This is a genomic window from Halomicrobium zhouii, assembly GCF_900114435.1.
Lineage (GTDB): Archaea > Halobacteriota > Halobacteria > Halobacteriales > Haloarculaceae > Halomicrobium > Halomicrobium zhouii.
This window is the reverse complement of record NZ_FOZK01000001.1, coordinates 333,988-391,658: the sequence shown is the minus strand read 5'-3', so window position 1 is coordinate 391,658 and position 57,671 is coordinate 333,988. Positions and strand designations below refer to the sequence as shown.

General features: G+C 61.5%; 45 protein-coding genes, 1 tRNA gene and 2 pseudogenes (2 of these 48 only partly in view). 18 read left to right on the top strand and 30 right to left on the bottom strand.

Annotated elements, in window-relative coordinates; translation table 11 throughout:
- From BM337_RS01895 to BM337_RS01885, 3 genes are all read right to left on the bottom strand, one after another.
- Window positions 1–965 carry the 5' portion of a zinc-dependent alcohol dehydrogenase family protein gene (locus BM337_RS01895; RefSeq protein ID WP_089813367.1) on the bottom strand. Its footprint begins 55 nt before the window's first position, so the window shows 965 of its 1,020 coding nt (coding positions 1–965); the start codon lies at window positions 963–965; the stop codon falls past the left edge of the window.
- A 103-nt stretch (window positions 966–1,068) separates the two neighbouring features.
- The gene (locus BM337_RS01890; RefSeq protein ID WP_089813364.1) at window positions 1,069–1,671 is read right to left on the bottom strand and encodes a hypothetical protein; all 603 of its coding nucleotides are present in this window, start codon (window positions 1,669–1,671) and stop codon (window positions 1,069–1,071) included.
- A 130-nt stretch (window positions 1,672–1,801) separates the two neighbouring features.
- The gene (locus BM337_RS01885; RefSeq protein WP_089813362.1) at window positions 1,802–2,347 is read right to left on the bottom strand and encodes a DUF1684 domain-containing protein; all 546 of its coding nucleotides are present in this window, start codon (window positions 2,345–2,347) and stop codon (window positions 1,802–1,804) included.
- Between the two features lie 389 nt (window positions 2,348–2,736).
- On the opposite strand from BM337_RS01885, the gene BM337_RS20885 reads away from it, so the two are divergent.
- Window positions 2,737–2,822: transfer RNA gene (locus BM337_RS20885), tRNA-OTHER, on the top strand.
- An 830-nt stretch (window positions 2,823–3,652) separates the two neighbouring features.
- Window positions 3,653–5,689, top strand: coding sequence for a hypothetical protein (locus tag BM337_RS01880; RefSeq protein ID WP_089813359.1), 2,037 nt, complete (start codon window positions 3,653–3,655; stop codon window positions 5,687–5,689).
- Between the two features lie 20 nt (window positions 5,690–5,709).
- On the opposite strand, the gene BM337_RS01875 is transcribed toward BM337_RS01880, so the two are convergent.
- The 7 genes from BM337_RS01875 to BM337_RS01845 form a co-directional block, all read right to left on the bottom strand.
- Window positions 5,710–6,114 carry a DUF7344 domain-containing protein gene (locus tag BM337_RS01875; protein ID WP_177227109.1) on the bottom strand — a complete coding sequence of 135 codons (405 nt, stop codon included), beginning with the start codon at window positions 6,112–6,114 and terminating at the stop codon, window positions 5,710–5,712.
- A gap of 252 nt (window positions 6,115–6,366) precedes the next feature.
- Window positions 6,367–6,789, bottom strand: coding sequence for a GtrA family protein (locus BM337_RS01870; RefSeq protein ID WP_089813357.1), 423 nt, complete (start codon window positions 6,787–6,789; stop codon window positions 6,367–6,369).
- Window positions 6,789–8,219 (bottom strand): sulfatase, encoded by a 1,431-nt coding sequence (locus BM337_RS01865; RefSeq protein ID WP_089813355.1) that lies wholly within the window; start codon window positions 8,217–8,219, stop codon window positions 6,789–6,791. Before BM337_RS01865 ends, BM337_RS01870 begins: the two co-directional genes overlap by 1 nt.
- Window positions 8,220–8,413: 194 nt before the next feature.
- Window positions 8,414–9,013, bottom strand: a complete 600-nt coding sequence (locus BM337_RS01860; protein ID WP_089813353.1) for a metal-dependent hydrolase — start codon at window positions 9,011–9,013, stop codon at window positions 8,414–8,416.
- Between the two features lie 438 nt (window positions 9,014–9,451).
- A complete protein-coding gene (locus tag BM337_RS01855; RefSeq protein ID WP_089813352.1) occupies window positions 9,452–9,835 on the bottom strand; it encodes a DUF7344 domain-containing protein in 384 nt (127 codons plus the stop codon).
- Window positions 9,836–9,937: 102 nt separating this feature from the next.
- On the bottom strand, window positions 9,938–10,732 hold the full coding sequence (locus BM337_RS01850; protein ID WP_089813350.1) for a helix-turn-helix transcriptional regulator: 795 nt from the start codon (window positions 10,730–10,732) through the stop codon (window positions 9,938–9,940).
- A gap of 89 nt (window positions 10,733–10,821) precedes the next feature.
- Window positions 10,822–11,346, bottom strand: coding sequence for an Rrf2 family transcriptional regulator (locus BM337_RS01845; RefSeq protein ID WP_089813347.1), 525 nt, complete (start codon window positions 11,344–11,346; stop codon window positions 10,822–10,824).
- Between the two features lie 894 nt (window positions 11,347–12,240).
- On the opposite strand from BM337_RS01845, the gene BM337_RS01840 reads away from it, so the two are divergent.
- From BM337_RS01840 to BM337_RS01820, 5 genes are all read left to right on the top strand, one after another.
- Window positions 12,241–12,951, top strand: coding sequence for a hypothetical protein (locus BM337_RS01840; protein ID WP_089813345.1), 711 nt, complete (start codon window positions 12,241–12,243; stop codon window positions 12,949–12,951).
- 74 nt (window positions 12,952–13,025) lie between these two features.
- Entirely contained in the window at window positions 13,026–13,385 is a 360-nt protein-coding gene (locus tag BM337_RS01835) for a magnetosome magnetite crystal formation protein family (RefSeq protein ID WP_089813343.1), read from the top strand.
- A gap of 82 nt (window positions 13,386–13,467) precedes the next feature.
- The gene (locus BM337_RS01830) at window positions 13,468–14,301 is read left to right on the top strand and encodes a hypothetical protein (protein WP_089813340.1); all 834 of its coding nucleotides are present in this window, start codon (window positions 13,468–13,470) and stop codon (window positions 14,299–14,301) included.
- Window positions 14,302–14,500: 199 nt separating this feature from the next.
- Window positions 14,501–15,874: a S8 family serine peptidase gene (locus BM337_RS01825; protein ID WP_089813338.1), complete on the top strand. Its 1,374-nt coding sequence runs from the start codon at window positions 14,501–14,503 to the stop codon at window positions 15,872–15,874.
- 405 nt (window positions 15,875–16,279) lie between these two features.
- Window positions 16,280–18,817, top strand: coding sequence for a PKD domain-containing protein (locus tag BM337_RS01820; protein ID WP_089813337.1), 2,538 nt, complete (start codon window positions 16,280–16,282; stop codon window positions 18,815–18,817).
- A gap of 795 nt (window positions 18,818–19,612) precedes the next feature.
- On the opposite strand, the gene BM337_RS01810 is transcribed toward BM337_RS01820, so the two are convergent.
- The 4 genes and pseudogenes from BM337_RS01810 to BM337_RS01795 all read right to left on the bottom strand — a co-directional run.
- Window positions 19,613–20,794: a Fic family protein gene (locus BM337_RS01810; RefSeq protein ID WP_089813335.1), complete on the bottom strand. Its 1,182-nt coding sequence runs from the start codon at window positions 20,792–20,794 to the stop codon at window positions 19,613–19,615.
- A 223-nt stretch (window positions 20,795–21,017) separates the two neighbouring features.
- Window positions 21,018–21,878: pseudogene (locus tag BM337_RS01805) on the bottom strand (ATP-binding protein); the annotation flags it as partial.
- Between the two features lie 16 nt (window positions 21,879–21,894).
- Window positions 21,895–23,148, bottom strand: coding sequence for an RNA-guided endonuclease InsQ/TnpB family protein (locus BM337_RS01800; protein WP_089813334.1), 1,254 nt, complete (start codon window positions 23,146–23,148; stop codon window positions 21,895–21,897).
- A 138-nt stretch (window positions 23,149–23,286) separates the two neighbouring features.
- Window positions 23,287–23,820: pseudogene (locus BM337_RS01795) on the bottom strand (AAA family ATPase); the annotation flags it as partial.
- A 2,298-nt stretch (window positions 23,821–26,118) separates the two neighbouring features.
- Here BM337_RS01795 and BM337_RS21470 point away from each other — a divergent pair.
- The 4 genes from BM337_RS21470 to BM337_RS01775 all read left to right on the top strand — a co-directional run bounded on the left by BM337_RS21470 (window position 26,119) and on the right by BM337_RS01775 (window position 31,148).
- The gene (locus BM337_RS21470; protein ID WP_245778585.1) at window positions 26,119–26,400 is read left to right on the top strand and encodes a winged helix-turn-helix domain-containing protein; all 282 of its coding nucleotides are present in this window, start codon (window positions 26,119–26,121) and stop codon (window positions 26,398–26,400) included.
- A 23-nt stretch (window positions 26,401–26,423) separates the two neighbouring features.
- Window positions 26,424–26,723, top strand: a complete 300-nt coding sequence (locus BM337_RS21465; protein WP_245778584.1) for a hypothetical protein — start codon at window positions 26,424–26,426, stop codon at window positions 26,721–26,723.
- Between the two features lie 1,148 nt (window positions 26,724–27,871).
- Complete coding sequence (locus BM337_RS01780) at window positions 27,872–29,422, top strand: hypothetical protein (protein WP_177227108.1); 1,551 nt, start codon at window positions 27,872–27,874, stop codon at window positions 29,420–29,422.
- 577 nt (window positions 29,423–29,999) lie between these two features.
- The gene (locus BM337_RS01775; RefSeq protein ID WP_089813328.1) at window positions 30,000–31,148 is read left to right on the top strand and encodes a sulfatase-like hydrolase/transferase; all 1,149 of its coding nucleotides are present in this window, start codon (window positions 30,000–30,002) and stop codon (window positions 31,146–31,148) included.
- Between the two features lie 95 nt (window positions 31,149–31,243).
- Here BM337_RS01775 and BM337_RS01770 read toward each other — a convergent pair whose 3' ends face one another.
- The 10 genes from BM337_RS01770 to BM337_RS01725 form a co-directional block, all read right to left on the bottom strand.
- Window positions 31,244–31,858, bottom strand: coding sequence for a metal-dependent hydrolase (locus BM337_RS01770; protein WP_177227107.1), 615 nt, complete (start codon window positions 31,856–31,858; stop codon window positions 31,244–31,246).
- 333 nt (window positions 31,859–32,191) lie between these two features.
- Window positions 32,192–33,616, bottom strand: coding sequence for a lipid II flippase MurJ (locus tag BM337_RS01765; RefSeq protein WP_089813325.1), 1,425 nt, complete (start codon window positions 33,614–33,616; stop codon window positions 32,192–32,194).
- Window positions 33,617–33,961: 345 nt separating this feature from the next.
- Complete coding sequence (locus tag BM337_RS01760) at window positions 33,962–35,482, bottom strand: alkaline phosphatase family protein (RefSeq protein ID WP_089813323.1); 1,521 nt, start codon at window positions 35,480–35,482, stop codon at window positions 33,962–33,964.
- Window positions 35,483–35,569: 87 nt separating this feature from the next.
- Window positions 35,570–36,583 carry a glycosyltransferase family 4 protein gene (locus BM337_RS01755; RefSeq protein ID WP_089813321.1) on the bottom strand — a complete coding sequence of 338 codons (1,014 nt, stop codon included), beginning with the start codon at window positions 36,581–36,583 and terminating at the stop codon, window positions 35,570–35,572.
- A 4-nt stretch (window positions 36,584–36,587) separates the two neighbouring features.
- A complete protein-coding gene (locus BM337_RS01750; RefSeq protein WP_177227106.1) occupies window positions 36,588–37,712 on the bottom strand; it encodes a glycosyltransferase family 4 protein in 1,125 nt (374 codons plus the stop codon).
- A complete protein-coding gene (locus tag BM337_RS01745; protein WP_089813318.1) occupies window positions 37,705–38,379 on the bottom strand; it encodes a nucleoside/nucleotide kinase family protein in 675 nt (224 codons plus the stop codon). The genes BM337_RS01750 and BM337_RS01745 overlap by 8 nt, the downstream gene beginning before the upstream one ends.
- On the bottom strand, window positions 38,376–39,563 hold the full coding sequence (locus BM337_RS01740; RefSeq protein ID WP_089813315.1) for a glycosyltransferase family 4 protein: 1,188 nt from the start codon (window positions 39,561–39,563) through the stop codon (window positions 38,376–38,378). Before BM337_RS01740 ends, BM337_RS01745 begins: the two co-directional genes overlap by 4 nt.
- Window positions 39,563–40,579 (bottom strand): hypothetical protein, encoded by a 1,017-nt coding sequence (locus tag BM337_RS01735; RefSeq protein WP_089813313.1) that lies wholly within the window; start codon window positions 40,577–40,579, stop codon window positions 39,563–39,565. The genes BM337_RS01740 and BM337_RS01735 overlap by 1 nt, the downstream gene beginning before the upstream one ends.
- Window positions 40,580–40,765: 186 nt before the next feature.
- Window positions 40,766–42,079 carry a glycosyltransferase family 2 protein gene (locus BM337_RS01730; RefSeq protein ID WP_089813311.1) on the bottom strand — a complete coding sequence of 438 codons (1,314 nt, stop codon included), beginning with the start codon at window positions 42,077–42,079 and terminating at the stop codon, window positions 40,766–40,768.
- A gap of 1,531 nt (window positions 42,080–43,610) precedes the next feature.
- Window positions 43,611–45,545 carry a serine hydrolase domain-containing protein gene (locus BM337_RS01725; RefSeq protein ID WP_245778583.1) on the bottom strand — a complete coding sequence of 645 codons (1,935 nt, stop codon included), beginning with the start codon at window positions 45,543–45,545 and terminating at the stop codon, window positions 43,611–43,613.
- Between the two features lie 745 nt (window positions 45,546–46,290).
- Between BM337_RS01725 and BM337_RS01715 the strand changes: the two genes are divergently transcribed.
- Window positions 46,291–46,599, top strand: a complete 309-nt coding sequence (locus tag BM337_RS01715) for a DUF8065 family protein (RefSeq protein WP_089813306.1) — start codon at window positions 46,291–46,293, stop codon at window positions 46,597–46,599.
- 128 nt (window positions 46,600–46,727) lie between these two features.
- On the opposite strand, the gene BM337_RS01710 is transcribed toward BM337_RS01715, so the two are convergent.
- The gene (locus BM337_RS01710) at window positions 46,728–47,408 is read right to left on the bottom strand and encodes a helix-turn-helix domain-containing protein (RefSeq protein ID WP_177227105.1); all 681 of its coding nucleotides are present in this window, start codon (window positions 47,406–47,408) and stop codon (window positions 46,728–46,730) included.
- Between the two features lie 2,809 nt (window positions 47,409–50,217).
- Here BM337_RS01710 and BM337_RS01705 point away from each other — a divergent pair.
- Window positions 50,218–51,159, top strand: a complete 942-nt coding sequence (locus BM337_RS01705; RefSeq protein ID WP_245778582.1) for a methyl-accepting chemotaxis protein — start codon at window positions 50,218–50,220, stop codon at window positions 51,157–51,159.
- A 5-nt stretch (window positions 51,160–51,164) separates the two neighbouring features.
- Window positions 51,165–51,590, top strand: a complete 426-nt coding sequence (locus BM337_RS01700; RefSeq protein WP_089815505.1) for a chemotaxis protein CheW — start codon at window positions 51,165–51,167, stop codon at window positions 51,588–51,590.
- Between the two features lie 335 nt (window positions 51,591–51,925).
- Here BM337_RS01700 and BM337_RS01695 read toward each other — a convergent pair whose 3' ends face one another.
- Together BM337_RS01695 and BM337_RS01690 are read right to left on the bottom strand one after the other, a co-directional pair.
- Window positions 51,926–52,405: a type II toxin-antitoxin system VapC family toxin gene (locus tag BM337_RS01695; protein ID WP_089813302.1), complete on the bottom strand. Its 480-nt coding sequence runs from the start codon at window positions 52,403–52,405 to the stop codon at window positions 51,926–51,928.
- Between the two features lie 9 nt (window positions 52,406–52,414).
- On the bottom strand, window positions 52,415–52,684 hold the full coding sequence (locus tag BM337_RS01690; protein WP_089813300.1) for an AbrB/MazE/SpoVT family DNA-binding domain-containing protein: 270 nt from the start codon (window positions 52,682–52,684) through the stop codon (window positions 52,415–52,417).
- Window positions 52,685–52,858: 174 nt separating this feature from the next.
- On the opposite strand from BM337_RS01690, the gene BM337_RS01685 reads away from it, so the two are divergent.
- Both BM337_RS01685 and BM337_RS01680 read left to right on the top strand, forming a co-directional pair.
- Window positions 52,859–53,773, top strand: a complete 915-nt coding sequence (locus BM337_RS01685) for a CPBP family intramembrane glutamic endopeptidase (RefSeq protein WP_089813298.1) — start codon at window positions 52,859–52,861, stop codon at window positions 53,771–53,773.
- A gap of 77 nt (window positions 53,774–53,850) precedes the next feature.
- Window positions 53,851–54,642: a 2-oxo acid dehydrogenase subunit E2 gene (locus BM337_RS01680; RefSeq protein WP_089813296.1), complete on the top strand. Its 792-nt coding sequence runs from the start codon at window positions 53,851–53,853 to the stop codon at window positions 54,640–54,642.
- 212 nt (window positions 54,643–54,854) lie between these two features.
- On the opposite strand, the gene BM337_RS01675 is transcribed toward BM337_RS01680, so the two are convergent.
- Together BM337_RS01675 and BM337_RS20880 are read right to left on the bottom strand one after the other, a co-directional pair.
- Window positions 54,855–55,202, bottom strand: a complete 348-nt coding sequence (locus BM337_RS01675) for a DUF7344 domain-containing protein (protein WP_089813294.1) — start codon at window positions 55,200–55,202, stop codon at window positions 54,855–54,857.
- A 482-nt stretch (window positions 55,203–55,684) separates the two neighbouring features.
- A complete protein-coding gene (locus BM337_RS20880; protein WP_177227104.1) occupies window positions 55,685–55,825 on the bottom strand; it encodes a hypothetical protein in 141 nt (46 codons plus the stop codon).
- A 256-nt stretch (window positions 55,826–56,081) separates the two neighbouring features.
- Here BM337_RS20880 and BM337_RS01670 point away from each other — a divergent pair, with 256 nt between their 5' ends.
- Together BM337_RS01670 and BM337_RS01665 are read left to right on the top strand one after the other, a co-directional pair.
- Window positions 56,082–56,675: a flavodoxin domain-containing protein gene (locus BM337_RS01670; protein ID WP_089813292.1), complete on the top strand. Its 594-nt coding sequence runs from the start codon at window positions 56,082–56,084 to the stop codon at window positions 56,673–56,675.
- On the top strand, window positions 56,672–57,532 hold the full coding sequence (locus BM337_RS01665) for a hypothetical protein (protein ID WP_089813290.1): 861 nt from the start codon (window positions 56,672–56,674) through the stop codon (window positions 57,530–57,532). Before BM337_RS01670 ends, BM337_RS01665 begins: the two co-directional genes overlap by 4 nt.
- Before the next feature lie 9 nt (window positions 57,533–57,541).
- On the opposite strand, the gene BM337_RS01660 is transcribed toward BM337_RS01665, so the two are convergent.
- A protein-coding gene (locus tag BM337_RS01660; protein WP_089813288.1) for a DoxX family protein crosses the window boundary here: on the bottom strand, window positions 57,542–57,671 show its 3' portion. Its footprint extends 425 nt past the window's final position; the window shows 130 of its 555 coding nt (coding positions 426–555); its start codon lies off the right edge, out of view; its stop codon occupies window positions 57,542–57,544.

Below are 57,671 nucleotides of genomic sequence, written 5' to 3'. Positions count from 1 at the left end.
CGGTAGGCCTCCTGCACCTCGTCGAAGCCGAAGGTGCGGTCGACCACGGGTTCCACCTCGCTGGCGGCCATGGCCCGGAGCATCCGGTCGAACATCGCACGAGAACCGACGCCCATCACGCCTTCGATGGTGAGTGCTTTGCCGAGCGCCGGAGAGGGGTCGACCTGGCCACCCGGGCCGGCGAGGACGCCGATGAGGTGGACGTGGCCGCCGAACGCTGCGGCGTCGAGTGACTGGTCGAGCGTTCCCACGCCACCGACCTCGACGACGTGGTCGACGCCGCCGACGCGCTCCTGGACGGCCTGGCCCCACTCCGGGGTCGCCTCGTAGTTGATCGTCTCGTCGGCGCCCAGGTCGCGGGCCCGCTCCAGTTTCGCGTCGCTGGAGGAGGTGACGACCGTGCTGGCGCCGTGCAACTCGGCGAACTGGAGTGCGAACGTCGAGACGCCGCCGGTCCCCAGCGCGAGGACGCTCTCGCCGGCACCCAGGTCGCCGTCTTCCACGAGTGCGCGCCACGCCGTGAGACCGGCACACGACAGCGTGGCGCCCTGTTCGAAGGAGAGGTACTCGGGGAGGACCGCGAGGCTCTCGGCGGGGAAGGTGGCGTACTCCGCGAGCGCGCCGTCGACGTTGCCGCCCGTCGAGCGGCCGACCTTCGCCGGGGTGGCCTCACCCTCGATCCAGTCGGGAGCGAACGGGGTCGCGACCCGATCACCCTCGGAGAGCCGGTGAACCCCGTCCCCGACCGCGACGACCTCGCCGGCGCCGTCGGAGAGGGGGACCACCGGGAGGTCCGTCTGCGGGTAGAACAGCGCTGAACTGGCGATGGCCAGGTCGCGGTAGTTGAGCGAACAGGCCCGGATGCGGACGAGCGCCTCGTCGTCGGCCGGCACTGGTCGGTCACGGTCGGTTCGCACGACACCGCTGTAGTCGCTGGTCGCCTCCTGCACTTCGTACAGATCCATTGTGGGTGGAACAAAGCTCTCCTCCGTGTTCGGCGTTCCGGTCCGGGCGGATGGGTGAACGGACCCGCATCCGAAGGCTGGCGATGACGGCGACGCCAGGGAGCTACTCCCGATAGCGGTCGGGGACGTGGTGGTCGACGGGCGCGGGGACGTGGCCGGCGACGACCGGGGCGAGGGCGGCGAGTCGGCGCCGCAGGAGCCCGTAGGTGACGCCGACGACCAGGGCCGCGGCCGCCGCCCACCGGAACGGGCCGTCGAGGGTGACGAGCAGTGGCGCTCCGAGGCCCACGGCGAGCAGGACGTCCTCGGGGGCGCCGTCGTAGCGGACCCACCGCTTGGGCCGTCGCCATCGGCCCCTCGCGTGGTCGTAGACGGCGCGGTCAGAGCCGTTCTCCCAGGGGCGCAGTTCCAGGCCGCCGCCGTAGCGGTCCATCTGGCAGTGGAGCGCGGCGCCAGCGAAGAGGAACGCTGCGGCGACCAGCGGTGGCGTCGCCAGGACGAGCGCGAGGGAGCCGACTGCGACCGCGGCGAGGCCGTAGCCGACCGGGTAGTGCAGCGTCCGCCGGTGGCCGACGTACAGGTCGAGGTCGGGGAGGACGGCCCCGGCCAGCGCACCAGCGAGCGCGACGGGCGCGAACTCCGGCGCCAGCGCGACCAGCGGCGCCGCGATCGCCAGGCCGGTCAGCGCGTGCGTCGGCAGCATCATGGAACGATCGAGGGGAGTGAGCGAGATAAGGTCGTCGGCGATCCACGGCCTGTCCGGCCAGAAGGCCACCGAGACGGCCCGCGGCGAACGCCGGGAGCGCCGCGTCGGCCTTCACGTGGTCGGAACGACCCTACGGCGTCCGCTCGCCGGCGGGAATCGTCGTCTCCAGCCAGTTCTCCTCGGGCGGCAGCGGACAGGAGAAGCTCTCGCTGAACGCACAGAACGGCGTGTAGGCGAGGTTGAAGTCCAGCGTCACCTCGTCACCGTCTGCCAGGCTACCCTCGGTTTCGAGTTCCATGTACCGGCCGGCGTGGTAGGTCTGCTGTCCGGTCGTCTTGTCGCGGAAGGGAACGAACAGGGCAGCCGACTCCTCGCCCTCGCGCCGATAGCCGTGGAGTTCGACGGAGTTCCCGTCGACGTCGAACGAGAACGTGACGACGCGGAGATAGCGGACGGTCCGTTCGTCCGTCGTCTCCAGGTCGACGGCGTCGGGGTCGTCGTGGACCGCGGCCGTCGCCGTGACGCGGTAAGCCGGGTCCGGCGGGAAGTAGTCGAGGCCGTCGAAGTCCTCGCGCTCCCCCGGCGGGATCGGTGACTGGCGATGCTCGGCCAGGAACTGGTCCTTCTCCGTCCGATTGGCTTCGAGGCGGTCGGCCCAGTCGTCGGCGTCGCTCATACCGATGCTACCGGCTCCGGTCGTTTCAGTCCGACGGCTCGGGCCGGCGGGCCAGTCGGGCGAGAGGTGCCCGCACGGTCGCCCCGTACAGGCCGATTTCCTCGCCGTAGTGTCCGTATACCGCCGGCCGGCGACGGGATGCCAGCGACCGTCGACGGGCGCGAGACGGTGCGGCGCGCCCCATCGCAGCGAAGGCGACCCGTTCTGGGGCCTCGCAGAGTTGGTCTGGAGCGCCGACCGCGATTGCGCGCGAGGGGTGCTCGGCCGTCGGAAGGGACCGGCCATCGCAGGCGAAGCTTTTCCCAACCAGTCGGGCCGCTATCTGGCGTATAACAAGGGCCCTGTCCCTCCTGCGTGTTACTGTGGTCGCGACGCGCGGCCAGCCCGGAGAAAGGGTCGCTCAGCCTGGTAGAGCATCCACGACCGTCGTGGGTGGCCGGCAACGGTCTCGGTGGTTCGAATCCACCCCCTTTCGTCCGCGCACGGGTAGTGTAATGGCAACATGCGGTCGGTCCACGACCGAGCTGGAGGTTCGACTCCTCCCCCCTGCATTCACACTTTCGTGGTCGGTTCCGTGTCTCTCGCGATGATTCTGGACGAGGAGTACCGGTGATGGACTGTGCGGTTCGATGGGTTCGAGTTGTCGACGGGAGCGTTGGCAGCAAGACCTCGAAAGCCCTCGGCGCGCTCTCTTGAGTGAGAATCGAGACTACAAACACCTCGAAAGCCCTCGGCGCGCTCGACTCGTGCGAACCCGCTGCGCGCGCTCGTTCCTCGCGTGCTTGCGGGTTCGGACTTCGACGACCCCGCCTCGCCCTTTCAGTCCTCCAGGTTCCGCATCGCTCGCGCGATAAAACGCGCTCACGATTAGAACCACCAACCCTCCCCGGACCCGTCGCGTCCGCTCCGGGTCACGCTTCCTGACCGCTCCACAACCGCCCGGCCGGGAGCTGAGCGGGCGCGAAGCGACCGCGGTTGCTCGAACGGCGAAGCCGTGAGAGCGCGTTTCATCGCGCGACCAGGGGAAGGGCAGGGCCGCGGTGCTGTGCTGGGCCTGGAGGAATGAAAGGGCGAGGTACGGTCGACGATGCCGGACGAAGCAAGCACCGCAGCGGAGCGAGGAGCGCAGCGAGTCCCGCGAGTCGAGCGGGCCGAGGGCTTTCTGGGTGTTGCTGGCTCCGGTCTTTCGACAGCCGATTCGCAGTACCACTCACTCGACTCACACCCAGACAGATCCAATCCATCCCGAGCCGACCCATTAGAAATCCCACACGATTATTACGCGCGCGACGCGACGGGTAGAACGTGCAAGCGCTGGACCGTCGGGCGGTCGTCTGCGCGCTGGTCGTACTCGCCGCACTGGGTGGCGTGAGCGGCGGCGCCGTGGCGCAGGCGACCGACACCCCAGCGGCGAACGAGACGGTCCAGCACGAACGGCCAGAGGAAGCGGGGGAGTCGGGGGACCTCCAGGAACTCCAGCGATGGCTCGACGGGCGGTTGAGCGGGCAGCTGGGGTCGAGTACGGTGGCCCTGAGCGAGGGCGAGTACGAGCGGGCCAGGTCGATGCTCGGCGACGACTACGACGAGCGCCTCGAACAGTACGTCGACGTCGCAGGGGAGACTGGCGAGGGCGAGGACGCCGGCGAGACTTACCGTGACGTGCGGGAGTCACAGCGCGACCTCGCGATGCAGGCCGAGCGCTTCGAGAGCGCCAGCGAGCGCTACGAGCGGGCCCGCGAGAACGGCAACGAGAGCGCCGCACGGCAGGCGGCTCGCGAGATGAACCGGCTGGGCGACCGGATCGGTCGAAGCGGGGCGAACACGACGCGGGGGTACGTCACCCTGGAGAACCAGACGGGCGCCGACACGGACCCGGAGCGGGCCGTCGTCCAGAATCTCACCGCGGACGTCAGCGAGCGCCAGGAAGCGGTGCGTCAGGCCACCTTCGTCGAGACCGAACTCACGGTACTCGAGGCGACGCGGACCATCTCGTTCACCGACCCGCTCGAACTGATCGGCCGGCTGACGGCCGAGAACGGGACGGCGGTGGCGAACCGGGAGGTGACCATCGCGGTCGCCGACCGGCCACACGCCACGACCACCGACGCGGAGGGGCGGTTCACCGTCAGCTACCGACCGCGAACGCTCCGGACGAACGCGACGAGCGTCGAGGTGGCGTACGTCCCGCGGAACGAGTCGGCGTACCTCGGGTCGAACGTGAGCGGGCCCGTCGACGTCCAGCAGGTCGAGCCGACGATCACGGTCCGCGAACACACCGAAGAGACGCGCTTCGGGGAGCCCGCCGGCGCGATCGTCGCGGTCACCGTCGACGGCCAGCCGGTGAACGGCGTGCCCGTCGTCGCCGACGTCGCGGGCCAGCGGGTCGGGCGAGCGACCACCAACGACGAGGGCGCGGTCCGCGTCGACGGGGCGCTACCCGCGTCCGTTCCCGCCGGTGACCAGGAACTGCGTGTCGCCGTCCCGCTCCGGGACCGGGCCATCGCGGCCGCCGACGAGCAGGTCACCACCACGGTCGAGGCAACCGGGACGACCCTGAACGTCACCGGGGAACGCCAGGGGAGCGAGGCGACGGTCAGCGGCCGGCTGGTCACCGACGACGGCCGGCCTGTCGACGGCCAGCAGGTCCAGCTCTCACGAAACGGGACCGTCGTCACGACCGTCGAGACCGGACCGGACGGGAGGTACGCCGCGACGGTCCCGCTGGCGCCGGCAGGCGCGGCGCCGAGCGGTCGGGTCCAGGTCGCGGCGAGTTTCGACGGGGCGGGGACGAACCTCGACGACGCTCGTGCGACCACGACGGTCGACGTCGGCCAGGCCGGGTCCGGGGGAGCGAGCGGACTCTTGCAGGGATGGGTCCCGGGCGACGGCTCCCTGTCCGTCCTGGTCGGCCTCGGCGTTGCCGGGGTCGGGCTGGTGCTCCTGGGCGTCTGGCTGGTCCGGCGCCGGGGTTCGGACCCGGACGAGGAGCGCGACGGCGCGCCAGCGGTGAGCCAGTCGACCACGGAGCCGACCGACGAGTCGCCCGACCGCGCGCCCGCCATCGAGCGCGCCGAGACGTTCCTCGAACGCGGCGCCGCGGGGGCGGCCGTCCGGGCGGCGTACGCGGCCATCCGCGAGCGGTACGCCCCCGACGAGGCGCCCCGGACGCACGCGGAACTCGTGGCGACCACCGAGTCGCTCGGGGAGGACGAACGGCGGGCGTTCGAACGCGTCACGCGGGCCTACGAGCGGGAGGCGTTCGCGCGCGGGAGCGTCGACGAGCGCGGGGCTCGTGACGCGCTGGAGGCCGCGGGAGAACTGGTCGAGCGCCGGCAGTCCTAACTAGCGGAAAAATCGACGGTCTATCGGGTGAACGCGAACTGTTCGCCGTCGACGTCGCCGGAGACGGCCCGGTCGTTCCGCAGCCGGTCCAGTTTCTCGTCGGTCGCCCGCAGTCGTTCGACGGCCGGCCGGAGGTCCTCGAAGCCGGGAGCGCGGACGACGTCGCCGCTCCGGACGTCGAACTCGAGGACGCCGTGTTGTTCGAGTCTGGGGAGGTGGTTGTGGTGGAGCGATATCTTGACCTGCCGCCGGGCCGCCTCGTCGACCGAGGTGACGGATTCGTCCCGCTCCCAGGCCGCGAGCTGCACGGAGAGAGAGTCGATATCGGTGTACTCGTTCGAGAGGAGATAGTACAACGCGAGCCGTCGCCGCGACTTTCCGAGCACTGCACTGAGTCGATCGTCTGTGACTGGTGACCCCGCCATAGCTACCTGATGGAGTATGCCCTCCCTTACAACACGATTGCCTAACCAGTTAGGGAACGTTCTGACGGGCGTCTGACGCGCCGCAACGCTACCGGGTTCGCGGCCCCCGGAGCCGCTCTCCAGGACCGAAGCCGTTTTCGGCCGACGAGGGCCCGGAACGCGACCGCGGTGGTCCGCCAGACCCGGAAAGCGACCGCCATGGGGCCCCAGCCTGCGGCCACTCACCCCGGCAGTTCGGCAGTCTCCGGTTCCTTAGCCCCACGTCCAGCGGGCGTCGAGGACGTACCGGTAGAGCCCGCTGACGCCGATGGCGACCGCGTTACCGACCAGGTAGGTGAGCGTCTGCCACTCGACCAGGACGAACAGCACTGCGAGCTGGATCGGGATGGCCGTCCCGCGCACCACGTTCGTCTTCACCAGGCCGGTCAGGTAGTCGACCCGGCCCGTGTTCCGGGAGGCGCGAAACGTCCAGGCGTTGTTGAGCACGTACGAGAGGACGATGGTGATCTCGATGGCGACGGCCGCGCCGACGAGATAGTTGAGTCCGCCGGCGTCGACGAACGCCCACAGCAGCACCATCTGGATCCCGGCCGTGACCGCGCCGACGGCGACGAACTTGCGCAGTTGCGGGGCGATGGGACCGTCCAGGAGGTTGCGCAGCAGCTCCCGGACCATTATCGGTAGCCGAGCGCCTCCAGCCGTGCCCCGAGGTCGTCGTCGACCTCGCCGGTCGTCGATCGCTCGGTCCGCTCGCGGAGGCGGGCGGCGTGGGCGTCGACGAGGGGGGCGAACCGGTCGACGACGGCCGCGGCCTCCCCGGTCGGATCCGTCGACAGGTCCGTCTGCTGGGTCGGGTCGTCGGGCCGATAGTACAGTTCGGTCGTCCCCGCGTCGACGTTCTCGACGTAGGTCCACTCGCGGTCCCGGACGCTGACCAGCAGGTCGCCGTCCTCGAGCGAGCGGGGGATGGGCTGGGACGTCACGTCCTCGCCGCGGACCGTGACGGAGACCACCGGGTCGTCGTCTGGGGACTCGCCGTCGAGGACGCTCGGCGCGAGGCTCGTCCCCGCCCACTCCTCGGGCGCGTCGACGTCGAGCAGGTCGACCACCGTCGGCGGGACGTCGTCGAGGCCGACCTGGCCCTCGATCCGTCGGCCCTCGGCGCCGGGGACGTCGACGACGAGCGGGACACCGATCAGTTCGTCGTAGAGCTTCGGGTAGTGGGCGAGGTGGCCGTGCTCCTGGAACTCCTCGCCGTGGTCGCCCGCCACGACGACGGCGGTGTCGTCGGCGACGTCGTTCGCGGAGAGCGCCTCGAGGAGCCGGCCGACGCTGGCGTCGACCTGCCGCACCGCTGCCTGGTACAGCGTCCGCAGGTCCGCCAGGGTTCGCTCGCCGACGTCCCAGCCCAGTCCGGTCCGGGTGTGGGCGTGGAGCATCCGGTGGGTCCCGAGGCGGTCCGAGGAGACCTCGCGGATGTAGCGAGGCGCGGGGACGTACGGCGTATGGGCGTCCATGTAGTGGACCCAGAGGAAGAAGGGACCGTCCGCCTCCGCGACGAACTCCGTCGCGGCGTGTTCGACGTCGAACATGCGCGAGGTGTCCAGGAACGGCCGGTCGTCGGTGTTGCCGCGCAGCCAGGAACCGAGCCGCCGGACCGGCGAGGTCGCCAGCTGGAGCCACGCTTCCACCGTCGGGTGGGTCGCGAGGTAGCGACTGTAGAGCCCGGAGCCGACGCTGGCGACGAAGGGCTCGAACTCGTCGAAGCCGTCGTCGTACCCCCAGTGAGAGGTGAGAAAGCCGTTGGCGGCGTTGAACCCACCAGTCGACAGGCCAGCCTCGGAGAGCGTCCGGGCGAGGGTGGGCGCGCCGTCGACGCCGATCTGGCCCGTGTCGGCGAACACCGGCCGCGACCCCAGCAGCGAGGGGAAAGAGAAGGGCGTCCAGTTGCCAGTCGCGAACGCCCGCTCGAAGACGGTGCCGCGCTCGGCGAGCGAGTCGAGCACCGGCGTGTGCCGGGCGTCGTCGTAGGCGCCGATGGCGTCCGCTCGCAGCGAGTCGACCGTCACCAGGACGACGTTCGAGGGTGCTGTAGCAGGAGTCATAGTCGAACGTGGGACGTGTCGCTCGGCCCGCGTCCGGCGTGCTCACCCGCGAGCAGTCGACGACAGGACCGTCGAAACTGCCGCTGGCGGTGAGTGCGTACCGTCCCGACCGGCCGGGGCGTCAGAACCGCCACGATACTACTGAACGGTCAGTCAGTCGCTTGAGCGTTTCGGTCTCCCCGAACACCGCCGCGTCAATCGGCGTCGAACCGGTGGTCTGCAGTCCTCACGGCGACGTCGTCGTCGGTCGTGTCGCCGGGGAGCCGCCGTCGTTCGAGGACGGCCCTGATCTCCGGAGCGGCGAAGAGCAGGCCGAACAGGACGAGGCCGACCGCGACCTGGCCGTAGCGCGCCGGGGAGACGCGCAGGAAGTAGTGGAGAAACGCCGTCGTCTCGGAGGCCGGGACCGGCGCCAGGGGCCACACGAGACTCGCGACGTAGGTCCCCGCCCACTGGTCCGGCGACGTGTACAGGAGCGCCCGGTAGACGTCACCGACGACGTGGGTGAGGTAGCCAAAGCCGAACAGCGGGCCGAGTTCGGCGCGTCCGCGACGGGCCGCGAGCACGCTGACGAGGACGACGACCGGGGCGGCGACCAGCAGTGAGTGAGCCAGCGAACGCCCACTCGGCAGGAGGTGGACGCTCCAGGCAAGGGGCTTGTCGATCAGGTCCGGGAGCTGGGAGGCCACGAGCAGGAAGACGGTGGCCCGCCGCGACGGCAGGTCCCGGTGGCCCACCAGCCGGTAGGCGAGGTAGGGGAGGAAGGCGACGGCGAAGTGGCCCCACGGCATCATCGTTGATATCCACTCACCGCCAGCAGTGATAACTCACAGGGGCGAGAATATCAGCGGTGAGAACTGGACGGGGTGGGAGAGCGAGCGGCTAACGCTCGGGCGACGCTGCACAGAACGGGACGGTCTGCACGGGACAGAACGGGACGGTCTGCACGGGACAAAACGGGACGGCGGCCCACGACAGAACGGGACAGACTGCACGGGACAGAACGGGACGGTCTGCACGGGACAAAACGGGACAGACTGCACGGGACGGGACAGACTGCCGACGCGACGACGGTCGCCAGTGATAGTGGTGGTTGTAACGGTTTTCAGGAGGTAGACACTAACAGTGCTCAACCGGAGCTGAACCGGCCGGTTGCGAGGGGATACCGGTAACGAATTACAACCGCCACTATGAGTCGGTGCGGTGTCCGGCAGGAGTCGCGACGAACGCGACTAGAGGTATCGTCGAACGGCTCTCTCTCCCGCCGCCGTGAGACGGACGGTCATATCGCGCCGGTCGAAGGTGACCAGATCCGCCGCGGCCAGTTTGGGGAGGTGGACGTGGTAGAGTCGCAGTTCGACGGGAGCGTCGGGGTCGACTGGGCCCGGCACGCCGTCGCCGACGGCGTGAGACCGGACGACCGCCGTCGCGAGATCCGCCACCGACAGTTCCTCCTCGACGTCGTCGAGCGCGGTGAGGACCCGCCGGCGCACCGGATGCGTGAGGACGTCGACGATCACGTCCAGTCGGGGTCGGTCGACGTCGCCGACCTCGTCCCCCGTCGAACAGTCGTCGTGGTCACACTCTGCATCGTTTCCACTACCGTCGCCCGTCATCGGTCAGTGACAGGGCCGTCTCCCGGATTACGTTACCCCGTGCATCCGATGCACGCCGTGCAACGGCGTTGGCCAGCGACGGACGCGCTCGGGAGACGCGGACTACGCGAAGTCCCCTGGAGCCAGTTCCGTCGCGCGGTCGCGATAGGACCGGTAGACGTCGTCGGCCCAGGTTCGGACGGGCTCGCTGTCCGTCTCGAGGAGGGCCTGCGGGACGCCGTCGTCGTCTTCGACGCCGATCTGGACCACGCCCTCCCCGTCGAGTCCGAGGTAGAAGGGCAACGCCTCGTCGAGGCCGAACACGGACGAGCCGGCGTCGATCTGCTCGCCGAAGAGCCGGGCGTACTCGCCGTCGCAGATGGTCTCGCGGACGGCGTGACCGACGACTACCTCGGTCGCCAGATCCCCGTTCGTGATCCGCTCGTGGGCCACGCGAGTGCCGTCGATGTCGATAGACGGCAGGAGCGCACGGACGCGACTCGCGGTCCGGACGAGTTCGGTCTGTTCTCGCGCCGGCGCGTAGGGATCGCCGGGACTCGGCGTCGTCACCGTCGCGCCGTACAGGTGCGTCAGGTCGAGGTCGAACTCCTCGTGGGGGAACCACTGCAGAAACGGGCCGAGATCCGTGGTCTCGTCCAGTCCGTCCAGGAGTTCGCAGAACTCGTCGGCAACGAGCGTTCCGGTCCCCGTAGCACGGACCGCGCCGTCGTCGCGCTCGACCCAGCCGCGTCGTTCCAGCGCCTGGACCGACCGGACGACCGTCGACTGGGAGGCCTCGAGGCGGTCCCGGAGCGTTCGCCGGCTCGTGGGCCCCCGGTCGCTGAGGAGCGCGAGGAGACAGACGCGGGTTTTCGATCGAGAGAGAAAGGCGACGTGGTCGAACGGGTCCTCGGACATTCCTGTATTTCCCGTTCTCAGTTGAGTACTTTACTGTATTCCCCGAAATAGTCGATCGTTTTGCAAATTTCGTTGACTGTAGGGCCGTGTTACTCCTCGGTGAGCGGGGCTTCCATCGAGACGACGTCGAGGACGATCTCGTCGGCCGTGTCGCTGATCGCCGCGACTTCGCCGGCGACGGCGAGGTGCGAGCGCGGCGTCGGCCCGACGACGATGGGGTCGCCGACCGACACCTGGTCGACCGACCCCTGGAAGTGGACGTGCGCGGTACACTCGGTCGGGTGGAAGACGTTCGGGAACCGGATCCGGTCGACGGTCACGTCGACGCGCTCGAAGTCCTGGGCGAGCGTGACGGAGGCCCGCTCGTCGAGGTCCTCGCGCTGCAGGACGTCGAAGGCGGCGTCGGTCGGGCGATAGCCACCGGTCGGTCCGGGGACCCCCTCGACCAGATTGAGGGCCTTCAGCCCCTGCATCGTGTTCCGGACCGTCGACGCCCGCTGGTCGACCACGTCCGCGATGATGCTCCCCTTCACGGGGTCGCCGGACGCCTGGTACTCGTTGACGAGGACGGTCACGATCTGGCGCTGACTGTTAGACAGGTCGACGCTCCCCATATCCTACCCTTCTCGCGGACGCCCCTGAGAGTACCGCTCGTCTCCGGCGACGAGTCCGACCGGCGACGGACCACTCGAAACCGTCGCCCGGCGGTGAAGACGTCAGGATGGCGGTGTCGTGTCCCGACTGCGAGTACGCGGAGACGATCTGAGAGGCCGTCGGTTAGGCAGAGAGCCGCTGAGTATGTGAGGCAGTCACGTCCACCTGCCACAGCGCAGACAGACCGTGGGCAACCACGGTTTGTCCTCCAGCACTCGCTGCTCGTCCTCGCAGTGGGGACAGTACGTCACGTATCGTGGCATATGAACTACACTTCTGGGACGACCCTCATAGCTGTTGCCAATAGCGGGCCGCGTCGATATATATCGGTCCGTACGGCCTGGTAGGGGTGATTGTACGCCCGTCCTGGCGTCCTGTCGAGCGAAGCGAGACAGGGCTCATCGGACGAGCAGCGCGAATCCGATGGCGTCCAGTCGAACTGTGTGGGGCCGGGCTCGGGAGACGAGTGCAGCGAGTCACCCGGCGTCCGGCCGAACTGCGTGAGGCCGGGTTCGGGAGACGAACGGAGTGAGTCTGCCGGCGTCCACGCGAACGGAGTGAGCGTGGGCTCGACGGACGAGCAGCGCGAGTCCGTCGGCGTCCCGACGAGCATGGCGAGTCGGGGCTCAGCAGTCGAGCGCAGCGAGTCTATCGGCGTTCGCCGGCACCGGCCCGCCGAACGGCGGTACAAAGGTACAACCACCACTACGAGATGACGTTCTGCGTGAACGCCGTCCGTCGGAACTCCCTGTTCGGATCGCCGATCAGAACTGGTTGTTTTTCCAACCAGATATTGGTTTCGGTTTTATCCAATTGGTAAATTAAATATTCAATGGCATTATCAGACTACATGTATGTCGGACGAACATACGAACGAATCGGAGCGAAGTGGTACCAACGCGTACTCGCGACGACGCGTGCTCAACACTAGCCTCACCGGGCTCACAGCGACAGGCGTGACCGGACTGGCGGGCCCGGGCACCGCTGCAGCCCAGAGCACGTCGGCGGCCAGTTCGTCCGGGTTCGACCGCGAGGAGTGGGACGTCGAAATCGATGCGAAGGACCCGGACGTCGAGACTCGCGTCTACGTCGGTCCGGAGAAGAACGCCAGTCCCTACGAGGCCGGACCGCGAGACATCGAACTCTCCGAGAAACTCGTGCTGGGGACGATCCCCGACGAGGTGCCGGTCATCGGCGGCGGCGATCTCGGACTCAAGTTCGAAGCGACGTTCGGCTTCACCGAGGTGAGCGTCAACATCTCGATCTGTGTCGACGATAGCTGTCTGTCGCTCGCGGGCGCCGGGTTCTCGTACAGCGAGGCGGAGGTCTGTCTCGACACGAAAGGCGCCTACAAGGGCGTCCCGCTCGATGTCGAGGGATGTCTCCTGTTCAACCCCTCGATCAACCCCGTCGGACTGGAGATCGGCGGCAGTGTCAAGGTCTGCGTCGGACGGAACCTCTGTGATCCCAACGGGAAGAAGAAGGGCGACGAGACCGGCGGCGGTTGGGAGTACAGCCGGTTCTGCGGCCTCTGTAAGGAGTTCGGGCTATCGGGGACCATCTAGAACACCCGCCTGTTTCTTCAGGCACTCGTCGTCTAAAGGTTTATGTGTCAACGGTGTAAACAACCGCGTCGAGTATGCCCTCCACGACGACGACGCGAGGCGGTTCCGCAGGTCGAACGATACTGGGCGTCACAGTCCACGGCCTCGGCCTCGTGTTCGGCATCTTCGGCCCCGGCCTCGTGTACCTGCTCTCACGTGGCGAGTTCTCGAAGGCCAACGCACGCAACGCGCTGACCTGGCAACTGTTCGTACTGGTCGGCCTGGCTGGCCTCCTCGCCGTCTTCTTCACCACCGACTCCGATCCGGTCGGGCTCGCGGCCGGCGGCCTCCTCCTGGCGCTGCTACTCGTCGACGCCGTGGCCAGTCTCTGGGCGACGGTCAAGGCCATCGGCGGCGAGGCATGGTCGTACCCGCTCGTCTCCGTGCTCGGCTAACGGCGCCCGACAGAGAGACGACCCTCGTCGGACCGGGACAGACCGAACGAACCACGACGTTCACGCTCACTACAATACATCGATGGCCGCAACCGAATCGCTCGTCGCAGCCGGCGTCCTCCTCGCACTCGGCCTGCTCGTCGGCTCGCAGGCCCGCCGCGCGCACGACCGGTACCGGACGATCACCGAGATAATCGCCGCGCCGGAAGGGAGCGGTGACCCCGGATCGGAAGCGATCGTTCGGGGACCAGTCACCGTCAGCGACCCGGCGACGGCCGAGCGCGAACCGCCCGCGGAGGTGGTCGAGACGGTGGACTCGCCGGCGGTCTGGGCGTGGCGCGTCCGCCGCAAGGTCGGCGGCGGGAGCGACGACGTCGGGAACGCGAACTGGCAGACCGTCGAGGGCGGCCTCGCGGTCGGCGCGTTCACCGTCCGACAGGACTGGGACCGCGTCCGCGTGGACGGCGAGTGGCTGCGAACCCAGCTCGGGGCCGGCGACGCGGTCACGGACCCGTTCGACCGACCGAACCTCTATCTCGGCTCGCCCGACGTCGACGTACCACTCGGCGAGCGTAACCCACTCAATCGGCTCCTCGAACGGCTCGGCGTGACGGGCGAGGAGGGCGCGTTCACGAACTGGGAGATGAGCCTCACCGTCGGTCGCCGAACCACGAGCCCGGACAGGTACCAGGCCACCGTCGTCGACGACGGCGACGAACTGGTGGTCCGCGGCGTCCTCGCCGAGACGGACGACGGGCTCGTCCTCCGCGGTACCGAGGACACGCCGCTCGTGCTCGCGACCGGCGACCTCGAACGAACGAGGAAGCGACTGCGCACCAGCGCCCTGTGGCAGGGCGCCGCCAGCCTTGCACTGGTCCTGCTCGCCGCGGCCGTCGTCGTGGTGGCGTTCCTCTAGTACGGCGCCGGTGGCGGCCAGTCCACGAGCACCCGTCAGGGCGACGGTGACCCCGATAGCAGCGATAGTTTCCCGTTTCAAACGCATTTTTTATCTGATCTGTGTCGTGATAACTGAGAGATGAGAGGCGAATGAACGCGGTACGACTGCGGGCCGGACACCAACCACCAGTGCAGTGCGGAATCGGTGGTGGGTGCTGATGACGGAGCGACGTCCGATCGGTCGACGGCGGTATCTGCGAGTGACCGGCGCGGCGCTCGGTGTTCTCGCGACCACGCCAGGGGCCAGTGGGGCCGAGGAAGAACAGCGGTTTCTCGTCTCCGGTCGGCCCGACGTCAACGGTGTGGACGTCCTCCACCGGCTAGATCCGATCGACATGGCCGTCGTTCGCGGCGAGGAGTCGGCTGTCAGTGAGGCGAGTTCGGCCTACGCGCGGGACCTGTCGCTCTCGTACGAGACGACTATCGAAGCCAGAGAGACGAACGAGAGTGCGACCGACGAGCCGTTCTACCGGTTCCAGTGGGACAAACGGGCACTTGACGTCCCGGCTGCCCACGAGACGACGCGAGGCGAGGGAAGCCGAGTGACAGTGATCGACACTGGCGTCGATCCCGACCACCCCGACCTCACGGACGCGGTCAACGAAGACCTCTCGCGGAACCTCACCGGAGACGGGGGCGACTACACCGACGTCGAGATCCACGGCACTCACGTGAGCGGACTCGTCGCCGCCGACGACCGGAACGAACGCGGTATCGTCGGCACCGCCCCGGGAACCGACCTGGTCGCGCTCCGCGTGTTCGACGAGTCGGGCGGGGCCAACTACGGGGACATCCTGGCGGCGATCCTCTACAGCGCCGCCATCGGCGCCGACGTCGCCAACCTCAGCCTCGGCACCTATCCGGTGCCGTTCGACCAACTAGAGGAGTTTCACTGGAAGGCCCTGAACAGAGCGACGATATACGCCAGCAGGGCCGGAACGCTCCTCGTCAGTGCGGCGGGAGACGACGACGCGGACCTTCGGCGTGACGGCCCCGTCCGCAGCGTCCCGACCGAAGCGGCGTGGGTGCTCGGGGTCAGCGCGACCGGCCCGACGGGCTTCGATCCGGCGACCGGCGACGCCGAGACGCCCGCTCACGCGCCGGCCCCGGGCACGAACTACGGGACGAACGCGATCGATATCGGTGCGCCGGGCGGCAACAGCAACGGGTCGCTGCGGGACTGGGTGCTCAGCACGGTACCGACCGACCACGGGTTCGATACGCCCTACGCCTACCTCACGGGCACGTCGATGGCCGCCGCCCAGGTCACCGGCGCCGCCGCGCTGATCGCGAGTACGACCGACTATCCTGTCCCCGCCCGAGCAAACGTCCTCGCGAGCGCGCTCAAACACGCCGCGCGCGTCCCCGAAGGATACGACAGGGCGTACTACGGGACGGGCTTTTTGGACGTTCTCAGTGCGCTCGGGGCCCGTGACGGCCCGCAACACACCGGCCACGGGCCAGCGAAACGCGGTCGGAGAAAGCGTCACGGTGCTTCGGCGAACGACGGGCGGCCGTCGGTTCACCGATGAAGCGTTCTTCCGGGCCGCCAGCGCCGGCTGTGAGAGCCACCTGACCGTCGATCGACGCGAGATACGGGCGACCGACCACCGCGCGTAGTCGACGGCTTCGGCGTCGGAACCGCGAATCGCCGACCGCGAGTGGCCCGACGATTAATGTGCTGGTAAGTACGCCGCAGCCGCCTGGGAGACATCGGAAGACGCTCTCTAGGGTGGCGAACCCATCGCATAACAATGCGCCAACAAGTCGATGGACAAGTCAGGAATGGCACGACAGATACCGACGACGACGCGCCGGGCGAACGCGCCCGATGCGTCGACACACGACAGCCTGACAGAACGGCCCAGCCCGCGAGGACGGGCGATAGCGGTCCAGTATCGAACTGACGACCGGAGCGCGACCCGGAGGGGCGGGCGATGACGGACGCACGCACGCGCCTCACGGCCCTCGTGCTCGCGGTGGTGATGGTCACGAGCGTTGCGGTGACCGGCGTCGCCGTCGCACAAACGTCCGGCAACGACGCCACGGCCGGCAACGACGCGCCGACCGAGGAGCCAACGGAGGAACCAACCGAAGAGCCGACCGAGGAACCCACTGAAGAACCAACCGAAGAACCAACGGAGGAACCGACCGAAGAGCCAACGGAGGAACCGACCGAAGAGCCGACCGAGGAGCCGAGTGACGATGGACCAGGCGAGGAGACGTTCGTCGTCCAGCAGGGCGAGAACTGTTACACGGCGACGACGCTCGGCGACGGCACCGAGACGGTCGAGTCCTTCTACAACTACAGCGCCGACTACGACTGGAGCTCCGAGGGAACCAAGCACCTCCAGGAGAACCAGGTGAGCAACCTCTTCGTCTACGAGGGCTCGGAGGGATACAGCCTGGTGTTCGTCCACGACAAGCACGGTGACGGTCCCTACGGGGGCACCATCACCTTCACCGTCGACGGCCAGCCCGCCGACGGCGAGTGGGCCGTCGAGGACGACGACTACCAGGGTCGCGACGACAACTTCGACCACCACGGCACCTACAGCGAGATCGACTGGAAGTGGTCGTCCGACCGCAACGACGGCGGCGCCTTCCGCGGCCTGACGGCCGAAGACGACGTCGCCATCACCGTCGACCCGGCGTTCAACGAGGAGGCCGAGGCCTGGGGCGAGTGGCCCTACTCCGGCGACGAGAACAACCGGACCGAGTCGTGGCAACTGCTCGGCGCGGACGGCGAGCCGGTGACGACGCTCGACATGACCGAGAACGTCACCGTCACGGCCGGGACCTGCGCGAGCGGCGAACTCGACGCGGCCCTGTCGGTGAACGACTCGTCGGTACACACCGACCAGCCCGTCGCGTTCGACGCCAGCGGGTCGACCAGTGACGAACCGGTCGTCGAGTACCGCTGGGACTTCGACGGCGACGGCGAGACCGACTCGACCACCGAATCGGCGACCACCACGCACGCGTACGCGAGCGACGGCGAGTTCGACGCGACCGTGACGGTCGTCGACGAGGCCGGCGAGACGGACGCCGCCAGCGCGACGATCGCCGTGTCGGCGACAGACGACGGAACGGACGACGAGAAAGACGAGACGGACGACGAGAAAGACGACGGAACGGACGACGAGAAAGATGAGAAAGACGAGACGGACGACGGAACGAACGACGGGAAGACGGGCGACGCGCCGACGGCCAAGCTCGACGCGCCCGAGGAGGTCGCGACCGAGACGAAGCTGACGCTCGACGCGAGCGCCTCGACCGACGACGAGGGCATCGTCGAGTACCGCTGGGACCTCGACGGCGACGGTGAGATCGACGAGACGACCGAGTCGGCGACGTACGACAAGTGGGCAACGTACCCCGGTGAGTTCGACGTCTCCGTGACGGTGGTGGACGCCGACGGGAACACCGACACCGCGAGTACCGTCCTCACGGTCACCGACGGCGAACCGCCGACCGCCGACCTGCAGGTTCCCGACGAGGTGACGGTCGGTGAGGAGTTCACCGTGAAAGCGACCAACGTCTCGGACCACAGCGGCGTCGCCCACGTCTGCTGGTACGCCGACGGTGAACCCGGTCCCGACGGCGAGACGATGACGCTCTCGTTCGACTCGACCGGCGAACACACCGTCTCCGTCCTGCTCCGGGACGAGGCCGGCAACGAGCAGAAACTCACTCGCACCATCCAGGTCGTCGCAGCCGACTCCGGTGACGACTCGAAGGATTCTGACGATTCGACGGACGGTGACGAGTCGAAGGATTCCGACGACCACTCGGACGACAAGGACGACAAGGACGACAACTCGAACGACAAGTCTGACGACAAAGACGACTCGGACGACAACGACGACTCGGACGACGATTCGAACTCGACGCCGCTCAGCAACGACCACGACACCGACGACGACGAGCCCGACATCTCCATCACGTCGGTGAACGTCAGCGCAGACGAGGTCGACGTCGGCGAGAACGTGTCGGTCAACGTCACGCTCGCGAACGACGGCGACGCCGACGGCACCCACACGGTGTCCCTCTCGGCCACCGGTCCAGACGAGAACGTGACCACCGAGAACGCGACGGTCGACGTCGACGCTGGCGAGACGCGCAACGTCACCCTCACGACGTCGTTCGCGACGGCAGGTGCGTACAACCTCTCGGTCGACGGCGAGACGGTCGCACTCACCGTGGTCGACGAGGAGGCTGAGAGCGAGGAATCTGACGAGTCGGACGCTGACGAATCGGACGCTGACGAATCGGACGACGACGACTCGAACGAGTCGGACGAAACCGGCGACAACAACCAGGGCGACACCGGGACGGAGAGCGACGACGCCGGCGGCGCCCAGGAGCCCGACGGCGACGACTCGGCCACCGGTGCCAGCGGGCCCGGATTCGGCGTGCTGAGCGTACTCGTCGCCGCACTGGTCGGTGTCGGCTTGCTCGTGCGCCGATTGTAATCGACCAGAAGGTTAGTTGCGAGGGAGTTCGTCTCCCTTTCGGCGGTATTCTTTGTGGGTTGCGGGCTTCTCTTGAGAGGGATTGCTGTGTGAGTGAGAGTGATTGCTACAGCAGCGATACCGTTACTCCAAAGAGAGGAAAGCCCTCGCCGCGCTCCGGTCCGGGGCTTGCTGCGCGCCTCGCTCACTGCCTTCGCTTCGGTGCTAGCGGCGCCCGGGTTCCCGGAGCGGACGGTCGGCTCCGCCGACCGTCGCATGAGCTGGCGGCTACGCCGCCAGCCGCCCCTCGCCCTTTTCGTCCTCCAGAGGGCCTGTTGTCCAGGATGGGAATTGTGTCGGAATCGTCCAAATCGAATAGCGACCAGTTGGCTTCGAGTCCGTCGACGAACTACGCCATCCACGAGCACACGCCACAGCAGGTATCTCCCGACACATCGACAACGAATATAGGATTATAGAGGGAATACAGGCGTATGACCGATGGTGACTCAGGGTCCAACGACGACCCCACAATGACCACGGTCCCACTGGAGATCCCGCAGGCGTTCCTCGACGACCTCGATGCGACCTGGCGTGCGAAGACTTCCCGTCCCGAAGCGAGTTCATCCGATGGGCGCTCCACGACGCTGTCAAGCACCCCTCGTTCTCACGCAAGGGTTGGAAAGACATCGCCACCAGCGAACACCAGCTAGCGACCGGTGAAGGGCGAACCTACAGTAGCGATGAGATTCGAGAACGTCTGAACGAGGACACGGATGGTCACGAGTGACGACGGAATCGAGAAGAAGCGGCAGTTCAGTACGTCTGCGGCGGCCGCTCGAGGATCTCGAAGATCTCCTTTGCCCGATACTCCTTGTTGCGCTGTTTTCCCGTGACTTCCGTCAAGACCCCTTCGTCCTCTAACTCGTCGATCGCACGGTACGCCGTCGACCGCTCGATATCGAGCGTGTTCGCGACCGACTCGGTCGTCACGTAGGGGCGTTCGAAGAGGTGACACGCCAAACGGTTCTTGGCATACTCGACGCCACCGTACTCGTTCTCGTAGCGGCGCCGGAGTGCATCCAGTGCAAGTGTGCGGTCGACGGACTCCTCGGCCTGGCGAGCGACACCTCGCACGAAAAACGACAGCCATTCTTCCCAGTCACCGTGGGTGCGAACTGCTTCCATTCGGTCAACGTACGTCGCCTTGTTCCGGTTGAAGTACTCGCTCAGGTAGAGGTTCGGCCGTTGGAGGAGGCCGTTGTCGTACAGCTGAAGCGTGATCAGGAGGCGACCGAGGCGTCCGTTCCCGTCACCGTACGGGTGGATCGTTTCGAACTGGTAGTGGAACAACGCTATGTCGACGAGCGGATGGTAGCTCCCGCCTGCCCGGTAATACGTCACCAGTGCGTCCATTAGCCCGTCGATTTCGCCCGGCACCGGTGGCAAGAAGTCCCCGATGTGGTTCGGTTTCGCCTTGTAAGCGCCGATCGTGTCGGTATCAACGCGGTCGTCGGGGACGTCCGTGAGGAGCGTCTCGTGGAGGTCGTGGAGCAGCGCGACAGCGATCTCGTCGCCACTGTCGAGCGCGTCGATACCGTCTTTGATAGCCTGCTCGTAGTTGAGGACCTCCTGCGTGTCCTTGGTCTCCGCTTCACTCGTTGCAGCTCCGGTGACAGCTCCGTCGGACCGTTCGTCGAACCTGCGCGTTTCGAGGCTATAGAGCGCGTTATAGTCGATATCTGCACCTTCGATCTCGGCCGACTCCATCGCCTCCTTCCGGAGGAGCGACGTATAGAGGACGGGTGGGAAGTCGAGTTCCAGACTCACGCCGCTGAGCTTCCCGAGCCAGAACGTGGCGTCAGTGAGTAGATCGTAGAAGTCCGTATCTAACGCGAGGTCGCGCGAGGGTGGCAGCGGGTCTGGCCTGTAGTACGACTCTCTGCCGTACGAGATTAGCTCGCCCGGTGCCATGTCTTCTATTTCCTCTGCGCTCATGTACGCAATTACCTTCTCTCGGCAAGCCACATGAATTTGGCGGGAGTGAATGCAAGCTGTGCCCCTTTACCAGCCCCTTGTTTGCATTTAAAAATTCGTATGCAACGAATAAGTGATATTCCGTCGCTCTTTCTCATCCAGGCCAGCTATTGCAAGAGATGATATGACTCAGCAGCGAACTCCATCTTCCCTTGCATCTCGCCCATTCAGTCCTCCAGGGAGCTCACTCCTCGGGTGTGAGAATTTCGTCGAGGTCGTCCATATCGTACAGCGACCACTCGTCCTCGAGGTCGGCTTCGAGCCCGTCGACGAAGCCGCTCTTCGAGAAGAGCGCGAAGCGTTCTGTCCGGTCGTCCGGCCCCCATCGGACGCTGTCCGCCTTCGCTCGCAGGTCGTCGACCAGTCCGTGGCCGACCGGGTCGGCAGTCCACTTACACTCGGCAAGCAGGATCCGGTCGTCGTTCGGGGCAAGCGCGACGACGTCGACCTCGTCTCCGCCGTACCACCACCGGCCGACCTCGGAGTAAGGGTCGAACTCACCACTTCGAATCCCCGCCCAGACCGCCTCGGTACAGACGTCTTCGAACGTCGTCGCGACGTGATTCGGGAGATCGGGCTCGATCGTCCCGTCGAACACGACGTCGGGCGCCTCTTCGATACCCGAACGATTCGGCTCGACGTAGCGGAACCAGAAGCGGAGGAACTCGTCGGCGACCCGGTACAGCGAGCGTTTCGACTGTTTCGCCGAGGCCGTGACCGGGACCTCCCGGTCGACGAGTCGCAATCGGCGGAGCGTCTGGAGGTACTTCGAGAGCGGCCCCTGGTCGACCCCCGTCGCACCGGAAATCTCGTTCGGCGTCGTGTGCCCGGTCGCGATCGCCTCGAGGATACTCATGTACCGGGACGGGCTCTGTAACTCGGTCCGCAGCAGGAATTCGGGTTCGTCGTAGAGGACGGCCGTCGGTGAGAGCACCTGTGACCGAACGTTCTCGGCCAGCGACTCGGTGTAGTCGAACAGCGAGAGGTACATCGGCGTCCCCCCGGTGACGGCGTACGACCGCACCGCGTCGACGACGTCGTACGTGGTCAGGAACCCACCCCTACAGGGGTGGGCTTGTCAGTGGACTCCCGCTCTGGCCATTGCTCATGGCAGGTGTAAACTCACCGTTCGCGTTCAGCATCCCTGACTTCAGGGCCACCTGACAGTTGGCCCGTCCAGCACCAGACGTGAGCCAGTGCTGGACAAGTCGCCATCCGATGTTTCGGGCGGCATTGTAATCGGCGTGGAGTTGCTTTCCACAGTGAAGACACTCGAACTCGTCGCCATCACGATTGCCTCGATCTATGAACCCGCACGCGGAGTGACTGCACCGCTGACTCGTGTACGCTGGATCCACGGTCTCAACGAGAACGCCGTGTTCTTCGGCCTTGTACTCAGTGAACTCTTGAATCATGCGGAACGCCCATTGCTGGAACTTCGACGCGTTCGAGATGCGGTCGCGGATGTTCTCCAGGTCTTCGAACGCGATGGCAGCGCAGTCGTGTCGGCGGGCTTCGTGCACGATGACTTTCGATACACGGTGCAGATAGTCTTCACTCCAGTGGGCAAATCTACTCCCACTACGCAGAATCGTGAGATGAGCTGACCGAGTGCCTGTCTGCTGGAGGCTGCTTCGTCGTCGTTCGTACTCGTCTCGTTTGTGGTTGAGGAAGTCTGCGTTGCCGAGGAACCGGCCTGTGCTGGTGACGGCGAGGGAACCATCCACGTTAAGATCAACGCCAAGAACCGCTCCGTTCTCGACTGTCGATGGGTCGGTGTCAGGCTCTTTTGCAACGGCTACGTGGAGATAGTATGCGCCGTCACGCTTGTGCAGTGTAGCTTCCTTGCGTTCCCACTCGTTTCTGTCCCAGTAGTCCTCGAATGGCGTGCTGTCAGGGTCGTCTGGAGTGACGTAGTTGGCACGAATCCGCCCGTCGACAGTGGCGAGAGTGCAGTGGTCGTCGTTGTACGTGATCGTACGAGAGCCGTACACGACGGCCGTGCCACGGAACGTCGGTTTACTCGCTGCGCCACCGTCGAAAATCCGACTTTGGTAGTTGTCGAGGGCGTCGGTGGCGAGCCGTCGCGCCGATTGGACGTGATTCGAGTGGAGAGCAGTCTGCGTACGTACCTCGTCGTAGGTAGCCGCGTTAAGGTCGTTTTGATTGGTGACGATCTCGGTGGGGTCGCCGGCCCAGCCGTAGTCCACCACGTACTGTGCTGCGTGGCGGAATTGCTCGAACGTGGCATCGAGACTGCTATGCGCGTCCGCTGGCACGTCGAGCTTGACCTGGATGTTCCGGACGACCGTCACAGGCCAGATTGGTTCCGTGTTAATATTTAAAATCAAGGCCGTGTCGGGGAGTTGGTCTTGGCATTGCCCGTGGATTGTATCTAGTGTAGACGCGCTTCCTCCCACGGCTCAAGCCGTGGGTTTCCGCACTGCGACTTGTATGATCGTCCGCGCCTGACGGAACGAGAAGGGCTGCAGGTCGATCTGCCCCGTTCGCCGACCGTAGAGCGGGCTTTCGTGCCCGAGGACCGCGGACTCCATCGTACTCACGCTCGACCCGCACAGGACGAGCATGGAGTCGGTGTGCTGGAGCTGTTCGTCGACGAACGACTGGACGTACGAGGGCAGCGAGTCGTTCTCGTCGACCAGATAGGGGAACTCGTCGATGACGACGACCACCGGTTCGTCGGCGAGTTTCTCACCGAGGTACTCGAACGCGTCGTCCCACCCGTCGATGCGCGGAACGCGGTCGTCGAAGCAGGTCGCGACCTGCTCGACGAACTTCTCGCGCTGTCGGGGCTCGGCCTCCTGTGCTGCGAGGAAGTATATGTGTGGTCGGTCGCTGCAGAACTCCTTGAGCAAGGCCGTCTTCCCGACGCGACGACGGCCGTACACGACGTAGAATGCGTGCCCAGGCGATTCGACGGCCGCCTCGAGGGCGTCGAGTTCCGCGACCCTGTCGTGGAAAGTCATTATCTCGATAATCATTATTCCAGGAATGACCTTGATGGTTGCGGTGGTTCGTCGAAGAAAGTGAGATGAAGAAAGCAACGTCCTCCGCGTGCGTTTCGGCGTTGCTATCACGACTCCCCACACGACGAATGCCCTTCAGGGGACCACAGACTTTGCCCTGCCCCTGATCGCGTGGTGAAATTCCCTCTGTCGAAAAGCCGTCAAAGCAACTGCGGTCGGTTCGCGGCCGCTCCCGGCCCTGTGGGGGAACTAGAAAACGTGAGTCCCGGCGTAGAGAAGCGGTGTGTGCTCCCCCAAGATGAACTCGGATCGGGAATGGAGAAGCGTTAGTCGCCCCCAAGAAGTCGAGATATCGGCTGCCCCCGCCCAGTACTGACAGTGGATTGCAATTTGTTTCATTTGTCGAAGGATCCTGCTACTTTGTTAAATCTCAAGAGCCGTGGATTTATTACTGATTGACTGAAACTCGGTGACGAGGATGTCGGTTCCAAGTACCTGCCCGGAGTGTGGGACACTACTGAATCACGTCAAGGCGTCTCCCGGAGGGACGAACGCCCCGATGACGATGTCGTGTCCGGACTGCGGGTTCGAAGAGACGGTTTGAGGGTGGATAGGGTGGAGTAGTCGCTGTCGGTGTGGCCACGCATGGGTTGGCGTCCGTGGTTCGCGACACAGTCTTCCGGTCCGTCAGCGAGACGGCGGCCGGATGCGGTCGAGACTGGACGACTGGATAGACAGTCGTGAGTGAGGTGTGTCGTCGACAGTAGGTAGTGAGAAATGTCGGTGACTTGGCGGCCGAAACCACCGACATATTGAAGGCCCTAGATACGTGAGTTCCAGTATCTGGGTGCGGGCGCTCAGGGAACTCACCGATGTCTTCACACAACAAACTCGGCGGGGCTCGGGGAACAGTTCGAAACGGGTCCGAAACGGACCACCCACAGGTGATCTGTACGGCGTGTCAACGACCGATCGAGGACGGCAAGCGAAGCGACTGGCGTGGGGAACCAGTCCACTTCGAGTGTGGCGCCGAGTTGCGGTGTGGTGTATCGGTTGGCGGAAGCAGATCTGAATAGCGGCTGGCAACGAGAAACTAGCGGACAACGGTCGAATCCCACGGCCTGCTCGGTAGGAATCCGTCGTCGATTTCTTAGAGGGAGTGACGGCCCGTGAACGGCCCTGGCCCGACGCCTGACTCGCCGTTTGCTGTTCGTCTCCGCTCGACCGGCCCCGGTCAGATTTCTCGGCAGGTGCGACGACAAACCTGGTCTTGGGGACAGAGCGACGATGAGAGACCGCTTTGGCCGTGCTCAGCTAGTTATCGAGCATGCAAAACCGGTTGCATAGTCCGGGAAGAGGACAGAGCATGGCAGGGAGATCAGAACTAGTCAGACGGCAGAGTCCACAGCGGGCAGTCGAGCGATGGCCGTATCGCCGATGAGCGGGGGTGAGAGAGGCAATCCGAGAACGAAGGAGCGAACGGCCGGCGACAGAGATACGGTGATGAAATCGTCATAATCGGTTTCCATCTGGCGGTTTCGGGACCGCGCGAGGCGGCGTTTTCGCGGCAAATGTGGCCCCGGAATAGGGGGCTACACCGCGATTCGAGGGGTCGAATCTCCGTGTTATGCCGAATGAACAAACCATTGTCGAGAGCCGGTCGAGGCTGTCGATTTCGTGCAGTACTAGGTAATGGAGAAGGTCCACATGGGCCGACGACGGCCGGGAATCCGGTCGACTACCCCGAATTCCCAGGCAGGACTGGTAATGGAGGGGGTGAATTCGACAAACCCTGTTTCAGAGAAGTTCTAAACAGTGATTTCGAGGGGTGGAACGAGTCCAAGATTTCCACCTCCTGATTGCAGAACCGACGTCTCGTCGCCTGCAATCGCACTCTTTCGTCCACGATTTGCTCTCCCCGGCAGTTAGCCATCTAGTTCGTTGTTGGCAGTGATAAGGACGTTCCTTGCGGACGTGAGACGGAATTCGTCTCGCCGAGCGACGTAAAACAAACGAGATGGGCGCTCGGCGCCGCTGGCAGTCTGGAAGAAGGTTCGGAAGATGGGCTCTAGTTCGGAGCACCGCGTCTGCCGCCTCAGAGCGGAAGATAGTCGTCTCCGCGTCGGGCACCGAGCCGATGCTGATAGTTATTCCTCGTTTCGTGATGTCGGACAGTGTCCTCTTAAGCAAAATGAGAGATAAAGGACCGGGCTATCCAGTCATTCGTTGCATGAGTTCTACGGCAGCTCATCACCGAAGTAGACACTTTGAATTTCCAGTTTCGTAACTCTATACAGCATGAGCTACGACACGGAACACGTGCGAAACGCGGGTAACCCACCGGGGCCGATCACCGGCGTCCCGACGTTCACAGAGTTGCTCGAGAACCCATCTCTCGCCGCCCTCTATACGTCGATCAGACGAGCGGGAGCAACGACAAGTCCCGAACTCGTCGAGACAGCGACCGTTTCGAAAAAGACGGTGTACGACTACCTGCACAAACTGGAGCAGGCCGGCCTGATCAGCGAGGTCGACACCGATACCGGGACGCCGCGTACACCACCCAGGAGTTCGAACTGAGGCTAACGGTCCACGAGACGGAAGTGTCGATCACTCCCGAACTCGTCGAAGTGATCGCACACAAGAACGACTACGCAGCCCTCGAACGGGTTCTCGTCGACAATGGTATCGTCACATTCGCACTCGCACACGATCTCGTGAAGGCCCACAGTGAGGGTGACGTGACGGTTCGCCAGATCGCGAGCCTCACGGACCTCTCCCCTGGGACTACCTACGATCTCGTCGACGCACTCTATTCGATCCTCGATCTCGGGGACGGCGAGTCCTCTCCGACGACGTACACACCGGACGATTTCGAAGAAGCGGCGGGCGATCTTCTCTAGGAATTCGCCGACGAATAATCCGGACCACGGGATGTAAACTGCGAATATTGCGGACACGGTGATATTTCAGAATCTGGGGAAGTATCCCAACCCACGCTGGCAGTCGCTTGAGTCCGCGGTCTCGGACGCGGGAACGTAAATCTGGGTGCCAGCTGGGGTCTAAGACGAACTCTCGAATACTGGAAGCGCCGATTTACCGATGAATCCGTGACAGCAGATCTGGGCCCCATCGTCAATTCCAAGTTAACGACGAATAGATTTGCTCTGTAGGATCGCTTGATTAGGTCAGTGGTGAACGGAATCGTTTTCTGTGAATTGTTTACTAAGTTGCCGTCAGAAGAACCAATTACTTGGCAGTATTGTCTGCGAATGATCGGTGTCTCGTAGCCGAGTACTGTTTATCGACTCAATCAAAAATCGGCCTCAAGGCCGGTTGACGTGTGCCCAAACAGGGCAAAATAAAAAGGTGAAGAGAAGGGACCGCTATTTGTTAATTATCAACGCTAATCAATTGGATCCGTGCGCAACTCGTCGATGAATCACAACCTCCACCTCGGAACCTACAAGGCGGACTATTTGGGACACAGATCACAGTCTAGGTGGTCAACTCTAATCAGCGTCACGTCCAGAACCTCAAGATAAGACAAAACAGAGAGGTGACAAACCCCCTGTCACGGAGATGGGTTCATTGGATTTCAAATGCATCTGCGACTGCGAGATATATTAGAGGCCAGGGGACACACTACGCCAGACATCTAATTGAATGGCACTACCTGCCGGAAGGGCAGAAGCGTGGTATAACGGTATATTTATAGTTTCAGTAGAGATTACACTAATTATGGCTCCTCACAGCGAGGTGTTTATCCTACAGACCATTTGTAGTATGCTGGCCTGTCTCCTCTTGCTCGTAGTCTTTAATCAATTCACAATGCCCCGTTACACTATAATATCGTACTTTATTTTTCTCTTGGTAAGTTATTCTCATTATGGGAGCTTTGTGAGTAAGAGGAGGACCCGTCTCAAATACATCATTGGACTTTCAACGGGTATTGCAGGCATCGCTATGGGAATTATTCTCAAAACACGCGTTGAATTATTCTTATAATATGGTTAGAGATTTAGATATCCGAATTCTGGCCGGTGAGGAGATGAGGCGCGCAACGGCCCTCAAAATTTTATGTGTCCTAACATTCATCTCAACCGCGATTGGAGCCTTTTTAGCGCAAAACGAAGTGATTAGCGAGTTTATCTGGAGTACCTTAGTTTATTCAGACCACATCATGGAGACAGGCCACCTTTCTGGTGACGGGAATAACCCTGGCTATATAGTCATCCTCTCTATCTTTCGGTTAATTCTCGGCGTATCGCCCGAGCTTGTAGTCGTTTTACCCATTGGCATCCTTATTGGCCCGTTCATTTATTATGCTGTTACACGTTCTCTGTTCGGGACAAAACTGGTCGCATTAGCATGCACGTTCTATATTTTAACTCACATCACCGAAACCGCGTGGCACAGCGTGTTCGCGTATGCATGGGCACGACCGCTCTACCTCCTGTGTTTGGTAATTCTCATTAGTGGATTGGCGTCCTCTCAGAATCGTATAGACAACCGTTATCTCTACCTCTTCGGTATCATGGTGGCTGCGCTCCCTTGGTTGCATTATACTCCTGAAGCTTGGCTGATATTGTTTGCCGGTACAGTACTAATTATCGGATATCTCGACGGCCAACCCTGGACCGAATACCTTGCACTTGGTTTTGTAATAATGATGAGTGCTTATATCGGCTCTACGCGAATTATCTACGACACATTCCTTCCCTCTTTATTTGCGATGGTTGAGCAGGAAACTCATTCGAACCCAGTCCAGATATTCATCGTGCAGATTATGTCTATGATTGTTGGCGAGACTTCAGCGGTTTCAAAGTACCAAGTCGCTGCAGGGAGCCCGATCTACAGCCGAGTAAGGTTAGCGATCAACGTCCTCATTGCTGGTGTTATTCTTCTTTCTGCACCATTCGTGATAAAGCGGATTATCGCGGGGATCAGGGCATCAAAACCCAGCATTGAACTTCCCACTTACGTCTATGTCGGCCTCGTGAGCACCCTCTTTTTCCACGCATTGGTCTACGGGATCGTGTTTAGCCTGAGCACCCAACCGCTCATCTTCTTAGGCCCGATATTGGGTCTTCTCGCACTTGATCAAATTACAAAACGAAAGAAGGTATTTGTGGGCTTCCTGGTCTTCTTGATAGTGCTTTCTGCCGTATCTGTCATACTTCGGCTCGGTCAATTTGATATCTACTACAGACGTTACTCACTAATTGAGCCAGGCGTCCGCTGGTTCTCAGTGTATGCGCAGCACGACCCATATCAGGATATTTCTGTGATGTCGAGTAGTCACCTATTCTATTATTTCAACTACATCGCTTCACCGGAAAATTTTCAGTCCGTATCAATCAACGCAGACCACTACGCAGCACTTGTTGGTGATAATAAGTCCGTATCAGGATCTGCAGACTACATGGTCGCCGATATGCGCAGTAAAGAAGTAGTGGTGCAGGGAGAACATCTCAATATCCAGTACGAACCGCTCAATACCCACCACGCTGAAATCCAAGCAAACACGGAACTACAGAAAGTATATTCAGACGGCATGTCTGATTATTATAGGATTGAAGAGAATCAAACCAGTAAATGAGGAATGCGTATATGATTGTTATTTTGCTTCGCGAAAAGTGACAAGATATTTGGTGAAGAGTTAGATGAGTAATTTAGTGACTCAGCCCTTGAGTTGTACTCTCTGGGTTAGTTCACCGTGGCCCGGCAGATCAAAATCAACAATTCTGTCACATTGGCTTGATTCGGGGAGGGGGGTAACGACAAACAACCGAGTGAGGCAAAACCAGGTGTCGTAGATAGTGGAACCACACGCTGATAAGGTGGTTTCACCCCTGTCATACAAACTGCGAGTAATAGAATTTCAACAACAACGCAAAGACTTACGAGATGAAGACGTGTCGTGCCAACTAAGTATTCAGGGTGGACACTAGTAAGAACGCCGAAAGTGCCCCAGTGAGCGCCATACCCAGTGACTCGCTTTGCCTAAGGTATCGTTAAAGAGGTAATCCGGGCTTTAAATACCTCTCCTTTCCGGATAGTTCGGGGTGCAAGGCAACCTTTTTCCATAGTAGGTACGACAAGTACTTTGTCAGACAGGTCACTTGGGTTGACAGACAAGGATATACGGTCACTAATTCGTTACCTAGAGATCATTCATGATGGAAGAAATAAATAACGTGTATATTTTCGTCGCCGACAGCCTTCGGTGGGACGCTCTCCCTGAAGCTGCAGGGTCGGATGGCGTAGTGTTCAAAACGGTAGCGCAGTCCCTCTACTCGCCCCCATCGTTCGCGACATTGGCGACCGGTTTGTATCCGCAGCAACACGGCGTGACCGGCTGGGCGAAGCAGTTCCCGGACGGTGTGAAGACGTTCTTCGACTTGGAGGATGTCTCGACCGGTTTCTTCCAGAAGAGTGGTTCGGCTGCAGATCCGATATACGATGCCGTGTCCGTAGAGGGAAAGACCAATCTCGACGAACTGGAGACGCCGTTTTTCTACATGGAACGGGATATGACGCCTCACGTCCCCTTTAACGGGTACGACTCCGTAGCGGAATACTTCGACGGAATCGGCGGCGATTACGAGAAACTACAGCGTGATTACCGTGCGGCGGCCGAGCGTTCGTTTGCCAAGTTTCAAAGTCGAGTGGAGCAGATCAAGGACACGCTCGATGAGGATGACACGATGTTCGTCTTCACCAGCGACCACGGTGAACTCCTCGGGGAGTACGGTGACGTCGTTCACACATTTCCTGCCTGCCCCGAACTTGTGTACGTCCCTACAGTGATGATGACTCCCGGAGGAACGGACGACGTTGAGACTGCGGTGGAATCGAATGGGATCATCGAGCATGTGGACGTCGTAGAGACGATTGCACGGCGATTCACTGACGACTTTCAGACCGCCGGTGCGGATCTGTTCACAGACGAGCGGAGTCGAGAGTGGGGCTATAATTTTGCTCGATCAACCCGGAACGGTATGACGTTCTATACCGCAGACAGTATCTGGTGGGAGAACGCCGGATACAGTCGACAAACGAACCGACGAACTGAGCGACTGTTACTGGCAATCTATATGATGACGCGAAGCGCAGAAAAACCCGCATTGTGGTCAGACCCGATGTCCCTGCTTAAAACTTATATAAATACCTCACACACATTCGGGGATCCGCCAATCTCACCGTCCGCGGCTGAGAACGAAATCGACGACATCAGGAAGACAATTCAGACCCGCGAGGCCGAAGAGAGCGCCCTATCAGACACCTCCCGGGACCGATTGAAGGACCTGGGCTACATCCAGTAAACACGCCTCGCGCCTCGGTCAACGTATTCGGCCCTGCGATCACTCTCGCTCCCGCCACCGGCGAACTCACGGGAGAAAACAATGTGTCGCCCGAACTAGCGTTCGTTCGCTGCTGTGGGCTCTTCGTCGGTCGGAAGTTTCACGGGAGACTGGCGTCTTCCGACCGCCGCCGCGAGCTCCGGGTAGAAGAAGAACGCGGCGAATAACGCAAGGCCGAGACTGCCCTGTGCGTACCGAGTCGGCGAGATGCGCGTGAAATAGTAGACGAACGGCATCGGCTCCGGAGCGGGGATAGCAACGAGAGGCCAATACAAACTCGCGACGTAGGTCGTCTGCCACTGATCGGGCGGGACGGTGAGGAGCAGGTCGTAGATGTCAGCGAACACATGCGACAGATACCCAAAAGTGAAGAGCGCACCAAGCGTCGCCCGGTCGCCACGTGTGAGAAATATTGTGACTGCAATAACAAGCGGAACCGCGAACAGTAGCGAGTGGGCGAACGACCGGCCCGAGGGAAGGACATGAAGTCCCCATGCGAGCGGTTTGTCGATGAGGTCAGGGAGCTGGGTTGCGACGAAGAGAAACACCGTCACCCTGCGACTCGGTAGTCGCTGCTGTCGCAGAAGTCTGTAGGTGAGAAACGGGAGAAACGCGACGGCAAAGTGACCCCATGGCATCATAGATGAGTATCGATTGGAGTCCTGGTGCATAACTAACGCCATCCAATATCATAATTGATTCTAGTAAGCGAGTGAAGGGGGGATAATTCCGTTCCTTTATCGCATTAGTGGCTGAATTCCGGTAATGATTTTCTGCCCTCATTATCGGTATCTTATGAGAGGTTCTTGGAAGACCAAGGCTATCACGGCCCACGGAGTTCGTGCCACCGAGAAGAAACCGTAACTTTCGGCCTGGACCCACTTCCGCCCTCAGCGACAGCTCCCGCGATATTGGTCGCAGCGAGCGTCGGTTTCGACACGATACCTACTTGCTGCAGATAGCAGCGGGGATAAGTTGACGATCTCTGGATTACCGCCGTTCACTCAGGTGTTTCGGCGGATAGGCTGGTACCGTTCGACGAATGCCACAACCGCATCGCGGTGTAACAAAGACAGCGAGAGGAAGTAGATGGCACCGCCGGCGGCCACGGCCACCGCGAGGAACGGAAGCGAGTCAATCGAATAAAGTCGCTGGAACAAGAGCAGTCCGAGGCCCATGGACGTCGCAGAGACGATCTGCTTGCTGATAGCCTGGTAATCGATCCCGACGTTGACGATCTGTTTGATGTACGTGGACGCCAGGCCGAGCGAAACGAGCATTGAACCGGCGGTCGCTATCGCTGCTCCGGTCCATCCCATCACCATGACGAGGCCGAAGTTGCCGATGACGTTCGTTACGAGAAACACGGCGTTGATCCGGAACGCCAGGTCCGGCCTGTCGACTGCGTTGAGCGTGAACGCGAGCACCGAGTAGTAGCAGTGGAAAATACGGCCGACCATGAGAATTGCCATAATCTCGTACCCTGCGGAGAACTCCTCACCGTATACCGCGAGTACGTGCTCTCCCAAGAAGATAGACCCGACGATGCCCGGGATGACCAGGACGCCGGAGTACGTGACTGCCCTATTGATGAGCTGTCTCGATTCGTCGTGTTTACCTTGATAATGTAAGTTGCTGACTTTGGGGAATATGGCCTCCGAGAGCGCAACCGACGCGAAGTAGAACACGCCGGTTATCTTCCAACTGACTTCGTAGATAGCGATGAAGTTCGAGGCAACGAAAAGGCCGAGCACGAGGACGTCCACCCAGTTCCACATCTTGTTGGCGATTGATGTAAGCCAGCTGAATTTTGAAAACGCGTAAAGACTCTCGATCTGTTCCCAGCTCGGCACGGCAAGCCCGATGTCCATCATCAAGAATCCATAGACGATGGCGATGACGTAACCAAACCCTAAACCAGCTATCAGACCGAACTCGCCGAGGCCCTGCTGAATGGCGACGATCCAGAACGCGAACTTTCCGAACTCCTGTATCGCCCCGACGAACGCCGACCGGACGACTTTCATCTCCCCGTCAAGGCCCGATTTGACGCTCATCTTGAGCACGGACAGGAAGAGGACGCCGACGAGAAAGAGCGCGCTCGATTCAATCCCGACGTACTCGTTGATGTAATCGCTCAACAGCGTAATGGCGAGGGCGACGAAGACCAATATGAGAGACCGGACGAGCAACGAAGCCGTGAAAAACTTAGCGCGGTCGCTACCCTCGCTGATTCGTTTCTTCGTGGCCATGACGATGCCCATATCAGTAGACGTCGATAGGAGCACTGCCGTAGAGTGAAACAGAAAGTACACTCCGAGCGGTGCCGCGCCGAGGGTCTGGGCGGCGTAGAGTGTACTAGAGAGGACGGCAAGAGAGATGGAAGCCTTGGCAGCGAAGATACCGATCGACGATCTGGCGATGTTCATTGCTGGTGGCTGGAATGACGTCCAGTACGAGAGAGGGACCAACCGTGCCTGCGGGTAATTCCTCTCGGGTATTTTGTAAAGTTTCTCTCTCCGTCACTCCGAGTTTCGAACAGACCTCCATCCCGAGTCAATCCAGCATTCATTCGGTGAAAGAAGCACAGTCAGACCCTGTCAAAACAGTTCGGCGGTTCGGTACGGAAGGCGATTGGCCGACACTTGCGGCGGCGAACGCTTTCGGAGAGAACGACTGCCACGGGGGTATGTTTTCAGTGATCAAACGTGCGTTCGAAGATGGGGGCCAGAGTCCCAGCGGCACGTAGCAGTCTATCAAGCCATAGACAGGAGTCATAGATAGCCGAGATCCTCAAGTCGGTTCTGAACGGCTTCCGAGTCGGAGTCGGCCGCACCGGATTCAGTGTTCTCCACGCCGGAAGAGAGTGGATCACGGAACTCAATGTTGCTCTCGGTGGTGAGATGCTCTTCGATAACGCGGCCGTCCAAGTCATCCGGAACAGCGTACCCGTTCAAATGGAGAAGTGTCGGGTAGAGGTCTTCGATGTTCATCACGTCGGGCGTCGACTCGAAAGACGGCCCCAAGAGCATCACGACGCCATTACGATGGTGGTAGGGGATGGGACGGTCGCTGATCGGATCGTTTCGGTCCCCTCTGATCACCTGATACCGATCGCCCAGAACCACGATGTCGCCCATGTTTTCAGACGACCCATATTCAGAAGTCACATCTACTGGCCTGATCCCTGGGATGTCGCTCAGTTCATCGATCAACTGTGCTTTAAGTGACTCGTATCGCTCACCCGTGTGATTGATGTAGATCGATTGCTCCTGATCGTGTCTGCAATAAGCCTCAGTATCTGACATGTCGATCCCTTTCTCGGAGGTAAACTCAACATTGTGGTCCGAGAAGAACCGATAGATCGGCATCAGTGAGTTCATCAATACTTCATTTCGGCGAACAAAATCGTACAGCGGACCGATGTCGAAGGTAGTCGTTGCATCGTCGTTTGAGTTTTGGAACTGAACGCCGTCCTTCGAAAACGAGAGATAACCGTTCTCATGGAGCCAGCCGTTGAGCGAGAAATAGCCGTCGAACTGCCTGAACCCGTGGTCAGACATCAGTACGAGATTGTCGGTTTCGGCCTTCGCATCTACGAGCCACGAGATAAAGTCGTCGATCTCTCGAAGAATCTTACGGGCGACGTCAGCCTCTGACGTAGAGGCGCGACCTGCCAAGTCGGAATAGACGCGATGTTGCATCGTGTCGGTGCCCGAGAATAGCGTGAAGACGAATTCGTGGTCCCCGTCCTCTATGACCTGCTTCGTTATCTCGATTCGGTCGCGTTCGATGGACAGGAGTGATTTAAGAAACGCGAGGTCGGAGTTGCCGTCCGGATGGGGCGAGTACGAGTTGAGGTTCGGATATCGATCACGCAGATCGGATGGATGGATGAAATCGACGAGGTCGTCGCTATTCGTGAGCCAGCTGGTGACGACGTCACCGTCGATCCGCGGCGGATAGGTGTACGGCAGATTCATCACGAAACAGTCGTCGTCTTCGTGGTCGAACGACTCGTAGATAGCCTCGCTCGCCAAATCGGCGCCGGAGAACTCGCGCATCTTGTACGAGTTCTCCGCCTCGTAGATGTTAATGAGCGAGGAGATACCGTGACGTTCGGGATTCTTCCCTGTCTGGAAACTGGACCATGCGGGGCCAGTAGTGGGTGGAAGCGTGCTCAAGAGGGTTCCACCCGATTCGTCAAACAGATTACTAAGCGTCGAGGTCTCCTCAAGGCCGATCAACATCTCACTGAGACCGTCGAGACCGATCACAATTGTTCGCCCGTTCATATTTTTAGGATCAAGTCAGTTGTTATTTAAATTGTCGATTCTTAGACACCAGTTGGCTGCGATATCATTACCGGATACCCAAACATCTCAGGACAACCGGCTGTAAACGGTAGCAAGCGCTTCCCCGGCCTGCGACCAAGAGTACGGATCGACCATCTCCCTTGTGTTCGGTTCCTCAACCCGCCTGGCCTCGTCGAACTTCGTCGATAACTGATCGGGGTCGTCACCGAAGAACAGCCCGTCACCTTCGTCGAACATCACCGGGAGGCCGCCGAACGTGGTAGTGAGAACGGGAAGATTTGTCGCCATAGCTTCGAGCACAGTCAACGGAACGTCACAGCACGCGACTTGCTCCTGCGTTGGGAACACGTACAGATCAGCGGCGGAATAGATTTCCTCGATGTTCTCTATATACTCGTGGATCACAATTGCCCCTGCCGCTTCTAATTGGCGCTGGACCGCCTTTTCTTCCTGAGTCGCAGTGCTCCCCACGACGACTAACTGAGTCGACTCGTCGATTACGTCTGGGAGAACAGGGATGTTACGCCACTCTTTGAGTGAACCAACGTGGAGAGTCAGATGCTCGTCGACAGGAAGATTGTATTTCTCCTGGAGTTCGGTCTTTCTGTCGGTAGAGACGGGCTTGTGCGTGTCGAGTGAGACACCGGAGAACAGGTACTCACAGTCCACGCCGTGTTTCTCGAAAAACTGCTTCGACTCCGGTGATTGAACGAGCAGTTTGTCGGGCTGAAGCGCGGGAATGAGTTTCCTGAGGCGGTGCGAACTCTGGTAGTAGATGTCGCCGTCAAGGTCGTGGAAGCCGTGATGCGGGGCCGAGTGGATCACGGTCGCGTCCGTGAGTGAACCGACGAACTTCGTATACGCGAAGCTGTAGATCGACGGGCCGGGAATGAAGTGGATTGCATCCGGGTCAAAAGCGACGATCGATCGGACGTTGCTCGGGCGGAAGCACTCCGATGCATTGATCGGGAGTACGTCGAACTCCGACTGAAGTTGCGCCACGTACTCCTGTGCAGTTTTTCGCATCGCTTCGTCGGGATCCTTTTCGAATTCGCCAACCAAGCAGATTCTGGATGTCATCGTATCAAATTACCTCGTCGACAGTGCGACTGACTGTCGCTGCCGCATCGTCCCACGAGAATTTCGCCGCTCGATCCGTGGCCTGACGTGCTAGAGTAGCGTTTGACGGTTTCGAGAGAAGGTCTCGGATAGCTATGGCCAGTTCCTCTGTCGAGGTAGGTTCGACAATCTTCCCCGTATCTCCTACAACTTCGGGCAACGAAGAGCGGTCCGACGTCACGACGGGAGTCCCCGCTTTCATCGCCTCCAGCAACGGGAGCCCGAACCCCTCATAGAAGGATGGGAAAACGAAGGCCCTCGCAGACGCGTACAGCGACGGGAGGTCCTCATCGTCGACGTAGCCCAAGAACGTAATGTCATCCTGACACGACGACATCTCGTAAGACCGCGAGAGTTCTGGATAGCCCTGGAACTTCTGACCGGCGATTGCGAGTTCCGGACGCTGCTCCGGGGACAATCGCTCGAGTGCGTCGATCACCGTGTGGACGTTCTTTCTCGGTTCGAGGTTCCCCACGTAGAGGATAAAATTCCCATCGATACCGTATTTTTCGCGAACAATCGCTCCTTCTGTGTCAGCGATGTTGTCGATACTGAATCGGTCGCTCGCAGACCCGTATGCGACGGAGACGGCGTCGCTCTCCACATCGTATATGTCGACCAGATCCGTCTTGGTACTCTCGGACACCGTGATCACCCTGTCGGCTCGCGCGATAGACCGAGGTAAAAGCGCCTTCATGTAATAAACGTATGATCTCGGGAGGTACTCCGGACACATTTCGTGGATGAGGTCGTGGACGACTATCACCGACTTCTCCCGGAAGGTTAACGGAACGAGATAGTTGGAACCGAAGTAGAGGTCAACATCGTCAGAGACGGCCGCTCGTCCGGCCGCGACGTTCTCCCACCATACGTGGGAAATCGGGTCGGGGACGGCGTTGAAGACGCTGTGCGGGTCGACGGGTTTGACGTCTATGCCGTCCATGTGGGCAATCTGCTGGTGACGCTCCTTGGTGTAGAGCGTAGCAGAGTAACCGTCGAAGGCACCGTGACGGAGCAGTTCCAGCAGATAGTTGCCAACGCCGGACGTGTTCCCCGAAAGGGCATCGCCAGCGATACCAATCCTAGGCATCGTCTTCCTCCAGTATTTCCAAGACGTCCGCGACGACTTGCTCCTGGGAGTTACCCGCATCAACGGTCGCCGTGATCTGTTCGTCAACCACATGCAGGTACGTCTGACGTCGCTTCACAATGTACTCCGGCGACGGGACGTCGGCTTTCCGCTCGTATGCCGTCTCCGGGGGAACGTCGAGATAGATGACGACGTCGGGAGACGGGTAGAGGGCTGCAAAGGACATCAGGAGATCGACGACGCGCTTAGAATAGGAGTAGTACGCGCAGAAACCGACGAGCATCCCGAAATAGTACCGGTCGTAAATGACCGGTGTGTCGTCGAGGGCGAATTTTACAGCCCGGGGAACGGTTGATAGCACGTGATCGACGGCGACGAACGAGAAGTAAAAGAGGCCGAGGACCTTCGTGAAGAGAGACGGGTCCGCCGCCGAACGGTTCGTGCTAGACGCATCTCGGTCCCGATCATCGCCGATGATGCCCGTTAGATGCGCGATTTTTCGTGCCGCGCGAAACGGGAAACTTCGGAACTCGCGCCAACCACACCACCAGTATCTATACGAGCGGTCGGAGTACTGTACCTGGTCTACAATCTCGTTACCGACGGTAGTCTTCCCCGCTCCGTCCGCACCGATGATACAGATCGACCGGAAATTGCTCGATATCATATTCCCACTTCGGGCGGTCTCTCCTCACAATCCCGATTGAGTACGTCCGTTATTTGTCTGTCGAGTTTCTCACCAATGCTTTCCCAAGTATACTTTCGCTGGATGAGGTCGTGACTTCGGGCGGACAGTTCACGGGCGAACTCCGGTTCCTCGAACAGCGTACAAACGCCGTTCGCGAACTCCTCGGGCGAGTCCCTGACTAGGAAGTGTTCCTCATCCCGGGCATCGATACCGGTCGCCCCAAATGTCGTGGTGACGACAGGGGTTCCCAGAGCCATACTTTCGAGAACTTTGTTCTGTATACCGCCGCCGATCTGGACCGGCACGACGGAGACCGCACTTTGCTGCACATAATCGTACGGGTCGTCGACGAAGCCCGTCACTTCGATCTCAGGGCGTTCACCCAGCTTTCTGATTTTTTGTGGCGGTGACTTCCCGACGATCTGGAAAGAGAAGTCGACCTCAAATGAATCGAGTATTGGGATTACCTTCTCGACGAACCACTCGACTGCGGATGCATTCGGGAGGTAGCTCAGGTCACCCAGAAAGGCGATCATGTTTTCGTCGGGGTGGTGGCGATTCCGATCGAGGAGGTCCTGTGAAACCCCGTTGGGGATGACAGTGACGTCCTCCGCCTGACTGGCACTCCTGTCGGTCTTCGTCGTGATGAAGCAGGCATCGAAGAGAGAGGAGACGGTCTGTTCGTACCGTCCGACGCGGCGAGACTCTATCCGGTAGATTAGCCGCCAGGGATATGAAGAGTCGTCGACGAACTCCTCGAAGTTCTTCGAGACGGCGTCGACGAAGTCGATGACCTTCTTCTGGTCAGTGTCTGTCGCGTACTTTGCAGTGGCGAGGTGGGTGCAGTAGACGAGGTCGTATTCGTCGACGTGGCGGTCCACCCACCGCTTCATGTCGGTCGAGAAGTACGCTCCACACTGAAGCGGATCGGACGAGAGCAGCGAACGGATGCCCCGTGCATAGAACCGCGACCAATGCTCGGTAAAAACCTTGTATCGTTTGAATTCGTTGTCGGGCCGCTCTGACTCCCCTCCTTTCGAGATAGCGACGACATCCACGTCGTGATCCTCTGCAAGGAGCGTCGCCAGGTTGTACATCCGAACGCGTGCCCCGTCGACGGGCGGATACGGTGGCCTAGAGCAGAGGAATAGGATCCGGGCCATCAGTAGGTCTCCCTCGAACTTCTTCCGTACACTTTCCGAAGGATGTACGCTGCGGTGCTGGGGTGAACGAAGGACGGGAGTTCTTCGACGAAACTGCCCCTGAATGCAGGTTGTTTGAACTTCTCGACGGTGAAGCGAGTCAGTGAGAGCCTCGAGTAGCGGTGGGGAAAGTCCAGAGGCGTGCCGGCGTATTCGCGCTCGTGTGACGAGATGCCGATCTCGTCTCTGAGCAGGTCCATGTGTTTCGGTTCAATGGAGAAGAACTCGGAGTTGATCCAGTCGACGATGGCCAAGAAGGCCTGACAGCCTGCGACCGAATCGTTGAACCGGACGTCCTCAACGAACTCAAGCACGTCGCTCTCGTCAGACGTCTCAAGCATGAATACGGTCGCGTAGTACTCCTTCAAGAGGAACATGAGTTCAGTCACCGAGTGGTTGACGATAAGGGAGAGATCGTACGGTCTCGCCGGGACCGACAATACGTCCCCGTCTACCTTTCGGTTGACGACGTTGTCCCGCATATGCTTCATGTCGTAGTAGACGACCTTGTGGAGGCCGAAGAAGGTCTGTAGGTCGACAAGTTGGCCGGTCGTTTCGTCTCGAATGGTCATCGCCGAGGGGGCGATACCAAGTACGTGATACCCCTGTTCTTCGAGATGCGGCCCGAGGGAGTGGAGGTCAGGGTCGTCGAACAGGACAACGTCGACGTCACTGGCATCCGCCGGGAACGGATGGATCGACTTGACGAGTGCGAACTCCTCTCCGGTGGAGAGCATCTGACTGATCCGCCGACTGGTCCGTTGAAAATCGGACTGGTACTGCTGCTTTTTCTCGAACTCTCCAGTTAGTTTGTCAAGCGCCCCTTGATCGTGCAACGACCGGAGATAGAGGCTCGCTACCTTGTTTTGCTCTGCAGCTTGTAGGACGTCCTTCGATTCGGTCGGCGCCCGGTGTTCGAAAGAGCCATTCCTCGGATAGCCGATACTCTGAACTAGCTGTTTTATTTCCTTAGTCATCGTTAACGATTGGTTGTGTAGGGAGTGGATGAGAGATGAACATCAAAGTGGCCGAGGTGTCAAATGATATTTTTTTCTGTCCCAGGTTAGTTTCGATCCATTCCCATCCAAGTGCCCCTAGCGGACACAACACAAGCTCTTGAGCGAGAAAGTGGATGTCACGATTTCCGATATCCAACGGACGCATCATGGATCGATACGTAGAACCATGTTCCGTACCTGGCTAAGTACGAGTCCGCAAAACAAGCTCAGTGTACCGAGTAATAACACAAATCCGCTAATGAGAAAACGCCACTGATGAAAGGCCCCGTATGTCTGGTACAGGTAGGCACTGTAGGACATCAACCCTGCACCGGAAACGAGGAGGACGACCGCGGGGACGCCGAAGAACAGCAGCGGGTTCCTGTCCCGGATCATCTGGAGCACGAATACAGCTACTGAAACACCGTGGCGAAGTGGATTATGTGTCTGACCGTCGACTTCCTCGTAGCGAACGTCTATTGGAACTTCCACTACAGTGAGTTCGTGCTTCGTCGCGTCTCCGAGCATCTCACTCTCCACGCCCATTCCGTCGGTCCGGATGTCGAGCTCAGTGGCAGCATTTGCAGATAACGCTCGAAATCCGCTCTGGGAATCCGAAACGGTCGCACCGCCAGATCCGATCGTCAAGACATCGAGAACGCGCTGACCGAGTCGTCGATAGGCCGGTGTTTCGTCGTCACTGGCCGTCTCAACGTACCGGCTTCCGATCACCAAGTCGGCATCGCCATCGAGAACCGGCTCGACGACCTCCGGAATGTCCTCGGGGTAGTGTTGTCCGTCGCCATCCAGTAAGACCACGGCCTTCCAGTCGCCCTCTGTCGCGTAGTCTAACACCGTCCGGACGGCAGTGCCCTTACCCCGGTTTTCTTCGTGTTCAATGACAGTAGCGCCTGCCCGCCTCGCGATATCCGCGGTTTGGTCGTCACTACCGTCGTCGACTACTAGAACCTCCGATACGTAACGCTGAGTCTTGTGAATAACGCTGCCAATCGCAACGGATTCGTTGTAGGCGGGAATCGCAACGAGGACATTGTCAAGCAGCGAATCGGCTTTGGACGGTTCGTGCGTGGCAGCGTCAACGCAGAAGTCGTCCTGTTCGAGCAATTTCTCACTCCGCCCATAATTAATTCGCTCCGAAACGTCGAGATTGACGAAAAGCGTCGAGTGTCCTTGCTTCTCGGCTGCAATAGCGAGACGCTGACGAAGAGCGTTATCGTCAGGCTCGTCAGCGTGTAACTCAACAACGGTCGCCCCGAGAGTTTCCGCAAAACGGAGCGCCTCACCATGGGACTCGCCGTCGTTGGTTACGAATACCTCGTAGCCCTGATCTTTCGCACGCAATATTGCCCGTGCGAGCGCCTCACTATTCCCTTCGGACGCGACGAAACCGACGGCATTCGTCGATTCCGGCGCCGCGACATCTGTCTGTCGGCCGCTCTCGTGAATTCCTTCGGACATAGTCCACCTGGCACCACCCAGCGTTGCGTCCTCGTTACGGCCCAGACCGCTGTTGAGGCGACGATGCCTTCCAATCGTGGAGCCACCACACTCCAGATGATCGGACACGCCGCCAGCGGTCAGATTACCGCTACACCGTGTCTATGTGCATCATAGACCTATTGAGTGCAACCCATGGGTACCTTGCCATTCCTTCAATGACAGTGACAGATGCCACCGGTATATAGTTAGTGGATATTATTGTTTGGGCTGGAATTAAACAAACCCAATGGCAAGAGGACGGGGAGAATTTAATGAGTAATTAAGTTAAAAGTATGAGGATTCGATTAACATATCGAATTATATACGCCCTCGAAATTAACAACCCTGTAAGTGACCTACTAGGGAAATTGTAGAGGCGGGATTGAAGGTGAACCGGTCTCGGATGAAGCACGACCGTTTATAGTTGGCTCGGGCCTTGGAGAACTTTGGGCTGAAAACAAACAAAGGCACAAAAGACGCTCAGTAGCGAACAGGCCGTGCTAGTAGCCCTGCGTCCGTCTTTTACCCATCAGTTCGGTGTTGTATCGGACTTCTCCCGCATTCCACGCATGCGAACTCGTCGTCTACCGTCTCGACGACGGGTGCATTGCACGAGATGCACTTCAAGGCAGATCCCCTTACCACCCGCGGATACCTTCCCATTGCTGAGTCGTTCCAACGACTGGCATTCCCAAATAGTTATTGGATTGCCAGGAATTTCCCTGTGTTGGAGATTGGAGAAAGTGATCTCGAAAGGGTAGATTTTGCCAGTCGGACCCCGTGTAAAGGTATTCAGTTCAGCGTAACCGAGTCGTCCGCGCCCTCACCGGTACTGTTACGGACACCATACGTCGACATTTACTCGATACACCCATTCGCATCAGCCTCATTTTCGACTGTGTTGCTCGCGCGGGCTCCACCACGTCCTCGTAATTGATATCATCGGCAGATCTTCGCTCTGACGAGTTCTAGTTCGCTCCTCAGGACATCAAACATCACCGAATTCGGTGCATCCGCGCCGAATCGGGATTCATTCCGCATCCGCACGGCCGGGAGCGGTCGCGAAGCGACCACGTTTGCTCTCACGGCGCCAGCCGTGAGAGCGCGTTTGATCGCGCGACCCACCGAAAGACTCGGCACACCTCGTCTTTCGAGCCCACACTCGCTTCGCTCGCGTGGAAGGGGGAGGGGAGGGCAGGGCCACGGTGCTGTGCGGGCCTGAGGTCCTGCTGAGCGAAGCGAAGCAGGGCTCGGAAGACGAACGGAGTGAGTCTTCCGGTGGACTGAAAGGGCGAGGCAGGCTCCGGGAACCCCGGTCCCGCAAGCACCTACGGCGCGCAGCGGGGCCGCGGGACTGGAGCCCACCGAGGGCTTTCTGGTTGTTGCCGTCGTTCGCTTCAACAACTCACCATAGCCACCCAGCCAGTCCTGAGAGATACTGAGCAGGCGATTCGCCCACCACCCCGCGAAAGAATCCCAATAAGCCCCCTTCAGTCACCGAGACCGTACCTCACATCTCGTACCAGAGCAAATTCCAGTACCCCAGCACCAGCGTCATTCCAACAGCCGCGAGCGCCACCAGCGAGTAGTGGAGGCGACTCCAGCGACCCCAGTAGCCATCGCGCCAGGCGACCACAGCCAACCCGACAGTCCCAATGGTCGCTATCGCTCCAAGGAGCGGCAACAACAGCAACAGCTGGAACGCCAATGGATCGCCGAAGAGCAATCCCGTCGGATCAGTCACCACGAACCCGCCGAAGACCACCCAGAACCCCACGAACGCCGCGGCAGCGACGCCAGCGACCCAGCGCCCGTAGCGAGCCAGCGACCCAGCACCAGACCCACCAACCCCACGATACCGTCGCCAGCCTGCAGCAGCGGGCCACCCGAACAGTGCAGAGAGGAACACCAACAGAGACGCCCCCAACACCAACAGGTGAACGGTCGTCTGCTCGTGGACGCCGATGCGTTCGAAGGCCAGGGGTGGAAGGTTGCCGAAGGCCAGATGCGTTATCTCGCCGTCGTCCTCCAGAAAAGCGAGCGCGTCCTCGCCGCCGGCCTCCTCGAAGTACAGCGGCTCGGCCTGGACCCAGCGCTGGGTCTCGCCGCCCAGGGGCGAGGTGACGAGTCGGCCCTGGTCGTCGACGGAGACGGACATGGTCCCGGTCGCGCCGGCGAACTTCTCCGAGGTCGTATACGGCATCCGGGTCGCTCGATACGTCCGCGTCAACTCCGACGCACGAGTCGGCGCGTCCCCGTCGTTCTGGGGCGCCTCCTCGTCGGTCGGGTAGTACTGCTCGAAGAACGCGTCGACGAGTTCCTCCCGTGCCGGGACGCCCCCGGGGCTGTTGTACGAGACGAACAGGCCCACCTCTTCCTCGGGGATCAAAAAGAGGAGACTGTGGAACAGGTCCGTGTCGCCGCCGTGAGCGATGACCCTGACTCCATTACGAGACTGCTCGTAGAACCCGAAGCACATCCCGTTCAACCGGTCGTGGTGCGTGAACCGGCGTTCGTGCATCGCCGCCGTCGATTCGGCCGAGAGGATACGACCTGCGTCCGTCGCGCCACCGCCCAGTTGCGCGCGCATGAACGACACCATATCGGTCGCCGTCGCGCTCATCGACCCGGCCGGAGGAATGCCGACGTACTCGAACTCGCCCGCCTCGAACGTGTTGCCCGCGGGCCTGTACCCCTTCGAAAGGGTGTCCGGGTGGTCGTCGGGGACCGGCTGGGCGAACGTGCTCCGGTCCATCCCGAGGGGTTCGAAGATCGACGAATCGACGTAGTCGTCGAAGGACTGCCCGCCAGCACGAGCGGCGATGTGCCCCGCGAGCGCCGCGCCGTAGTTCGAGTACGCGGCGAGTTCGCCCGGTGGGCGCACCCTGGCCGGTCGCTCTTCACTCAGGACAGCCGGAAGGGGTTCCAGCGACTCTGCGTCGGGGACGAACGTCCCGCGAGCGCGCTCTTCGAAGCCGGGCGTGTGCGTCGCCAGGTGGTCGAGCGTGATCGGGTCGTCGTACGCGTCGGGAACCTCGACGTCCTCGAGGTACTCGTTCACGTCGACGTCGAGGGCGAGGTCGCCCCGCTCGATTCCCTGCATCACGGCCGTCCAGGCGAACAGCTTCGAGACGGAGCCGATCCGGAACATCGTCTCGTCGGCGTCGACGGACTCACGGGCCTCGACGTCGCTATACCCGTACCCCTTGGCGAACGACTCCGGGCCGTCGACGACGGAGACGGTCGCCCCCGCGATGTCGTGAGCGTCCAGGTGCGCGCCCATGACGCCGTCGAGGAACGCCTCGAAGGCGTCGGGGTCGGCGAGCGGGCCGTCGGCGGCCTGGCCCTGCTGGCCGGATCCCCCCTGCTGCTGGGACTGCCCGGCGAGGGCACCACTGGCAGGTGCGGCCGTGGCGAGGCTGGTGGCCGCGAGCCCGCCGAGCATCGACCGACGGGTGCAGGTTCCGGGTGTCGAATCGGGAGGGCAATCGTCCGAAGCGCGGCGGGGAGGTGTCACACCCGTCATTCACACGCATTTACATAAATTCGTATGGGTGGCGGGCGTCAGCGACGGGTCGGTTCGGGAGAGACGAGTGAAAGCTCTCGCCCCTGCAGCCCGTCTGGAATCCAGTTGCTGAAACAGTTGACACCGACAATATGCCTGGTGGACTGAAAGGGCGAATCCGGTCGCGTGTCGCTGAGCGGCCCCTATCCGAGCGCGAGCGAGGATATGTCGCTCAGCGGCCGCGAGCGGGTGAGGGCTTTCAACACCCCGCTATTGCGGCTGTCTCCGCCCCGAAACACAGCCGCCCTGGTGATGTCGTAGCCTGTCTTCTCGTACTCTCCATCACGATCTATAGCTGGAACTAGGCCCAGTGCTCAGAACACAATAGTTGAGACTACAATAGTTGAGACTACAATAGTTGAGGCTACGTTATCGCTGGTTATACGCGAGTGATGAAGCAGAACTCGCCGTCGTATGGGGCCGTCGTCGAATTGGGAAAACCAGATTGATTGCAGAATCGATTCGTGGACGGGATGGCGCGGTGTACCACCAGGCGACAGAGACGACTGCGAAGAGTCAACTCGATGCCTTCGTCGCTGACGTGCAAGATACCTATCCCGACATCGCACGTCTCCAGCGAGAATAGAGAACATGAGATTCACCGAAGTGCCCCATCTCAGGAACTATGGGAGAGAATTCCGGGTCCGATACGTTCCGATTCCAGGGGCAGGCGGTGAGCGACGCCGTCGACGTCCTCGACGAATATCGGGGTGTCGACAGGGACGAACTCGGACGCCGGGGCGTCACGAGGATTCTCCGCGAGGTGACGACTGGCGAAGAGAAAGCAGCCGTGTTCACACAGTACCAGCGGGCTGAAATCGACGAGGACGTCGCTCGCGCCTTTCTGGGAGACCGACTCGACGCGATGCTGGCCGACGCCGAGGAAACCCGAGAGGCGATCGAAGAAGACGAGACGAGCGATTTAGTCCAGTAGTCGAGTACGACCAGCCGGTCGAGCCCACCGGGAGTCGTCTGGATCAGATCGGTATCACCTCAGTCGAGCTGTGCTCGCTGTTTTCGGAGAAACGTTCGCACGCGCTCGATGTCACCCGCTGGGAATTGTCACTCTGGTCCAGCGTATTCGGGCCGATCGACGTCGATGTCGATGTCGTACTCGTCGGCGATCATCTGTAACGCCGGTTCGAAATTCCAGCGATACGCTTCCATGTACTCTATCGTCTCAGACAATGGAATTGCCGGAGAGCCGTCGACCCATTCCTGGTCGATAGACTCGGTCGTCGGCTGTAAACTGTAATAGATGCTGCCCGACGTGTCGTCGATGACGCTATCGTCGCGTTCGGAGACGGTAGTCGGAACGTCGTACCGGTCGAAGAACGACTCCCAGCGTTCGATATCAGTCTCTCGAACGCGGATGAATACGGGATAGGCATCGTCACCACGTGCGATCTGGTAGCCGCCGTGTGTCCAAACGTAGACGGCGTCGATTTTCGTGTACGCGAACGGCATCTGTGCGAAGTGCGGTACGACGTACGCCTCCGCGACGGTCGGGGGAGTCTGCCGACTAATTGCCGCCACGAGCTGGGCGTACCCCTCGCGTACGTCGGGGGACGTCACGAACACGCCGTCGTTGCGTTCGACGATACCGACGTCTTCCAGGCGTTCGATCCAGGAATAGACCCACGAATAGGTACCGTCGATCTTCTGGGCGATACGACGAATGGAGTCGCCGTCACTCGCGGCTAACACGATCTTCGCTGCGGTGTCGTCGACGTACTCCATCATCGCTCGTTATCTGTACAGAGATAACTAAACTACAAAGTCCTTTCGCTCATCTGACTCTACGAAACTTGAGAGAGGACGGAGCTATCTCTCAGTCCCAGGGATATTCGGAGAGTGCACACTCGAGGCCACAAACCCCTCACAAAGAATCCGTTTGGAGTGGGCACCGTCCCACTTCAGACGGACAAAACTAGAGAAAGAGATGCAGTTCGTCCCAGCAGTCGTATTCACCGATCTATGCCAGTAATCCGATGTTCATAATCGGGTCAAACGTCCGGGGGGATCACTCCCTGTCGCGTCACGACAGAACTAGGAACCAATTCGTAGCAAGCGGGATCAGGCGGACAAACGGCCAGGAAGCGAAGCAGCGACGCGAAGACGGGCGAGTCCTATCTCGACAGAGCAAGAGAGGGACCGAAAGCAGGTAGTGAAAGTTTCATAATCGGTTCGCGTCTGGTGATTACGCGATCGTCGAAGCAGCCGATCAGATCCGGTCCGACCAGGATATTCAGTGCCCTCCGAACGACGTCGAGACGTCCGTCGAAGATTGGCTCGATAGCAAATGACCGGTGTGGGATCAAGCAAAACCGGAATATTAGACACTCAGGAGTAGAAAATCGGACATTTCGTATTTCGAACGATGAAGGAGAGTGGCGCAGATGGGAGTGAATCGATCGGTCGTCAGAAGTCGCCAAAGTATGTAGAAGTTGCCTCTAAAGTTCCCGGTCGGCCCGGTTGGCGTGATTTTCATAATCGGTTTCCATCTGGTGGTTTTCGGTCGTCAAGCGGGCTGATTCGCGATCGATCGTCCGTCGTCTCAGCGAGTGACGACACCGGTGGAAATGGAACCAGATGACTCATGGAAATTGCTCGGGTGGATAGACGTTCCACTCTCGAAAGACCTCGAAGCAGAATACATGCGAGCGCACGTCACCATCCGTCTCTGGCGTGTTCTGTCACATCGCCATTCCCAATTCCGACCATTCTCGTCGTCAGTTTACGCTCCCACCGGCTGTTCGCGATGGACCGTTTGGTGCAGACATCAGCGAATGAACTACTCCTCGATCGCGGTGATCCTACCGATTCGTCGATTATCGGAGCAAAATCTTCATACACGGTTTCCGTCTGGCGATTACGGTTTCCGAGTTCCACAGCTAAATGTGACGTTAAGACGCCCAGAAGCGATTTCTGGCCCTCCTCACTGGTCGTTGGTTTCGCAGGTGTTGACGTCCACCTGTTTCTCCTCGCTACTGCTCCTAGTTCGGGGACGCATTCTGTAGATGGCTCTCTCCCGGACGTTTAGGCCGATTATGAATTGGTATCCAGGATTGCAGACCGGTACAGAGAACCGTTCGACAGTACTGCAGGCGTGAGGACGGTTTTGGAAACTACAATGGAAAATCGGCCTGTGCCACACGCGATGCTGCCGACGCGGAAACGGTACAGATTCCTGCAAGACCACCGAGGAGATTCATCTGGATAGGAGCCAGTGATCCAGACTATGCTCGTGAGCAAACGTGAAAGTTAAGAAATATTATGAACTCGGTTGCGTTTGTGCCAGTCCTTCTCAGTTCGGTCGCCGGGAGTGCTTTGACGTGACAGAGATGCGCATGGCTAGGAACATCATCAGGACGCACCGATGCCAGCGTCGACTCGGGGACGGCAGACGAAGACGCGCTCACCGCGAGAAATAAACCGGAAGCGGATGGCGAGAAACCGAAGCTTGAGGACGTGCCAGTCCTGCAGGAGACCTGAGTTGCCCCTCGGATTCTGGCACCTTGTCCGGAGTTCACGACTGCGACGTGCAGTTGCGACGACGGGATGGCTGTAATATGGATCGCACAGGGAGTCGCCCACGCACCCTTGTTTCGACTCTACAGACACACGGCCACCGAGAGAAACTGACATCGCTTCCAAGCACTGTAAACCGATTCTTGGTGTCTCCCCGCATTTTCACGATCGGTATTTTCGGCCGGTAGGAGACCTCTCACCGGGGGACGCTGGTCGTGTGTGAGCGGGCAGAAACGATGGAGGCAGTGCCAGTTATACGGCCCAAATGGTCTGAAACGGGCCTCAGAAGGGGTGAGACGGGAATTCACGACCAGCGCTGGGCCACCGACGCTATAACCAGGTCTAGCGCTGAGGCGGATGTGTGCTTCACAATCGATTTCCGTCTTGCGATTTATAGTAAGCGGCGCTCAGCGCGTGGAAATTGCCCCAAAGTAGTGGCGTGCAGTAATTCCAAATGGCCCGAAATCAGGCGTACAACCGTCTGTATCTGGGATATCGTATCAGACATTGGTGCTTGTCCACGGTGCGTACCGGCTCTCACACACAGCCCGAGACAGTCGAGAGAACTATTCTACCGGGCTATACTGCCGATCGTGAAGAATAGATGGCGTAACTAGCTGCGCTTAGTGCCCCGTTCGACGGCCGTGAATTCCGTTCGACGGTCGTGACCCTGTTTCACGTGTTCTGAGGTGTGGAGTGTACTCTTCTGCGACCGGAAACTCGGGCCTCTGTAGTAGTATCTCCTGGTCGTCCACCCTGGGACGCGCCCGCAACGTGACAGGTCGCGGCAGGCTGATACGCGACAGGACGACTGCGAGTGACCCTCCTCCCCGACGAGTTTCCGTGCTGGGAGTGCATCCAGACGGGAAACCATGCAGGATGCGAAGTCTGTCGTCCGCCTTTTCGGCAGTGGTCGGCACCCCACTGTTTAACCACAGATCGTGTACATTCACCCGTCAGTTTCGCACAGATGATACTCGGGAGGGTATCTTTTTCGTCCCATATTGGAGAATCGAGTGTAGTGTCCTTAGAATCACGTGGAGATGCCGATGCAGCGTCCCGTCCTGTCGAACCATCGGCAGACGAGAAGATCGATCGCGACGAAGCAGCCGAGGAACTGACCACCGCGATCGAAGAGATCAACGAGGCGGCCGGTGACATCGCCGTGTCCGCCCAGGAAATCAGCGACATGTCTGGCGACCAGGCAGCGAGTCTCACGGAAGTCGCCAGTGAGATGTCGAACTTGAGCGCGACCGTCGAAGAGATCGCTTCGGGGGCAGAGCAGGTGCGCGCGTCCAGTGAAGCCGCCCAGCGGCGGGCCGGTCGCGGGCGCGAGTCCGCCGACGAGGCCATCGAGGCGATGGAGATCGTCGACACGGCTGCCACCGAAGTCGGTGAGGACTTCCAGGTCCTCCAGGAACACGTCGAGGAGATCGACGGCATCATCTCTGTGATCAACGCCATCGCCGACCAGACCAACATGTTGGCGCTGAACGCCAGCATCGAAGCAGCGCGGGCCGGCGACGCCGGGAGAGGGTTTAGCGTCGTCGCCGACGAAGTAAAGAGCCTCGCGGAGGACTCACAGGCGCGGTCGACGGAGATCGAGAACACGGTCGATCGGATCAAGGCGACGACCGCGGAGACGGTGACGAGTCTGGACGAAGCGACCGATCGCATCGACACGGGGACTGACGAAGTGGAGAGTGCCGTCCAGGAACTCCGGGACATCGACGACGCCGTCTCGGAAGTGAAACAGGGTATCGACGAGGTCGCCGACGCCACCGACGACCAGGCGGCGAGCACGCAACAGATCGCGAGCGTCGTCGACGAGACGGCCGACAACGCCGACGAGATCGCCTCTGAAGTCGAGCAGGTTGCCGCCGCGTCGGAGCAACAATCGGCGAAGGTCAACGAACTACGGGAGGTCGAACGGCGGCTCCGGGCAGGAGCGAGTGAGCAGTGACCGAGATGGCCACCGCTCAGGACTCACAGACGCAGAAGATCGAGTTCACGCTCGGCGGGCAGATGTACTGTGTCGACGTTCGCTACGTCACCGAAGTCGCAAACGTCAGGGATATCACGCCCATCCCTGGCGCCTCGGCGCACGTCAAGGGGATGATGGACCTGCGCGGCCGAACGACGTCGATCATCGACCCGAAGATCGTGTTCGATATCGAGGACACGGGCGACGCAGAATCGATTCTCGTCTTCGACCCGGCCGAAGTCGACGACGGTGCGGTCGGCTGGATCGTCAACGAGGTGACCCAGGTCGCCGAAATCGACGAAACCGAAGTCGGTGACGCGTTGGCGGGGAGTAACGACGCCGTCCGTGGGATCCTCCATCGAGACGACGAGTTCGTGATCTGGGTCGATCCAAACGGCATTTCCCTCTGAGAGGGAACGAGTGGCCACCCGTGGCTCACGGATCGGTCACTCTATCGATCAGTTCTCCGGGAGTCGTGTTCACAGTCGTTCGAATACACTGTCGGTCCCGTCGCTCCGAGGAACAGACAGCGGCGCTCGCGTCTTTCTGGGAGACCGACTCGACGCGATGCTGGCCGACGCCGAGGAAACCTGAGAAGCGATCGAAGAAGACGAGACGAGCAGGCTAGTCCTTTGAGCGAACCGTCGTTTTCGCGGTGGGATTCAACGTCGTTTCCGCATTCACACATGAAAGACGAACAATAGTGGGACCGCGAATGACGAACAGGCAGCCGTACGCAACTGATTCATCCGTCAGCGAATGTTAGCGCCCCTCGTTTCTCCCCCGGTATCGGATTAGCATATTCGACCTCCTCGCCGTCACAGAGTTCGTCGAAATCGTCATCGGTGGTAAGCAGGTAGTCGGCGTCATATGACCGCGCGAGTGCAACGACGAACGAGTCGTACACGTCGTGATTTTTCTCCGCGCTGATTTCGTACGCTTCAGCGATCGTTGTCTCAGTGGCACTTACAATCCGGGCAGGGCTCTGCACGAGCGATTGAATCGCGTTGCGTGCCTCGACTGCATCCACTCCGAAATCGCTCGTCATAATATACTGCGCTCGGAACGGGTAGTAATCGAATACGAGCAGGGTATTTGGACCATCGAGGGCCTGCTGAATCCACGGATAGACGTCGTCGTACGCGGGATGATTGTCGGTCAGTCCGATAGCGAGAACGTTTACGTCGGTGAGAATTGCCACCTCTGCCGGAAGAGACGAATCCATCTCGATACCTCACCGATCCATCGGTCCAAAGAGGGCCTCACCCGCGTCGGTGGGCGTCGTGTTCTCCCAGTCGTCCCGATCAGCGGTCGCCGTCTCCAGTTTGGCGCTCGGCTTCGGGTTGACCTCCAGAACGGATCCAACGAGAGTGGCCGGGATCTCGTCGTTCGACTCTATTCCAAGCCGCTCACGAACTTCTTTCGGGAGGGTTACACGCCCTCTATCGTCTACAGTGAGAGTAAGCTGCTCTCCGCGATTCGCTCCCGACGATGTCTTTCCCATCCTCAATCACCTGATTCCCACTAATGTTCTGACATATAAAGTCCTTTCGTCCACGCTACCGTGAGGAACGAGAACGGGGACGGACCTATTTCACGAATCTGGGCGTATTCCGAGCATGCAAACTCCAGACGTCGAAACCCTCGCATCGAAACACCAGTCCCTGACCGACGACCGATGACCGACACCTCCAGCGACTCCGGCGTCCGGGCGTGGATCGACCGCCATCGCCTCGCGTCGTTCGTCGGCATCGCCTACGCGTTCACCTGGGTGATCCAGGGCGCGCTGCTGGTCAGCGGCATGGAGGCGTCGTGGACCCAGTCGATCCTCATCGGTTTCGGTGGGTTCGGGCCACCGGTCGGCGCCGCGGTGGTCATCTGGGCCAGCGGCGGCGACTTTCGGAAGTGGGTCGGCCAGTTCTTCAAATGGCGCATCGGCGCGAAGTGGTGGGCGCTCGCGCTGGGCCTCCCGCTCGTCATCCTGGCCGCGGGGAGCCTGCTGTTCGTCGCGCTCGGCGGTCCAGTCGACCTGGGCGCGTTCCCGTTCCCGGGCATCTACCTGTTCGCGCTGGCCTGGGGGACCGTCTGGGGCGGCGGGCAGGAGGACCTCGGCTGGCGCGGGTTCATGCTCCCGATGCTCCAGGAGACGTACAGCGCCCTGGCCGCGAGCGTCGTCGTCGGCGTCGCGTGGGCCGGCTGGCACCTGCCACTCTTTCTCAACGCGACCACGACGCACGGCAACTGGCCGCTCTCCCAGCAACTGCTCTGGATCGTCTCGATCCTGGCCGGCTCCATCCTCTGGACCTGGATGTACAACAGCACGGGAGGCAGCGTCCTCGCCGTCGCCGTCTTCCACGCGGGCGTCAACGCGATGGGTATCTTCCACCCCGCTGACCTTGAGGCGCTGGCGCCCGGTGGCGTCCCGGACCCGGCGTTGAACCTGCTCGCCGAGGTGACCGGTGCAGTCCCGATGGTCGTCCTCGCACTCGGTATCGTCGCCGCCTACGGGGCCCGGCGGCTGTCGAGTCGCGAATCCCCTGGCCTGGAAGTGGTCGGTCTCGAGCCGGACGGCCCGTCAACCGGCAGCGACTGACGAAGCGATACGCGTCCGCACGGCCGGGCAGCCGCGGACGGATCAAGAGGTATGCGTCGTGGCGACCTAGACACACCATGACCGACGGCAGCGACCGCGGGGAGCCCCCTTCCATCCAGCGGCGCGGGACGAGAGACTACATGCGGGCCGCGGGCCGGCGCAGCGTCGTTCACGGCCTCGTCGAACTCGACGTCACCGAGGCACGACGGCGCATCCGCGACCGGGAAGCGGAGACGGGCGAACGGCTCTCGTTCACCGGGTTCCTCGTGTACTGTCTGGCCCGGGCCATCGACGACCATCCGGCGGTGCACGTCTACCGCGACTGGCGGGGACGCGTCGTCCGGTTCGACGACGTCGACGTGAACGTCCTCGTCGAACGGGAGATCGGCGGCGAGCGCGTCGGCGTCCCGCACGTCGTCAGAGCGGCGAACCGGCGGTCGCTCCGGTCGATCCACGACGATATCCGGGCGGCCCAGACGGAGCCGGGAAAGGGGCGCCAGACCGGGCTCGCCTCGCTGGGCCTCCGGCTCCCCGGCCCGATTCGACGGCAGTTCTGGCGACTCCCACAGCTGTTTCCCCGGTACTGGAAGCGGGTCGCGGGCACCGTCGCCGTGACCGCCATCGGCATGTTCGGCACCGGCGGGGGCTGGGGGATCAGCCCGACCAACTACACGCTCCAGCTGACGGTCGGTGGGATCGACCGGAAGCCGGGCGTCGTCGACGACGAGATCGAACCCCGGGAGTATCTCGACCTCACGGTGACGGTCGACCACGACGTCGTCGACGGTGCGCCCGCAGCCCGGTTCGTCCAGCGGCTCACGGAACTCGTCGAGGCGGCCCACGGGATCGGCGTGGAACCCGAGACGTGAGCCGTGAACGGCGCCGAAACCGGCGCTCGATAGTATCGCGATGCCACCGGCACTCCGAACGCGACGGTCGCGTGTTCACCCACGGACTGGGTCTGCTGACGCGGCCGAAATGGCACCAGTCGACCGCTGCTGACGCGGCCGAGGTGGCACCAGTCGACCAGACCGGACTGCACTGCCCCAGCGGGAGGTTCACACCGGGACGACGGCCGGCATCAGCCGAATGGTAACGCCAGCGTGTCGTCCGGGGGCCACGCGCCGATCACGTCCGCGGCCTCGAGCAACCGCTCTCGACACGCGTCCTCGGTGAGCGCGACTTCGTCGCCGTCCCACACGACGACGTCCATGTCGACCAGCATCGGGAGGTGGATGTGGACCAGTCGGATGCGAGCGCGATGGACCGTCGGCTCACGCACCGCTTCGCGCGGGATCTGGTGGCGCCGGGCGGCCACGGTGCGAGCCAGAGCCGCTTCGCTCACGGGCCCGTCCGTGGTCACCAGTTCGTACAGGAGGATCTGGCGATCCGCGCTTCCCAGCGCTCGAAACACCTCCGTGCCTTCCATACGGCGTCCTCGGTACGGCGTACGCTACCGGGTATCAAAGGAAGCGCGCCTAGGTCCTTTGGATATCGGATGTCGACGGCCAACAGGAGCGACGCGAAGGGCCAGACGGGGATCGACCTCGGTCCCGACCGTCACCGATAGCCGGTGACACCAACCGAGAAGACACTGGCGACGAGACAGAACAGATCCGCACGACGTCGTGTGAGGGCGAAAACGCGCCGTGGGAGAGAAGCGGCCTCCACGGCGGGCGTCAGTGGTGGGTTGGGAAGGTGGGTGGTGCCGGGTTTGGGACGCCGGCGTTCAATCAGAGGGTGTAGTGTGTAATGGTTGTACGCCGACTAACGTGTATAACTTTACAGATTACATTTCGATCGGGAGACGCAGCGGCGACAGCGCGTCTCCCGACGGAGACGCGGTAACGGAGACGTTCGGCGTGGCTTACCAGGTGGGTAAGCCCCCCGCCCACGTCGAGAGAACGGATCCTAGCCGGACACGCGGTGTCGGATCGGATTCTCGCCACACTCGACGCAGGTGAACTCGTCGTCGACCGTCCTGACGACGGGCGCGTTGCAGGCGATGCACTTCAGGGCCGAACTCCGTGCGGGCCGCGGATAGCGTGCCATTAGTCCACCCACAGAGAGAGGCGGAACGGACGTGTAGTTGCGGGATAATATATTAACTCGCGTACGTGTGACGTCATCCGGGAACCGGCTGGGGAGCAACCGATCAGGACGGTAGTCCGAGCGAGCGCGTAGTGAGACCACCGCGGCGGCGAGTTCTGCACGAAGCGTCCTGGCAGGACCCGACCTTCGTTGCGGACCGGTTCACTCGCGCCCGTCCTGACAACACTTTATCGTGTTCGCACTCCAACCTCGAACTATGAGTTCGTTCCTCGTCTGCTACGGTACCGGTGAAGGCCAAACGGCCAGGATAGCCGACCGCATCGTCGACGCACTCGGCGAGCGGGGTCACGACGCGACGGCGGTCGACGCCGACGAAGTGCCGACAGACCTCGACGTCGGCGACTACGACGCGGTGCTGGTCGGGTCGTCCATCCACGCCGGCAAACACCAGTCCGAAGTGGTCGACTTCGTGACGGCGAACCGCGAGGCCCTCGCCGAACGGCCGACCGCCTTCTTCCAGGTGTCGATGTCGTCGGCCACCGAGGAGGGCGCGGCCCAGGCGGCCGGCTACGTCGAGGAGTTCCTCGAGGACACCGGCTGGCATCCGGACCGCATCGCCCAGTTCGGCGGCGCCCTGCGCTTCTCGGAGTTCGGCTTCCTCAAGCGCCTGCTGGTCAGACAGGTCGTGAAGCGGTCGATGCCCGACGTCGACACCAGCGAGGACGTCGAGTTCACCGACTGGCAGGCCGTCGACGACTTCGCGAACGACGTCGCCGCGTTCGTCGAGGGGCGCCTCGGCGTCGCGGCCCCCGACGGCGGCGCGAGCGGGGCGGACGGGCAGTCGGAATGACGGCCAGTCAGGCGCCGGTTCCGCGCTCGTCCGTCGCCGCCTCGGTCGCGGTACTCGCCCTGACGACTCTCGCGGCGGCCGTCGGCCTGTTCGTCCCGGGCTTCTACCGCGACGCGCCGGTGCTCCTCCCGCAGGTGTACGGCCAGGACCTGCTGACGCTGGCCGTCGCCGTCCCGGCATACGCCGTCGCGCTGTTCTACGCGACCCGGGGCTCGCTCCGGGGGTACGTCGCGTGGCTCGGAATAACTGGGTACCTGCTGTACACGTACGCCTCGTACGCGTTCATGACCGCATTTAACGAACTCTACCTGGCGTACGTCGCGCTGCTGTGGCTGACGCTCTACACGTTCGTCGCCGGGATGGCCCGGCTCGACGCCGGACAGCTGAAACGGGCCGTCGGCGAGCGGTCGGTGTGGCCAGCGGTCGCCTTCCAGCTGCTGCTGGTCGTCCTCGTCGGCGGCCTCTGGCTGGCCGAGATACTCCCTGCGACGCTCGCGGGGACGACGCCACCGAGTATTGCGGAGGCGGACCTCCCGACGTCGGCCATCTACTCACTGGATCTGGGCGTCGTCGTACCCGCGTTCGCGCTCTCGGCGTACCGGCTCTGGCGACGCGACCCCTGGGGATACGCCTTCACGGCAGTGCTGCTGGTGAAAGTCGCCACGCTCGGCGGTGCCGTGCTGGCGATGGTCTGGTTCGTGATCCGGGACGGCCAGCCAGTTCCCCTCCCCCAGATCGTCATCTTCGGGACGCTGACACTCCTGAGCCTGGTGCTGGTGACTCGATTCCTGCTCGCGATAGACGGCGAAAAGCGGGTACGTCGGGAGCGGCCGACCTCGGAGACGGCGGGAGAGTAGCGGCCCTGTTCAGCCCAGGATGTACCGCATCCAGGGATAGCGCTCGACGAGCGTCTCGCCGCCCACGTCGTAGTTCTCGATGTAGGCGTCCAGACCCAGGATGCGGCCGGCGCCGAAGGCGGCGACGGCGAGGAACGTG

Excerpts from the sequence above, each read along its gene's own strand:
- BM337_RS01890 (WP_089813364.1), bottom strand. The coding sequence starts at position 1,671 with ATGATGCTGCCGACGCACGCGCTGACCGGCCTGGCGATCGCGGCGCCG.
- BM337_RS01885 (WP_089813362.1), bottom strand. The coding sequence starts at position 2,347 with ATGAGCGACGCCGACGACTGGGCCGACCGCCTCGAAGCCAATCGGACG.
- BM337_RS01875 (WP_177227109.1), bottom strand. The coding sequence starts at position 6,114 with ATGGCGGGGTCACCAGTCACAGACGATCGACTCAGTGCAGTGCTCGGA.
- BM337_RS01870 (WP_089813357.1), bottom strand. The coding sequence starts at position 6,789 with ATGGTCCGGGAGCTGCTGCGCAACCTCCTGGACGGTCCCATCGCCCCG.
- BM337_RS01865 (WP_089813355.1), bottom strand. The coding sequence starts at position 8,219 with ATGACTCCTGCTACAGCACCCTCGAACGTCGTCCTGGTGACGGTCGAC.
- BM337_RS01860 (WP_089813353.1), bottom strand. The coding sequence starts at position 9,013 with ATGATGCCGTGGGGCCACTTCGCCGTCGCCTTCCTCCCCTACCTCGCC.
- BM337_RS01855 (WP_089813352.1), bottom strand. The coding sequence starts at position 9,835 with ATGACGGGCGACGGTAGTGGAAACGATGCAGAGTGTGACCACGACGAC.
- BM337_RS01850 (WP_089813350.1), bottom strand. The coding sequence starts at position 10,732 with ATGTCCGAGGACCCGTTCGACCACGTCGCCTTTCTCTCTCGATCGAAA.
- BM337_RS01845 (WP_089813347.1), bottom strand. The coding sequence starts at position 11,346 with ATGGGGAGCGTCGACCTGTCTAACAGTCAGCGCCAGATCGTGACCGTC.
- BM337_RS01840 (WP_089813345.1), top strand. The coding sequence starts at position 12,241 with ATGTCGGACGAACATACGAACGAATCGGAGCGAAGTGGTACCAACGCG.
- BM337_RS01835 (WP_089813343.1), top strand. The coding sequence starts at position 13,026 with ATGCCCTCCACGACGACGACGCGAGGCGGTTCCGCAGGTCGAACGATA.
- BM337_RS01830 (WP_089813340.1), top strand. The coding sequence starts at position 13,468 with ATGGCCGCAACCGAATCGCTCGTCGCAGCCGGCGTCCTCCTCGCACTC.
- BM337_RS01825 (WP_089813338.1), top strand. The coding sequence starts at position 14,501 with ATGACGGAGCGACGTCCGATCGGTCGACGGCGGTATCTGCGAGTGACC.
- BM337_RS01820 (WP_089813337.1), top strand. The coding sequence starts at position 16,280 with ATGACGGACGCACGCACGCGCCTCACGGCCCTCGTGCTCGCGGTGGTG.
- BM337_RS01810 (WP_089813335.1), bottom strand. The coding sequence starts at position 20,794 with ATGAGCGCAGAGGAAATAGAAGACATGGCACCGGGCGAGCTAATCTCG.
- BM337_RS21470 (WP_245778585.1), top strand. The coding sequence starts at position 26,119 with ATGAGCTACGACACGGAACACGTGCGAAACGCGGGTAACCCACCGGGG.
- BM337_RS01780 (WP_177227108.1), top strand. The coding sequence starts at position 27,872 with ATGAGGCGCGCAACGGCCCTCAAAATTTTATGTGTCCTAACATTCATC.
- BM337_RS01775 (WP_089813328.1), top strand. The coding sequence starts at position 30,000 with ATGATGGAAGAAATAAATAACGTGTATATTTTCGTCGCCGACAGCCTT.
- BM337_RS01770 (WP_177227107.1), bottom strand. The coding sequence starts at position 31,858 with ATGCACCAGGACTCCAATCGATACTCATCTATGATGCCATGGGGTCAC.
- BM337_RS01765 (WP_089813325.1), bottom strand. The coding sequence starts at position 33,616 with ATGAACATCGCCAGATCGTCGATCGGTATCTTCGCTGCCAAGGCTTCC.
- BM337_RS01760 (WP_089813323.1), bottom strand. The coding sequence starts at position 35,482 with ATGAACGGGCGAACAATTGTGATCGGTCTCGACGGTCTCAGTGAGATG.
- BM337_RS01755 (WP_089813321.1), bottom strand. The coding sequence starts at position 36,583 with ATGACATCCAGAATCTGCTTGGTTGGCGAATTCGAAAAGGATCCCGAC.
- BM337_RS01750 (WP_177227106.1), bottom strand. The coding sequence starts at position 37,712 with ATGCCTAGGATTGGTATCGCTGGCGATGCCCTTTCGGGGAACACGTCC.
- BM337_RS01745 (WP_089813318.1), bottom strand. The coding sequence starts at position 38,379 with ATGATATCGAGCAATTTCCGGTCGATCTGTATCATCGGTGCGGACGGA.
- BM337_RS01740 (WP_089813315.1), bottom strand. The coding sequence starts at position 39,563 with ATGGCCCGGATCCTATTCCTCTGCTCTAGGCCACCGTATCCGCCCGTC.
- BM337_RS01735 (WP_089813313.1), bottom strand. The coding sequence starts at position 40,579 with ATGACTAAGGAAATAAAACAGCTAGTTCAGAGTATCGGCTATCCGAGG.
- BM337_RS01730 (WP_089813311.1), bottom strand. The coding sequence starts at position 42,079 with ATGTCCGAAGGAATTCACGAGAGCGGCCGACAGACAGATGTCGCGGCG.
- BM337_RS01725 (WP_245778583.1), bottom strand. The coding sequence starts at position 45,545 with ATGCTCGGCGGGCTCGCGGCCACCAGCCTCGCCACGGCCGCACCTGCC.
- BM337_RS01715 (WP_089813306.1), top strand. The coding sequence starts at position 46,291 with ATGGGAGAGAATTCCGGGTCCGATACGTTCCGATTCCAGGGGCAGGCG.
- BM337_RS01710 (WP_177227105.1), bottom strand. The coding sequence starts at position 47,408 with ATGATGGAGTACGTCGACGACACCGCAGCGAAGATCGTGTTAGCCGCG.
- BM337_RS01700 (WP_089815505.1), top strand. The coding sequence starts at position 51,165 with ATGGCCACCGCTCAGGACTCACAGACGCAGAAGATCGAGTTCACGCTC.
- BM337_RS01695 (WP_089813302.1), bottom strand. The coding sequence starts at position 52,405 with ATGGATTCGTCTCTTCCGGCAGAGGTGGCAATTCTCACCGACGTAAAC.
- BM337_RS01690 (WP_089813300.1), bottom strand. The coding sequence starts at position 52,684 with ATGGGAAAGACATCGTCGGGAGCGAATCGCGGAGAGCAGCTTACTCTC.
- BM337_RS01685 (WP_089813298.1), top strand. The coding sequence starts at position 52,859 with ATGACCGACACCTCCAGCGACTCCGGCGTCCGGGCGTGGATCGACCGC.
- BM337_RS01680 (WP_089813296.1), top strand. The coding sequence starts at position 53,851 with ATGACCGACGGCAGCGACCGCGGGGAGCCCCCTTCCATCCAGCGGCGC.
- BM337_RS01675 (WP_089813294.1), bottom strand. The coding sequence starts at position 55,202 with ATGGAAGGCACGGAGGTGTTTCGAGCGCTGGGAAGCGCGGATCGCCAG.
- BM337_RS20880 (WP_177227104.1), bottom strand. The coding sequence starts at position 55,825 with ATGGCACGCTATCCGCGGCCCGCACGGAGTTCGGCCCTGAAGTGCATC.
- BM337_RS01670 (WP_089813292.1), top strand. The coding sequence starts at position 56,082 with ATGAGTTCGTTCCTCGTCTGCTACGGTACCGGTGAAGGCCAAACGGCC.
- BM337_RS01665 (WP_089813290.1), top strand. The coding sequence starts at position 56,672 with ATGACGGCCAGTCAGGCGCCGGTTCCGCGCTCGTCCGTCGCCGCCTCG.